Genomic DNA, 57,671 nt, shown 5'->3' with positions numbered 1-57,671 from the left:
GCTTCCAGCCATCGGTGGCAACGCTTGGTGAACGGGCCGTCACCGGCGAGCATGTTGCCGAATTTGGCTTCGGCAATGTAATGCAGCTCTTTGCCGGTCATGTGCGGACGATTGAAGAATATCGTGTCTTTGCTCATTACAAACTTCCCTGCGTGGGCGTACGGCGAATGGGGTTAGTGAGGCGAAGTGCAAGGCCGCTAAATCGTCGTGATGCGCCCACCTATCTGAGTGCCGTTATCAAGATTTTCATAGAAGTACGGGGTAAAGCCGGCCTTCTCCATCGCCTGCTGTGTTTCGCCAATATCGTATTCAACCCGGTGCAAGTGGAACGTTTCACCATCCCAGGTGGCAAAGCCAGCCCGAGGATCACCATCGCGCGGCTGCCCCACTGAACCCGGGTTGCAGTAGACCTTGCCCTCCCCGGACCACAGGTACTGGACATGCGTATGGCCTGACGCGAAATAGCTGCCAGGCAACGCTGCGAAATACGCTTGAGCGGGCCGCACATATTCGTCCAACGGATCAGTCCAGCCGCCATGGACGATGCTCAACCCATGCTGGACTGATCGCTCTACGAGCGAGTCCAGCCATGCCAGATTCTGCGTAGTGATAATGCTCTGCTGATAATCCAGGCAAGCATTGGCGCTATTGGAACGAGGGCAGCGCTCATGCCTGGCAAGGTACCAGTCATGATTGCCCATCACCGAGAAGATCCGCCGTTCACGCAAGGCCTCACAGCATTCATTTACCTGGCTGTAATAACCGGCCGTGTCGCCCAGGCAGATGATCTGCTCCACACCCAGGTCATCCAGCCTGGCAAGGACTGTCCGCAGGGCGCTGTAATTGCCATGTATGTCAGAAATGATTCCGATCATAGACAATGTGATCCTCTATAAAGCGGACAGCGAAACCACTGCGAATGATGGGTGGGCGCGGTGACTTGTTGTCGAGGTAATAGTCCAGGCACATTGCCGCCTCGTTGTAGCCGAAGGCACGACGAATCGAACTGGTCGAGGAGATTCGCGGATTGATTTCAAGCAAGCGCCAGCTGTCGTCGTTGCCACGACGGAACTGCAGGTTGGTCGGCCCCACCGGCTTGAACGCCTGACAGAGCCTGGCGACAGTCGCGTCCAGTGAGTCGTCCTGATACACCCAGGCCTTGGCGGTGGATCCGTCTGAAGCCAGGCTACGCTGGAAGGCGATGGTCGGGCCTGCATCACCCTGGCCATCACCGAAGGCTGCCACGGTAAACTCCTGGTTGGCGCTGCCAATGATCGGTTGCGCCATCAGGTAATCACCCAGCAGAGCTGCATGCGGGGCGAAGTCCCGCTCCTCGCGAACCCAGACCAGCCCCTTGGAGGCATAGCTTCTGCGCGGTTTGAGCAGGAACGGCAAACCCAGGGCAGCCTTGAGCGAGTGGAAATCTCCCGAAAGCAGGCTGGGAATACGGCTGCTATCACCCAGCACCATCAGGGCCTGATCCATAGCCCACTTGTCCCTTGAGAGTTCAATCAGCTTCTGGCTATTGAGGACCACCTTGCAGTCGAGCGTTGCCAGCAGGTCCCGGTTGTCCGACAACCAGTGAATGTCCTGTTCGATGCCTGGAATCAGCAGATCGACCTTGTGTCTGGCCAATGTATCGCCCAACCATTGGCCGTACTCCGGAGCTGCAGTCAAGGGCGCCTGCTCAAAGGCATCGCACCATGCCTGGCCTACGGCGTCGTTGTAGATATCCGTACCAATAAGCCGAATCGAGGGGGCCGCCGCTCGCAGCGACTTGAGCAGGCCGTAGCCCATGATGGCGCCCACGCCTGTCACCATGACAGTCTTCACGACACGCTCTCCCGATACGCACTCATCAGCTCGAAACCTCTGCGAATATCTATCTGCGGTATGAAACCGATACGGCTGAACAACTCGTTTGCACAGGCAAAGGACGGCAGGTCGGGGATATCGCTCTTTTCTGGCAGAAAGCGGATGTCCGCGGGCGTGCCGAACGCCTCGAAGGCTGCCTGGGCGATCTCGGAAAGCCGTGGAGTTTCGGGATGGCAGCAGTTGTGCAAGCCGCTGATACCCTGGTCCGCCACGCGTGAACAGATCTCGGCAAGATCGTCCAGATGCAGGTAATTGCGCCTGGCATCGTTGCTGCCGTAAAGGTTGACGCGGCTACCCGCCTGGGCATTGTCGGCAATGGCGTATATAAGCGGCTGGTGGCGCCTGCATTGCCCCTGGCTATCGTAGACCTGGCTGATGCGCAGGATACTCGACACCATGTCGCGCTCTTTGCAATACAGGCTTACGACTTCCTCGGCATGACGCTTGGACAGCGAGTAGCTACCAAAGTAAGGGTCTGTCGGTTGATAACAAGCCGAAAGCGACGACAGCAGAATAAAGTGCCGCGCCCCGCATTGTTCGGCCAGGCGGCAGGCAGATAACGCACCAACGCTGTTGACCAGTTCGGCGCGAATCAGATCTTCCGGTTGAGCGCCCCCGAAATCGGCAGCGGCCAGCACTACTACGTCGAACTGCTCGGCACAGGCAGAGGCAGCGGGATGACTCAGATCGAAAGGAATATCGCCGTCCCGACGCCCCGCCAGCTTGACCTGGCCGTGGCGCGACAATGCCTGGGCGACCGCTTTGCCAACGGCCGAGGTACTACCGATTACCAGGCTTTTCATGCTTGGGCGACTGTCGCTTCAAGCATCAGTGCACAACTGAGCTCTGGGTAGTCGATGCCAACAGCACACATGGCATTGATGATGTCATTGCTAAGGTGCAAGTCTTTCAATTGCGTTGTGGTGAAGGGCTTTAGAAACAGACCTTCCTTACGCACCACCTGCAGCCCCGCCTCTTCCAGTTCACGGGTCAGGCTCTCCAACGAGTAGGTACGCACATGGCCCAGCTCAAGATCACCTTGGCCCAGCGCCATCATATCGTCGAGCAAACCGGCGGCATGACCGAAACGCCGATGCAGGGACTCGCCGTTGGGCACCAACACAAAGCAGCGGCCACCGGGAACGAGAAACTGTTTGAACTTCTGCAGTACGACCTGCGGATCTTCAACATGCTCCAGGACAAACCCCATCACGATGAGGTCAAAGCGCTGGTCGGTATCGAATGTTTCGAAGTAGCCCTCGACGATATCAGCAGTACTGTTCGGGTACTGGGACTTGAACTGCGCGATCACCGATGCAGAACCATCAATGACCGTGTGCGCGTTGAAGAACTGGGAAAAGCGGTTCGTGGTGTAACCATGACCAATCCCGAGCTCCAGCAGACTGTGTTCCTTGGCGCACAGCGCCATGATCCGCTGAGGGTACCAATTCAACAAAATGTTGTTGTCGTAGGCGTAGCCAAAGCTGTCGCTATAGGCTCCGATGAAGCTATCAAGATGGTTGCTCATGTCACACGTACTCCGCCGCGCGGCCAAGGTAATAGTCTGTACAGATCATTCGGCCAACCAGGCCCGCCGCCAGGCATCCAGGCGCTCGCCTTCGAGCAGCCAGTGCGCACGCACCGTCGATTGCAGGGTGTCTCCCAAGGCGGCAGAGGCGTCACGGTCTTCCAGATGCAGGCGAATCGCGCGGATCCAGTCAGCCGCTTGGTTACTTACCCGCGATAGCGGCAATGTCTCTGCTGCGACAAAACCAGGCACCCGGCTGCAAATCACCGGATGACCGCAGGCGGCATGCTGCAAAACACGTAGATCGCCCGCACAAGCGTTGCCCAGGGTTTCGGCCATGGGGACCAGCGCGAGATCAAGATTCAAGGCGGCTAATGTCACCGCCAGGTGGCGCTGCTCGACGGCTGGATGCACCTCTGCCAGGAAGGGAAGCAATGACTCCGGGCAGTCACCCAGCACAACCCATTCGACTTCACCCGCCAACGCCGGCACGACATCGGCCAGCAGATGTGCATCCTTGTCACCCAGCCAACCCAGGCGTGGTTTGCTGCCTGTGCAGCGCTGCCCCTTCAAACGCCCCCAACTGGCCGGCAGAACACTTTCCAGCACGCGAATATCGTCATGCTGACCCTGTAACAGTTCTGCCAGCGCCGGCGTGGCAACCAGTACCCTATCAGCCTGCATCAATCCAGACCGCAGGCGTTCCAGCAGCTCATCGGCGCCACAATCATCCTTGAGCCCCATCTCCGGCAAATAACCATCCAGGTCATAGACCTTGAATGCCTGGGAGAAGGCCCGCAAGCGGCGTAGAGCCAATAGCCCGGCATCATCCAAAGGACGCTGCAACACCACGCTGGTCGGCGCAAAGCGCTCGATTTCCACCGGCGACAGCAAAGCCGAAATCGCCGCACCATCGACCTGACCGGCTTCAAGCAGCGCCCCGAGCGGCTGAATCAGCCGTGACTGAGCGGCATCTTGCTGGTCGGTGACACAAGCCAGCACCATGGGCACCCGGCCTTGTAACAGACGCCCGCTCAGCTCATTTTTCTCCAGGGCAAAACCCTCGCCGGCACGCAGCGAGAAGTTGGCATTGTAGGCAGGGTCACGCGCCAGTTGTGGCAGCCAGCGCGCATACAGCGCGTCTTCCTGCTCGGAACTCACAATGGTGTCGGGCACAGCGTCCAGCAACAGCCGTGCGTAAGGTGTCCAGACGTTCAGGTAACCTGCCTGCTGCAGCCTCAGGCACAGATCCGCATCGACCCAGGGGGCGAGCAGCAGATCACTGTCAAAGCCACCCGCCTCTAGGAACAAGGCGCGGCGCAGCATGAGGCATTCGCCCCCCACGGCGGAGCAATTCTGCTCAAGCCAGAGCCGTCCCATGTAACCCGCTGCCTGGGATGGCAGGCCCTCGAAGGCTCGACCGACGGTCCCTCCCAGGCCAAGTACCAGGCCAGCTTGGCGAACGTTGCCATCACTCGTCTGCAACTTGCCCCCGACGACACCGACCTCCGGGCGCTGCGCATGATTGAGCAATGCCTGCAACCAGTCAGCCTCAAGCACCGCGCTGCGCGCATCGAGCCAGACCAGATACTCGCCGCGCGCCTCTTGCGCCGCGACGTTGCACATGGCCGCCCGCGGTTGCCCAGGCATGAAGCGCAGCACCTGGAAACGCTCCCCGCCCATCTGCCCGAGCATGTCCAGCCACTCCAGCAGTGCCGGATCGTTACTGCCCGGTTCGATCAACACGACTTCGTAGTCGCTATGGGTAGTCTGCGTCAGCAGGCTTTCCAGGCAACGCTGGAAATCCACCAATTGTCCTTCCAGGTAAATCAGGATGCTCACCGAGGCATGCCGCTCATGACCGTAGTCAACCCGATAGCAACCTGGCGACATCGCCAACGGCAGCGCTCGCGCCTGAGCGTAACCCCGCGCCTGCAAATGCCCCTCAATGACCGCGTGCTCATCAGCACACACCGACTGGCGCAGGCTATTGGCGATCAGCAAGGGCTCGCTGACATGACCTATGCTCGCCAACCCTTGCTCGCTGATCAGACGCAATTGATAGCCCAACTCAAAAGCGCGACCGCAGGCACTGTCGAAGCCGGACTGTTGCAGCCACGCCTCACGACGGTAGAGCCAATGTCGGGACAAGCTCGCCGGGAACGCCAGGAGTAAATCCAGATTCAGATCCGGTCGCAAGGACATGTCGATCACCCCGTCTCCCGTGCGCTGTGCCTCGTCGGCATACACCGCGAGACAACTGCCGGGAGCATCAAGCAGATTCAGCGCCGTCACCAGCAGACCGCTGGCGACAAACTCCTCCCCTGCCTCGACCAGCATGAACCAGTCGCTTGGGCTGCCTTCGAGCAAGCCATTGATCGCGGTCGCTGGTTGCCCGCTGTCGCATGCCAGCCACTGTACGCTGGCACGCCCCGGATCAGCGGCACCCAGCACGTGAACCTGCAAGCGCTGATATAGACTTCGTTCCAGACTGTCCAGGGTACGTGCCAAGGCGAGCTGATCAGCGTTATCGACCACCAGAATGGCGAAGCTCGGCGCCGCCGGACTCGCCAGCCGCTCATTGATCAGACGCAGCTGCGCCGCTTGCGGGTAACGCTCACGCAACCAGTCAAGCATGCCCAGGCGATTACCGAGCGCCTCTCGGCAGGCAGCCGCCTGGGTCTTGGCGATAAACGCATCCAGCTGTTGCCAGAACGGTGCCGTGCGCTCCACATAACGCGGTAAGGCATCGCCGAGGCTCGCACGAGCATGTTCGAGCGCATCCGGTTGATCGAACATGGCGAAGCCAACACAGCCGAAGAAGCTGTTGTCGAGCAGTTGCTGATCGACACCATGCCCCGGCATGAAAATCACTGGGCAACCACACAAGACCGCGATCACGCAGGTCATCGACCACTCATAGGTGTACATCACCTCTGCCTTGCGCAGCAGCGTGGCAAGCTCGGGCAAGGTCAGGGCATTGGCCATGCTCAGCAGACGAATATCCGCTGGCAGCTGCGAGTAGTCGATCTGCGTCAGCGGATGGCGGTTCTGATAGAGATAATGTCCCTCACGCACGGTCCCGGATGGCGCAGCCGAGAACAGCTCGACATCGATGGTCGGCAAGCACAACAGGTCACCGCCGGCATGGCCACGGTGTTCGGCAAGCCGAGGCGCGTAATAGAAAAACAGATCGTTGGCCGTGGCACCCATGCTTTTGCCAGAAATAAAGCCCTCGAAGTTCAGCAGAAAACGCGCTACTACCGAACAGTTGAGCGGATTGCCCGAGACCACCTCTGGATACACCGCAATCGGTACCTTGCCCGCCTCCATATGGCGCTGGGTGATAGCCGAGTCGATCAGCGGCGTCTTCAGCTCTGGATTGACCACCTCGGTGCCGCAGATATATGCCTCACGCCCATTGAGGTTGAGCATATGGCAGAGATAGTGCAGCGAAACGATACCCGACGAGGTTTCACGGTAAGCAGGTGCCAGAATGTAGTAAGGATGCTCCGGCTTGACGTACATCAGCCGCAGACGGGCCAGCGCCAGTTCAAGCGATTGGGCGTCCAGCTGCATAAAGTTCGACATCGGGTGCAGACTCCAGAATCAGATCAATCAGGGTGTCACCGGACAAGCCCTGTCAGGCCGTCCGCCGCTCCAGAAAAGCCGGTGCATCGGCGCCGGTGTTGAACAACAAATCGATGACACTCAGTGCATGCTGGAACTCACCGAACACCTGCGGGTATTCGGGATAACCGGCATAGCTCATGTACGACACCGCAATCCCGGCGGCGGCGAAGGCGGCTTCGTCGAGGTAGCAGCTGGCTGCCGGCCCGGAGAGGTATTCACTGGCGCCGAGCGCCTGACACAGGTGAATCAGGCGCTCGTTCCGTCCCTCGACCTGTCCGATTTCTTCGGAACGGTACAAAGGCGTGTAGATGCCGAGCAGGGGACACAGGCCGGCGATAAACAGGTGGTTGATGCGCGATAGATGACTGAGGCTGTCCGCTTGCTCGTAGAGGGCGCGAATCGGCCCCTCCATCTGCGCGAAGCATGGCGCTCGCCGGTAACTCTGTTCGATGGTTTTCCAGTGCGCTGCCGCCCACCCCGGGCTACTGATCTCAACCTCATTGATCAACTGCCCGAGACGCCCCTTCTTCTTCACCGCAATGCTCAGCCAGTGCTCGCCCTGGGCGGTCTTGATCTTGTTGCGATTGCGCCAGTCACACCGTGTGTACTGCACATCGTCATACAAGATGAACGCATCGACGCTGCGAATCAGATCGAAGTATCCCTTCCAGGGGATGTAGTTCGACTGCACCACAGCTACTTTCTTTTGCATCCTGAACCTCACGTGCACAGCGCAAAACTGAGTCACTAGCCTGTCAATAAATCGCCACCAGACATGAAAAAGCCGGGTACTAGACCCGGCTTTTGCAATTCCCGCGCCAGCTATCCCAGCTGCGCGAGCCATTGCAGCTGCGAGTGCGCGCGACCGTTGAACGCCGTCGGCCACCGTGCTGCCAACGCCTGACTGACACTGGCGTCCAGGGTTGCCAAGGCACTGACGAGCAATTGCGAGCGAGGCGTCCATACCACCATCAGCCCCGTTTCGGCCACAGCCAGGCACAGGTCGATATCTGCGCCAGCTGCTGCCTGCAGCCCGCCAAAATGCTCGAACAGCTCCTTGCGCACCATCAGGCAATCGCCGGACACCGCCGGGCAGCTGCGCACCGACAGCGACCAGCTGTGCCTGGCGCCGACGTCAAGCGACAGCCCCTGCCATGGCGCATGCACCTGTGGATCGGCGAGCAACTCATAGCCTGCATGGGCCAGTGTGCCGTCAGTAGCGTGCAGGCATGCGCCGACGACCCCCACCTCCGGACGCTGCGCTTCATTGAGCAAGGCCTCGATCCAGGCCGGGGTGATCACCTGGCAGCGCTCTGACAGAAGTACCAGATAGTCACCGCGGGCCTGACTGGCCGCCAGATTCAGCAGCTCGCCACGCGACGCACCTGGCTCAGCGCCCAGCCAGCGGATGCGCCCGGCAAAGGCCTGGGATGCGCTGACCTCGGCTTCAAGCGCATCACTGGCACAGGCCACCACCACTTCGTAGCGTGGATAGCGGGTACGCTGGAGCACAGCGGTCAGGCTAGCCTGGAGTTGCGCCGAGTCCCCCTCAAACGCCAACAGAATGCTGACCAGCGGCGTGGCGGAATGACGGAAATCGATAACCAGGCCGGACGCCCCCTGATTACTGACCTGGCTTCGATAACCCAATTGCGTCAGGTGCCGGTTGAGAATCGTCTGCGCCTCTGTGACCAACGCTGGCGAAGCCTGCTGGCCGATGACCAGATAATCGTCCATATGGGCCAGGCAACCCTGCCCCTGTTCTTCCACCAGACGCAGCAACAGGTCGAGCTCAAGGGCCTGGCGATGGGTCTCACTGTAACCACCCAGATCGAGCACGGCCTGGCGACGCACCAGCCAATGCCGAGACATCAAGCCCGGCTGGCTGCGCAGCAGGTCCAGATTGCCCCCTGGACGCACCACACTGAGCAGACGCCCATCGGCATCACGCTGTACTTCGTTGGCAGCGATGGCCTGGCACGCAGGTGCCTCGCCAAGCTCCACCGACAAGCGCTGCAATCCGCCGCCAAGCAGCACGTCGCCGGCCTGCAGCAGCAGCAACCATTCGCTTGGCAGTTGGCGTACGACCTGGTTCAGGTGAGTCACCCAGTTGCTTTCAGTCACCCGGATGAAATGCAGGGTGTCGCGCGCCGTGGTGATCGTCGGCGGATTGCCGCCTTTGAGCACCACCAGTTTGAAGTTGCGCACACCACTGGCCAGCAGGCTGTCAAACGTGGTTTGCAATGCCTGATCGTCATCCTCAAGGTCGACGACCACGAAGGCGATCTGCGGGGCGGGGTGCTTGGCCAGATGCGCCATCACGCGCAGGCGCCCTGCCTCATCCGGCGTGGCCGCCGCGATGGCATCCAGTACCTGGCCGGAAGAAGTGGCACGCAGCCTTGCCTGCATGTCGATACCCGGCACCTGCTCAAGGCGCTGGAGCCAGTTACCCAGTTCACGGGCGCGCTCGCTATCGTCATCGTCGTTCAACATCGGCATCAGGTGCTGACAGACGTCCAGGTTGAACAGCCCCAATGCCAGGGCTTGCCAATAGCGTTGTTGCAAGCTCTCTGCAACATCATTGGGATGTTCCTGCATCAGATCGCGCTGGCGTACCCAGATCCCTTCCAGGGCGTGCTGGTGTTTCTGGCCAGTCGGCCAGGCATGGCAGAGAAACTCCAGTGCCGTCAGCTGATCGAACAAGGCACTGTTGTAGTACGGCAGCCTGACATACTGGCGCGGCTCAAAAACACGCTCAGGATCATCGACAACACTATTCCACGGGGAGGTGAAAAGCAGGGGCTCCTCGCCTTGGTCATAGGTACCACGAACGAATCGATTGAGTACTACGACCGCTGCTTCGTCGGCGCACAGCCACTGATGACCGGCGTCCCATTGGCGCAGCGTGCGCACCACCTGATTCAGGCGCTCTTCGCGAATGACCGGCGTCAGTGTGCAAGGCTCGTACTCACAGACCACATCCGTCTGCTCAAGGTGAGTGACCTCTCCCTGAGCCAGCACAGCGCAGGACAAGGCCACGCGGAAACCGGCAAAGTCCAGCGCCCCCGGCACTATAGCCAGCGCCTTCTGCAAGGCCGCGACACGCAATACCGCGCGCCAGGCCTGCTGACCCGCCTGGGCATACTGCTTCAGACGGGCAGCGGCGCCCTCCTCAGCCAGCGGCGCAAACGACGAGCCAATCTTGTGATAAGCCACTTGAGCATTACCCGGGGCATAGGCCAGGGCATAGCCTTGCACCGCCACTGCCTGGGACTGCTGATGCAGGCGCGCCGCAGCGCTGTCCAGTGACGTCGCCAGGACGAAATCGGCATCCAGGGCCAAGGTCACGAAAGGCGTGGTGACTTGCGCCAGCGCCTGCGCCAGACGCTCGCGGCAAAGCTCAGCCGGCGTGGCCGCAAGCAGCGGCTCCAGAGGCAGGCAAGGGACACCGGCCTGACCATAGTAATGTAGCGCACGGACACGGTGATCCGCCTGGTCATGTCCCAGCAGGACAACGGTCACATCACTTCGTGACCCAGTTGCGATTTCGATCATAGTGCACCTGTTCAAGTTGTCGTTTCAGCATCCGGCCGCGCCGGGCGCCAAGGTTCAGTCAGCCAGCCAGGCGTTCGCCCAATGCTGCAGATGGTGTTCATTCAGCACATAGTCCCGCAATACGGCCTCGCGCAGCGCATCACCCTGGCGGTAGCTCGCCAGTGGGTCGTCAAGATGCATGCGAATCGCCTCCAGCCACTGCTCGGTGGTGTTCTCGCGCACTCGTGTGCAGGGCAGATAGCCGGCATATGCCTTGGTGTCGGTACAGATCACTGGGAAACCGCAGGCGCCGTACTCCAACAGCCTCAGGTTGCTCTTGCAGTCGTTGAACAGATTCTGTTCGAGCGGCGCCAGGGCCAGGTCGAGGTTGAGGCTGGCCAGTTTGCGAGGATACTGAGCAAAAGAAATGCCCGGATGGAACTCCTTCACATAGGGGCGCAACACGTCCGGGCACATACCAAAGAATACCCAGTCGACCTCGTCCGCCAACGTCTTGATCACGTCCAGCAGCAGTTCCAGGTCACCCCGGTGACTGGTACCACCCGCCCAGCCCACTCGTGGCCGCGCGCTGCTCTGGCGCTGGCTGAAAAGACCGGTCCACAGCTCGGCGGCGAGCATATTGGGAACCACACGGATATCGTTGTGCATGCTCGACAATGCATCGGCCAACGGCTCGGTGGAAACCACTACGCGGTCACACAGAGCAATGGCCTGCCCGACCAGTTCGCGCATATTGCTCGGCATATTGCGCGCATGGTCGTTCTTCTTCGGCGGCTCGATGACATAGTCGTCGAGCTCGTAAATCCGTCGCGCGTTGGAAAAACGCTTGTACTGAGCAATGTCCTCGATGCTCCCCCACCCGTAACGACACTGCAGGATCACGACATCGGGCTTTTCCCGTTCCAGCTCGATCAGGCCTGGAGAGGTGTAATCGAGCCGGCCTTGAATCCAGCCACCAAGTTCCAGCTCAGTGAAGGGCTGAACAACCCGGTAATGCCCTACCGCCGTGGTATTGCCTGGCAACCCCAGCACCGATGGCATGGCTCGTGCGATAAATGGATCCCAACCGCTGCGCAGGCCCGGTTCAAAATTGAAATTCGCCAGCTTCAGGCTGAGATTGCGATTGTAGGCAGGATCCAGGGCGACCCAGGCCAGCCAGCGTTGAAAAAACGCCGCCTGGTCCGCTTCGCCTTTCACCGTCACCCAATTGTCGGCGATGGGTTGCCTGGCAACTCTTGAGAACGGTGTCCAGACCACCAAGTAGCCCAGCTCGTGTGCCCGCAGACACAGATCGGCATCGAACAAGGCACTCTGCAAGGTGACGGTATCCAGCCCCTGCAGTTCTTTGAACAGCTCGCTGCGGACCAACAGGCAGTCGAGGCTCAGCGCGCTCCAGTTCTGCACCAGGCTCAGTCGGCTCATGTAACCGCCTGCAGTCGCCGCGCAACCGAGGAATGAACTACAAGCAGTGCCTCCCAGGCCCAACGCCAAGCCAGCCGAAACCACCTCACCCTTACTGTCGAGCAACTTCGGGCCAACCAGACCGACTTCCGGGCGCTGAGCCTGATGCATCAATTCGTGAAGCCACTGGCTGTCGAACAGCAGACAACCGGAATCGAGCAATAGCAGGTAATCGCCACGGGCCTCCAGACTGGCCTGGTTCAGGCTCGCGGCCTGGCCCTGGACTGCAACCGCAATAATGCGCAGTTGCTCACTGCCCAGCCCGGCCATCGCAGCCAACCACTCACGGATCTCGGCGGGCGCGTCATCATCAACGACCAACAGCACTTCAAAGTTGCCATACGCCGTATTCTCAAACAGCGATTCGACACACCGCATCAACGCCGACAGGTCTGCCCCGGCATAGATCAGTATCGACACACTCGCCGCCCGCTCATGCTGGTAGGTCACCCGGCTCATCAAGCTGCCATCGATGCCGGCCACTTGCGCGCTTACCCCCAAGCGCTGCAAGTGCGCCTGCACCACACGTGATGCCTGGGCATGGCCGCTCGGCTCGCTCAACCAATCGGCAAAGCTGCATTGACTCTGCACCAGCACTTCTGCGATGTGCTCCACCACTTGCAGGCCATGGGCCTCGACCATACGCCAGAGCAGGTCATGCGGAGCCAGGCTGTCGAAGCCATCATCGAAGCCGCCCAGCGCACGCACCGCATTACCTTTGAAGGCCAACAGGCGGCCGACATAGGGCAGGCTACGCATCAAATCGAGGTTGAAGTCCGGCTTGAAAATCGGCTGCGAAGGCGCGAGGTTGTCATTGGCGCCTTCATCGGTGTACAGGCACAGCCTGTCAGTACGCAACGCCATACGCTCAGCCATGATCACCAAGGCATGCGCATGCAGACGGTCGCCAGCACGTAATAAAAAGAACCAGTCAGCCTGGTGGTCATTGTCCAGCCACTGGTTGAGCTGGGTAAAACCGCTACCCGAGCGGAGCAGGTACTGCACCTCTGTATTGACCGCACCCTGGAGTGATGCCGGGCCGAGGACAACAATGCGCTGGGCGGCATAGGACTGTATTGCCAGGCTGTCCAGGGTCACGCGCAACGCGGCTTCATCGTCGTCGCAGATAATCACCGGAACAATCCGTGGCTGGCTCGCCCACTGTTCGATACGTTTGGGCAACAGACGCAGTTGTCCCGCCGACAGCGTGCGGCACTCCAGCCATTCTGCATATAGCTCGGAAAAACTGAGGCTATTGCTGCCGACCTGCTGATTGAAGTTGGCCATCTGCGCGGAAAAACACAGCCGCAGATCAAGCTCCTCCCAGACCTGTTGCGGACTGCCGTTGTATGCTGACAACGGCAGATGACGCACCCAACCGCTGGCCGGAGCGGCCTCACCGGTACGCGCCTCCAGCATTTGCACCAACCACTCGGTCTCAACCTTGAACGCTTCGGTCATGGCGCTCTGGTGACTCAACCTGCCGGGGTAAACACGCTCCAGGCTCAGTACCTGATTGAGGCTGCACAACTGACCACGCCGCAACAGGCAGGCGTACAAGGCCATGTCTAGTCGTGCGACAAAACCCTGCCCCTCCTGAACCAAGGTCGCCAGGTAGTCCTCCACTTGCGCCCGACGAAACAAGGCGTGGCTGATCCCGCCAAACAGGTTGACCGCATTGTCGGCAATGCTCTCCAGCAGGTCGGTGCCATTGAACACAGCATTCTGCGTCGAGAAGATGAAATTGAGCGCGCGCGAGGGCAGCAAAACGTCGTCGGCGGCACACAACAAGCGCAGGCAGGTGACCATGCTTACTTGCGCCCAGTCGCTCATGACCTTGGCTTGCTGGCTGATGCAACTGCTAAACAGGATATCGTCGTCGCAGAGGAACTTGATCAGCTCCCCGGACGCGTTCATCAGACAGGCCTGGAGGTTACGGGCAAAGCCCAGGCGTTCGGGGTTGCGCACATAGTGCACGGGCACCACTGAGCTCTTGCGCAACGCCTCGCAGATCGCCTCGATCTCTGCACCCGGGCTGTCGTCGCAAACAACGATCTCCAGATTCGGGTAGTCCTGGGCAATCGCGCTGGCTAACGTGCTGCGGAAAAATTCGGCATTGAAAGCAGGAATGGCGATGCTGACAAGGGGCTGTTCGTTCACCGAGGGAAACCTTGAAGAAGATCTATGCGCCCACCCTACTTGGTAAAGCAGGCGCACGAATCATTAACGCGAAGGAAGGGTTCAGAGCCGGTTGAACAGGCTCAGCGAAGAAATCTTGGAGAAAGCCAGCTGCGAGGCTTGCAACATCGTCTGCTGCAGGTTCAAACGAATCAGCACCTCGGCAGGATCTGCATCGCGGATTGAGCCCTGGGTCTGGGTATTGGCCATTTTCAGGCTTTCGTTTGTCTCTGCCTGCACATCCAGAGCAGCGCCTCGGGCACCGATCGAGCTGATGGCTTCGGAAACCTTGTTGGCACCACTTTCCAGGTTACCGATAGCCGAGTCCAACGCTGCCTGGTACTTCTGCTTCGACGCAAGATCGTTATCCACCGGCATTTCCAGCGCTTTGCGGAACTGCGAGATGGTGTCGAGGATGTTTTGAGTCTGGTGGGTGTCCACCTTGACCGAAAACTGGTCGCCGCCCTTGGGCGCATTTGGCGCACCGGTGAAGTCGAATTCGACACCGGCAATGGTGGCTGTGGTACCCGTCAAGCTGCCGGTGGCAACGGGGCGGGCATCCGGGCCCATAGGCTGGGCATAGACTTCATAGGCGGTATCGCTGGTGAATTTGATGATCGCGCCACCACCCGGAAAAGCATCGTGGTAAGCAGCAGGATCAACAATGTTGGCGTCGGTAACCTGCGATGACGACGGGTTGCCCGGGCTGCGCGAGCCACTGATCGAGTCAGGCTTGGAGGCCAGGTTGAAGGTATGGCCAGCGATGGCCGCATCCGGATCGGCGCTGTCGCCGTTCTGGAAGTTGATGTCCAGGCGCATGTCGACACCACGGAAACCGATACTACCAGGGGCGTTTGGATCGAAGGTACCGCCCCCCGCTGCCTCCAGCGTGACATCGTTGTTACTGGCATCGGTGATCTTGAATTCGGTGCTGCTGATGAACGTGATGGTATAGGGTTCGCCACTGCGGAAACGGTCGTTGTACACCGTACTGCCGGTAAGCTGGCCATCGGACAGGCGCACGCGACCATCGTCTGGTGTTGGCGCGGTTAGCGAGGTCTGGCTGCGACTGGTGTTCAGCGCTTGTTCGAACGCTGCGTAGCCGCTTTCATTGGTCGCCATGCTGAGCATGTCGCCGACCTGCAGGCTCAGCGTGCTTTGGTCACCCTGGTAGCTGTAAGTACCGTCAGCATTGCGCGCGTAAGGCGGGGTGTCGCCACGCGAGCCGGAGAAAATGTACTTGCCGTTCTCGTCACGGCTGTTCATCAGGCTGTACAGCTGCTCTTCGAGCTGAGTCAACTCTTGGGCGTTGGCCTTGCGATCGGCATCGGTGAAACCACCGCTACCAGAACTGATCGCCAGTTCCTTGACCCGCGCCAGCACGTTGGTGATGGAGTTAAGGGTCGACTCGGCGGTAGCCAGGCTATTGCGCACGCTGGTGATGTTGCCGTTGTACTGATCAATCAGATTGCTCTGCTGCTGCAATTGCAGCAAGCGCGCAGCCCCTACCGGATCATCGGCAGCCGTGCGCACACGAATGTTGTCACTGGCCTGCTGACCAGTCTTCACCACGTTGGCAAAGTTGTTCGAGTAGTTCGAGGCACTGGTCTGGTAGAACTGGGAAGTCGAAATACGCACGGTCTACCACTCCTTAAAGGGCATTGATCAGCGTGGAGAAGATTTCCTGCGCCGCTTTGATGATCTGCGACGAGGCCGTGTAGTACTGCTGGTACTTGATCAGGTTGCCGGCTTCTTCATCGAGCTGGACACCCGAGAGCGAATCGCGCGAAGCCTTGGCCGAGGTGTGCAGGGCAGTGGTCGAATCCACGTCCATCTGCGCCTGGGCGGTCTTGCCGCCGACGTTCTCCACCAGTTTGCCGTAGGCGTCGGTGAGGCTGATGCCTTTGCCGTTGGCGCCGATTTCAACCGTACCTTTGGTCTGCAGGTCAATCACCGCCTGACCGTTACGGTTGTTGTCCGAGCCTGGGCCGGTCAGCGATACGGTGTAGTTGTCACCTTCCTTGGGCGAGCCGGACACTTCCATCTCGAAGGTGAACGTTTTCTGGACACCGTTGGCATCGTTGATCGGCGCCCCGGTGGAATCGACCATCGGCACCGAGAACTGCAGCTTGTTGGCCTGGCCTGGAACGATGGTGCCGGTGCCCAGCGGATCACCCTTGGCATCGAGCAGCTTGTAGGTCTGCGGGTTAGCTTTGTCATCACCAAACACCAGCTTCACCGGTGTCGAATACTTCAGGCCGTTCTGCAGGTCCAGGCGCTGAGCCGGATCGTAGATATCCAGCGACGAAGTCAGATTGGGCTGGCCGATGATGCCGGTGCCCTGGTTGCCCGAGCCGCTGGTCGCGGTCAACGGCGATGCCAGCGCCAGGCGCTTGGGATCGGTGAGCACGGTGTCCAGGTTGCTCGCGGCATTGCGAGTCGGGGTGATCTTGAAGCTGTCACCGGCGCTGTTAGTGCCGCTATTGAGCTTGAGGGAGAAACCGTCGATCACCGGCGCCGGGTCGTCGGTAATGTCGAAGGTGCCCATGTCGGTACCTTCCGGCAGCTTCTTGACGCTGTAGCCGGTAGCGCTGGTGAAGGTCACCTGATAGTCACTGGTGCTCAGCTTGCCGGTGTCGTTGATGACCACATCGAGCATGCCGTTGCCGGTGTTGCCGGCTTTGGCAATGCTGCGCTGGCTGATCAGTTCTGGGCTGTTGATGTTGTTGAACAGCGCGGCACCGAACTCGCCGTTTTTGTCGATACCCTGCGCCAGCTGATGGTTGATCTGGTCAGCCATGACCAGGGCCACGCGCCCCAATTCGTTGAGCGACGGGTCGAGCACTTCACTGCGATAACGCAGTAGGCCGCCGATCTCACCACCGTTGAGGCTGGAGGTGACATCCATGACCGTGGTACCACGGTTGAGCTGGATGCTGACCCGGGTCGGGTCGTTCTTGCTCGGTACGGTCTCCAGGGTGTTGATGGTTTTACCCATCACCAGCGGCTGGCCGTTCTCCAGGTAGATATCCAGGTTGCCTTCACGTTCGACCACCTGGGTACCGACCAGCTCGGACAACTGACGCACCGCTTCGTTGCGCTGGTCGAGCAGGTCGTTCGGGGTGCCCTGCATCTGCGAGATCTGGTCGTTGTACTGGGCAATGGTTGCCGACAGTTTGTTGACCTGCTCGGCCATCGATGACAGGTTGCCATTGATGTTGCTGTTCTGTTCGTTGAGCTGGTTGGCGATGGTATTGAAGCGTTTGCTCAGCGATTGCGCACTGGTCAGCAGCAACTGGCGCGAAGCGTCCTCGTTGGGCTTGGCCGCCGCGCTCTGCATGGCCGTGAAAAAACTCTTCAAAGCGCCGGTAATGCCGGTGTCGGCATCGGACAGCATGCTGTCGATCGGCGCGACCTGATTGAGGTAGGCCGCCGCATCGCTGCTCAGCGAGGTGGTGGTACGCAACTGGTTTTCCAGGTAGGCGTTGTACACCCGGCGCACATCGGACAAGGTCGTACCGGTGCCGATGAACACATTGCCGTTCTGCTGCGAGCCATTGGACCGCTGCACGTTCTGCTGGCGCGAATAACCAGCGACATCGGCGTTGGTAATGTTGTTACCCGTGGTGTGCAGGCCCGCCTGACTGGCGCCGAGTCCCGACATCCCGATGTTGATCAAACTCGCCATGGTTCAAACCTTATAGTTGCGTAGTGGTGCCAATCGCTGCGTAGCTTTCGTAGGATTTCATTTGCCTGGCGATCTGCGAGATCTTGCTCGCGTAATCCGGGTCGGTTGCATAACCGGCCCGCTGCAGCTCGCGTACAAACTGTTCCGGTTTATCGGCAGCCTTGACCGCTTCTTTATAGCGAGCGTTGTTCTGCAACAGGCTCACCAGGTCATGGAAACTGTCCTGATAGGAATCGTAGGAACGGAACGCCGCCGTCTCCTTGACGAACTGCCCATCGCGAAACTCGCTGGTGATCGCCCGTGCCTGGTCGCCCTGCCAGTTGCCGGTCGCCTTGATGCCAAACAGGTTATGGCTGCTGCGGCCATCGGCCTGACGCATGACCGACTTGCCCCAACCGGTTTCCAGCGCGGCCTGCGCCACCAGGTAACGGGGGTCGATACCGATGCGCTTGGCGGCCTGCTCGGCCATTGGCAGCATGGTGGCGACAAAGTCATCCGAAGAACTGAAGGCACGCTTGGCCGGCGCCAACGGCGGCTGGGCCATCGCGCGACCATAAATGCGCAGATTGCCGGGTGCGGCAAAGGCTTGCGCCGGTTGCCAGTCGCCCTTGACCACGGCGTCGCCACTGAGGGTTGAACGGCCTGGGATCGGCGCTGTGTTGGTAGTCGCCGGCACACCGGCAGCCGTCGGTACCAGACCGGCCAACAAACGATCCGTGAGCTTGCTCGGCAAGGCCAGGCGCCGCGAATTGAGGGCGGCCACATCGTTGCGGGTGACGGCGGTTTCCTGCGGTCGCTCGGCCACGCCCACCGCTGTCGCACCCAGCGGCTTGGGCGCGATATCGAAGCGCGGGAACGGGCTGGTGTTGTACGCAGAGACCGCTTTCTGCTTGGACAACTGACGCATCAGCACATCCTGCAGACCGATGCCGCCACCTTCGCGAGACATACTCACCGCCAGCTGTTGATCGTACATCTGCTGGTACTGCTTGGTGGTTTCGGTGTTGAGCGGATTGTCCTTGGCCAGCACATCGCTGGCCGAACGCATCGATTTGAGCATCTCGTTGAGAAACAGCGATTCGAATTCCTGGGCCACCTTGCGCAGGTTGGCCTCGCTGTCGCGGTCGCCGACCTTCAACGAACTGAGTCGATTGAGGTCGGTGTAAGCGCCGCTGTCGGCCATCGTGGTCATTGGGCTTTTCGGCATATCCATGCGTGCGCCCCTTAGATCACGATCAGGTCGGCTTGTAGCGCACCGGCCTGCTTCAGCGCTTCAAGGATTGCCATCAGGTCACTCGGGGCAGCGCCCACCTGATTCACTGCACGAACGATCTCATCCAGCGTGGTCCCCGGACCGAACTTGAACATCGGCTTGGCTTCCTGCTCGGCATTGACCCGCGAACGCGGCACGACAGCCGTCTGGCCGTTGGAGAACGGTCCCGGCTGGCTGACGATCGGGTCTTCGGTGATGGTCACGGTCAGGCTGCCATGGGTCACCGCCGCAGGCGACACTTTGACGTTCTGGCCGATGACGATGGTGCCGGTACGCGAGTTGATGATGACCTTGGCCACCGCCTGACCCGGATCGATCTCGAGGTTCTCGAGGATCGCCAGGTAATCGACACGCTGGCTCGGATCGAGCGGTGCGGTAACCCGCACCGAACCACCGTCCAGGGCCTGGGCCACACCCGGACCGAGCAGTTCGTTGACCTTGTCGACGATACGCTTGGCAGTGGTGAAGTCCGGACGATTGAGGTTCAGGGTCAGACTGTTGCCCTGGTTGAATCCGCTGGGCACAGCACGTTCGACCGAAGCACCACCGGGAATGCGTCCAGCCGACGGCACGTTGACGGTGATCTTCGAGCCATCGCGACCTTCAGCGTCAAAGCCACCGACCACCAGGTTGCCCTGAGCGATCGCATAGACGTTGCCGTCGATGCCCTTGAGCGGCGTCATCAGCAAGCTGCCGCCGCGCAGGCTCTTGGAGTTACCGATCGAGGACACGGTGATATCCACCACCTGCCCCGGCTTGGCGAACGCTGGCAAGTCAGCATGCACAGACACCGCTGCAACGTTTTTCAGCTGCACGTTGCCCGAGCCTGCCGGCACTTTGATGCCGAACTGCGACAGCATGTTGTTGAAGGTCTGCAGGGTGAACGGCGTCTGGGTGGTCTGGTCACCCGTGCCATTGAGCCCCACTACCAGGCCGTAGCCGATCAGCTGGTTGCTACGCACGCCGGAAATGCTGGCGATGTCCTTGAGGCGTTCGGCCTGTGCGGCGAACGCAACGGACAGCAGAAGCGTGGCGGTGATCAGCTGCTTGAAGTTGAACATGGTCATCCGAACCTAGAAAGGCCAAAGCGGGCTGATGAAGAAACGGTCGAGCCAGCCCGGCTGGCTGGCATCGGCAAAGGAGCCGGTTCCCGAGTAGGTGATGCGCGCATCGGCAACCCGGGTCGACGGCACGGTGTTGTCGGTGGCAATGTCGTCGGCGCGGATCATGCCGGCGATGCGCACCAGCTCATCGCCAGTGTTGAGGGTCAGCCACTTCTCGCCGCGCACGGCAATGATGCCGTTGGGCAGCACGTCGGCCACCGTCACAGTGATCGAGCCGGTCAGGCTGTTACCCTGCCCGGCTTTACTGTCGCCTTTGGTTTCACGGTCACCGCTGTACCCGGCGCTCAGGCTCAAATCGCCATCGCTGAACGGGTTGTTGGTGGTCATCGAAGAGCCGAACAACGAGGTCAGGCCGATATCGGCCTTGCTGTTCTTGGCGATCTGCGAGTTGGCGTTCTTGCTCGCCTGGGTGCGCTCGTTGAGGGTGATGGTGATGATGTCACCGACCCGAAATGCCTTGCGGTCGCTGTACAGGTTCTGATCGAAACCGGCCTGGTAGATCGAGCCGTTGTTGGCTGCTGCCGGCAGTGGCGTACGCGGCAATACCGGCGCGTAGTACGGATCATTGGGCTTGGGCGTCGGCGCAACGCAGCCGGCCAGCACGCAGATCCCACTCAGGGCAAGTACGCAAAACAAACGACTCATGACTCTGACCTCACGGTGTAACAGGCGCCGTTCAAGCGACCTCGAAGACTTCACTTACAGGTTCTGGGTAACGAACGAGAGCATCTGGTCGGCAGTGGAAATGACCTTGGAGTTCATCTCGTAGGCACGCTGGGTGGTGATCATGTTGACCAGCTCTTCCACGGTGCTGACGTTGGAGTTTTCCAGGGTCTGCTGCTGGACCACACCGAAACCGTTGAGGCCGGGGGTACCGACTTGCGGCGCGCCGCTGGCGGCGGTTTCCAGGAACAGGTTGCCACCCACGGCCTGCAGGCCGGCCGGGTTGATGAAGTCGGCCGTCTGGATGTTGCCGATCACCTGCGCCGCCGGGTTGCCTGCGGTGGTGATCGAAACGGTGCCGTCACGGCCCACCGTGAACGTCTGCGCTTCAGGCGGCACGACGATCGCCGGCTCCAGGGCGAAACCGCTGGCGGTGACGATCTGGCCGTCGGAGTTCAGGTGAAAGGTACCGTCACGGGTGTAGGAGACGGTGCCATCGGGCTGCAGGATCTGGAAGAAACCGCGGCCATCAACGGCCATGTCCAGCGGGTTTTCAGTGGTTTGCAGGCTACCGGCGTTGAAGTTCTTCTGGGTACCGACAATACGCACACCAGTACCCAGCTGCAGGCCCGAAGGCAGCTCGCTGTCCTGGGTCGACTGGGCACCGGCCTGGCGACGGGTCTGGTACAACAGGTCCTGGAACTCGGCACGATCACGTTTGAAGCCGGTGGTCGAGACGTTGGCCAGGTTGTTGGAAATGGTGGTCAGGTTCATGTCCTGGGCGGACAGACCGGTTTTACTGACCCAAAGAGCCGGAAGCATGCTGTTCTCCTCGCGCGCCTGTTTTACGGCGCTACGTCTGTGTAATTAGCCGACCTGCAAAACCCGAGCCATGGCTTCGTCACCTTCCTTGGCCGTGGTCATCATCTTGATGTGCAGTTCGAATTGACGCGACAACGCCAGCACCGAGGTCATTTCCTCGACCGCGTTGACGTTGCTGCTTTCAAGGAAGCCCGATACCAGCTTGACGTTGGCATCGGCCACTGCCGGCTGGCCATTGCTGGTATGGATCAAACCGTCCAGGCCTTTGGTCATGGTCTTGAGGTCGGGGTTGACCATCTTGATCCGGTCGACCTCAGCCATTACCCGCGGCCCCTCGCCCATGGCGCGGATGGTGATGGTGCCATCTTCACCGACCTCGACCTTCTGCTCTGGCGGCACGGCAATCGGCCCACCGTTACCCATGATCGGCATGCCGTTGCTGGCACGCAGCACACCCAGGGCATCGATGTTCATGCTCGCGGTACGCACATAGGCCTCGCTACCATCGGGTGCTTGCACGGCGATAAAGCCGTCACCACCAATGGCCACGTCGAGGTCACGTCCGGTCTCCACCATTGAGCCTGGTGAGAAATCGGTCGCCGGGCGCTCGGTCATGGCGTAGGCACGCGCCGGAAAGCTGTCACCGAACACCGGCATCGAGCGCGCCTGTTCCAGGTCCCGCTGGAAGCCCGTGGTGGAGATATTCGCCAGGTTGTTGGCATGCGCCTTCTGCGCCAGTGCGTTCTGGCTGGCACCGGTCATGGCCACGTACAGCATCTTGTCCACAGTATTTCTCCCCTGAGCAGGCGAACACTTGCCGCTCGCCGCTGCTTTGCAGTGCTTGAAGCAAGTTTCAAACCAACTTTGCAGAAATGGCTAGAAGCCCCGCCATACAAGGACTTGACCGCCACACACACAAACGGCGAGGAGAAGCGCCGTCGAAATTACGGCGCCAGCTTGCCGCTAGCGGCAAGCCTCAGTAGCCGCGGCACGCCGCGTTATTGAAGGGACCGGCAAAGCGCTTCCAGCCATCCCCCGGAGAAAACTGGGCACAGACCAGACGCCCATCCGCCTGACTTTCCCAGCGATACCAGGGCGCAGCATCAGCCCGGACCTGAGTCATCAGCAGCACCGCGAACAGCGCTAACGCCAAACGTTGCAACATGATCGATACCTCTGAAACGACAGACCCCTTCCGAGAAAGGGGTCCGTCCACACCTATCGCTTCACAGCGGCATCAGGTCATCTGAATGATGGTCTGCATAATGGTGCTCTGAGTGGAGATGGTCTTGGCGTTCGCCTGGTAGTTGCTCTGCGCCTTGATCAGCTCGACCAGCTCGGTGGTCAGGTTGACGTTAGAGGACTCCAGCGAGTTGGAGGCGATAGCCCCCAGAGTGCCGGTCTTCGGCGCGTCGATACCCGGGATACCCGAGGAGTAAGTCTCGACCCAGCGCGTACCACCCATAGGCTGCAGACCCTGCTCGTTGGCAAAGGAAGCAATGGCAACCTGACCGATAGCGCGTGACTGCTGGTTGCTGAAGCTGGCGAACATGACACCACTGGAGTCAATGCTCAGGCTCGACAGGATACCGGTAGCATAACCATCCTGGCTCTGCGACAGACGCGTGGTCGGGGTGTTGTAGGAAGTGGTGTCAGTCATGTCGATGGCGATACCACCGGCGCTGGCCTCGGACCCATTGGAACCCCACACCGGCGGCGTGGCACTCGGATCGGTAATGGTGGCAGGCACCCAGCCGGTCAGCTTGAAGACCTTGTTCACCACTTCGTAGCCAGACCCAGCAGCCCCCGCCGTCATGGTGTCGACACTGCCGTCAGGCTTGAAGGTAATGGTGCCTTCCAGCGCCACCGGTGGTTCTTCAGCCGGATCGAGCGGGTTACGACCATCAATCAGGGTGTAAGACTTCCACTCATTGGTGTCGGTCTTGACGTAGTACTGATCCATGACGTGCTCGTTACCCTGACTGTCATAGATCTTGGTGGCGAAGGTCTTGTTCCAGGTGGCGTCGTCAGCTGGATCGAAGGTGGTGGTGCTCGGAATGACCTTGTCCGACGAGTTCAGGTTGATACCCTGATCGATCGAGGTGGTGGACTTCGGCGCCAGCGCCGAGGTGTCGATCTTCAGATCGGTCAGCACGCCGTTGATGATCTTGCCGTTCTCATCCACACCGTAGCCACGCAGACGCAGGCCATCAGCGGTCACCACGTAGTTGTCCTTGTTGGTCTGGAAGGCACCGGCGCGAGAGTAGCTGAGCGAGCCGTTGTCGCTCAGGACGAAAAAGCCCTGCCCCTGGATACCCATGTCCAGCACGTTACCGGTATTGGTGATATCGCCATTGGTGAACTGCTGCGATACCGAGGCCAGACGCACGCCGTTACCAACGCTCTGACTGCCGACGCCGAGCTTGTTGGCCGAGTAGACGTCGGCGAATTCCGCACGCGACGATTTGAAGCCGGTGGTGGCAACGTTGGCAATGTTGTTGCCGGTCACGTCCAGTTGTTTGTTGGCCGCATAGAGACCGCTAAGGCCGATATTGAATGACATCTTTCACTCCTTGTGCCGCGCTAGCCGGCTCTATATACCGATGGTTTGGACTTTGGACAGCGCAACGCTGCCCAGGCCGGCAAGATTGAGCATCATCTCGCCGCCGGTCTGACTGATGGTGACGCTGCTGACCGTGGCCGGCAGCATGGTGTACATGTCCAGCTGCTTGCCATCGATGGTGGTCTTGGCGGCAAAGGTGTAGGTGCCAGGATCGACCTTCTCGCCCGCGTCATCGGTACCATCCCAAACGAAGGCGGCATTACCGGCTTTCTGCTCACCCAGGTCGATGGTCTTGACCACCTTGCCATCCTTGTCGGTGATAGTGACGGTGGCATTACTCAGCGACTGCGGCACCACCACCGAACCATTGAAACTCTTGGTGGTATCGACCACGGCCTTGTCAGTCTGGGCGATCACTGAGCGACCAACCAGCGACGAGGCCTGCAGCGCCTGGGACGATTTGTAACTGCCGGAAATCGCAGTCACCGACTCATTGAGCGAAGTGATGCCTTCCAGGCTACTGAACTGCGCCAGCTGGGCGACGAACTCGCTGTTGTCTTGAGGATCAAGCGGGTTCTGGTTACGCATCTGGGTAACCAGCAACTGCAGGAACGCATCCTTGCCCAGGGTCTGGTTGCCGGTCTTGCTGTTGGTTGCCGAAGCAACGCCACTGGAGCTGTTGGTGTCGGTGGTCTTCTTGACCGACGCCTTGAGCACGTCGTTCAGGTTTACACCGACAGTGGTATCGTTAACGCTTGCCATTGGCTTCGTCCTTTATCACTGACCCAGGGTCAGGACCTTCTGCATCATGGTCTTGGCCGTGTTCATCAGCTCGGCGTTGGTCTGGAACGAGCGGCTGGCAGAGATCATGTCCGCCATCTCCTCGACCACGTTGACGTTCGGGTAATAGACATAACCGTCTTTGTTCGCCGCCGGGTGGTTCGGCTCGTAGCGCGCCTCAAGGTTGCTTTGGTCTTCGACCACGCCCAGCACCTGAACACCCTGCCCCGCAGCATCCTGATCCTGGAACAGCGACTGGCTGACGCCGCCCTGGGCTTGCTGGAACGTGGTAGCAAATACCGGATGACGGGCGCGATAGGTCTGATCGATGCTCGATGAAACCGTCTCGGCGTTGGCAATGTTCGAAGCGACGGTGTTCAGACGCGTGGTCTGCGCACTCATGCCGCTACCGGCAATGTTGAAGACACTGGCGAGGGACATGACTTACTCTCCGCGCAGGGCCGATACCAGCCCTTTGAATTTACTGTTGAGCAGCGTGAAGCTGGCCTGGAAGCCTACGGCGTTTTCCGCGTAGCTCGACTGCTCGAGCTGGGCATCGACGGTGTTCTGGTCGATCGACGGCTGCATCGGCGTGCGGTACTGCAGGGTTTCATCACCCATGCTCAGGCCTTCAGCCTCGATGTGCCGGGCGTTGGTACGATCCAGCGCAAAGTGACCCTTGCTGGTCTTCTCGGCCTGGGCCGCCAGAACCGAGGCGAAGTCCATGTCACGCGCCTTGTAGTTCGGCGTGTCGGCGTTGGCAATGTTGTTGGCCAGCACCTCGGCGCGCTGGGCGCGAAAGCCCAATGCCTTTTCGTGGATGCCGAGCGCTTTGTCGAAGCTGATGCTCATGTCGGGGAAACCTTCGAAGGTTTTTCGTTGACTGAGCTAGAGCAAGAGCCATGCCAAAAAACAAAACCCCGTAAATACGGGGCTTTGAGTGATTTGCCGTTGACGACAATGCCAGAAAAGCGGCAAAGGATTTCCGCTGAGCGCCAGCAAAGCGGCAATTTGTGGAAGGGGTTTACTTGGCCTGGTAGATGATCCCCGGGCTGCACTGAACCATCTGATAGTGATCCGGCAATCCATTGAGCGCTTCAGACGCCCCGAGGAACAGATAACCACCCGGCTTGAGCGTGCTGTGGATACGCAACAGGATGTCTTTCTTGACCTGGGCCGAGAAGTAGATCAGCACGTTGCGGCAGAACACGATGTCGAACTTGCCCAGGCTTGCGTAACTGTCGAGCAGGTTGAACGAGCGAAATTCCACGCGACTGCGAATGGGCGCCTTGATCGCCCAGCGCCCAGGTGCCTTGACATCGAAGTAGCGCTGCAGGCGCTCCTGGGACAATCCACGGGCAATCGCCAGGCTATCGTACTCACCGCTCTTGCAGTTATTGAGCATGGCGCCGGACAGGTCAGTGGCAACAATCTGCGCACCCATCTTCAGCTGGCCGATATTGCTGCGCTCGAACTCATCGATCGCCATCGAGATCGAGTACGGCTCCTGCCCCGAGGAACAGGCGGCCGACCAGATACGCAGGCGCTGTCCGGGATTGGCTTTGATCTGCTCAGGCAATACCTTGTTCTTCAGCACCTCAAAGGGATAGGTGTCACGAAACCACAGGGTTTCGTTGGTGGTCATGGCATCCACCACCTGCTCGCGCAACCCGCTGCGCGGCTGACTCTGGATACGCTGCACCAGCTCGGTCAGGGACTTGATGCCCTGCTGCTCCATCAGCTTGTTGAGACGGCTGGAGACCAGGTACTGCTTATTTTCGCCCAGCAGGATGCCACAGGCTTTTTCCAGGAATACCCGGAACTGTTCGAAATCCAAATTACCCGTAGACAATGATGCCGCCTCTTAAATCGTGTGAACCGCCAGGGGCACAACCCCTGGCCGTTAGTGCGTGGCCTTGATGCGATCGACGACGCGCTGGGCGAGGTCGTCCGGCTTGAACTTGGCCAGGAAATCATCGGCCCCGACCTTCTTGACCATCGCCTGGTTGAACACCCCGGACAGCGAAGTATGCAGGATGATATGCAACTTTTGCATGCGCGGGTCGCTGCGGATCTCGGCCGTCAGGGTGTAGCCGTCCATCTCCGGCATCTCGATATCGGAGATCATCATCAGGAATTCTTCTTCCGGACGCTTGCCCTCATCCACCAGCTTGCGCAGGTACTCCAGGGCCTGGCGACCATCATTGAGCGCCACCACTTCCACCCCGACCGTCTGCAGGCAACGACTGACCTGCTTGCGCGCCACCGACGAGTCATCGACCGTCAGCACCCGCAAGAGCACCGCCTTGTCCTGCACCTCGGCATCGACCACACCGGCCGAGATCGACTCGGACGTCGGCGCGACTTCGGCGAGAATCTTCTCCACATCGATGATCTCGACCATCTTGTTGTCAACCCGGGTCACCGCCGTCAGGTAGTGATCACGCCCGGTCCCCTTGGGTGGCGGATGGATCTCTTCCCAGTTCATGTTGACGATGCGCTCCACCGAGTGCACCAGAAAGCCCTGGGTCTTGGTGTTGTACTCGGTGATGATCACAAAACTCTTGCTGACATCTTCACTTAGACCGGGCATACCGGTCGCCATCGCCAGATCGAGGATCGGGATGGTTGCCCCACGAATATTCGCGACACCGCGCACTACCGGATTGGACTTGGGCATCACGGTCAAGGGTGGGCATTGCAGCACCTCCCGCACCTTGAACACATTGATCCCGTAGAGTTGCTCGCCATTGAGACGAAACAGCAACAGCTCCAGGCGATTCTGCCCCACCAGTTGCGTGCGCTGGTTCACCGAATCCATTACACCAGCCATGCAAGACTCCTTCACCAAACGCTTCGAACTTCGTACCCAGTCTCGGCACGCGCTTTGCTTTTTTTAATCGTATGAACACGAAAACGACATTTTTCCGACGCCTGACCGGCCACCTGACCAGCTATGTTGCTGCACTGTGCCTGCTGATTCCGGGCACTCGACTTCTGGCTGACGCTTTCACCTTGCCTGAACAGCTTATCGGCGTCACCCAGGGGTTTCTTGAATTCACCGTTGAAGACTACCTGGCCAGCAGCCAGACTCAAGGCCGCTACGAAATCCAGGTCAACACCCTTGATCCGCGCCTGCGCATGCCGCTGTGCGACCGGCAACTGGATGCCAACCTGGAAAGCCCGGCACAGCCATTGGGCCGCGTGACAGTAAAGGTTCGCTGCAACGGCAGTTCACCTTGGACGGTGTTCGTGCCCGCCCAGGTACGCCTGTTTCGCAATGTTGTCACCGTGGTACGTCCGCTCAAACGCGAGAGCATTGTCGGCGAACAGGACGTCAGCCTGCGCGAACGCGATGTCGGCGCACTGAACCAGGGTTTTTTGAGCGATCTCGAACAGGCGATCGGGCTCAAAGTTATCCGACCGACGGTCATGGATCAGGTGCTGACCCCTCAACACCTGGAACAGGCCGAAGTGGTCCGCAAAGGTGACCAGGTGGTCATCACCGCCCGCAGCGGCACGCTCAGCGTACGCATGCCAGGGGAAGCCTTGAGCAAAGGCGGCCTGAGCGAACAGATCCGGGTGCGCAATCTCAACTCCAAACGGGTGGTCAAAGCCAGGGTAACCGGGCCAGGCCAGGTCGAAGTGTCCATGTAAACGGGAGAACAACGAAGAACGCTGGCGATAAGGAAGCGCTTTTCCTAAACTGTGCCCCATTGGGTGCCCGGAACCTGCCGCGCACGTTGCACTGCAATTGCGCCTAAAGTTTCTTTCGGGTTGGCCGAAAACAAGGCAAGCGTCCCTATACCCAGAGGTTTTCTGATCATGGTCATCGACTTCAGTCGTTTGAATAATTCCCCGTCGGTTGCCGGCGTGCGTACTGGCAACAGCCAGGAAAGCACCGCCAGCAACACCGCAGCCAAGGCCGACAACATCGTCCAGAGCGGCGCCAGCGGGGAAGCGGTACACCTCAGCCACGAGGCCCAGCAGTTGCAAAAGGTCAGCGACACGCTGCGCGACCAGCCTATTGTCAACAGCGCCCGGGTGGCGGCGTTGAAACAGGCTATCGCCGACGGCAGCTACCAGGTCGACAGCAACCGCGTCGCCAGCAAACTGCTAAATTTCGAAGCCCAGCGCTAGCCCCTGGCGCGCTGACTTCAGGACGCTTGAACCAAAGAGCCAGCCATGCACGACACTACCTTGCTGCAATTGATCGAAGATGATTTTGCTCCAGCGCAACAATTGCTTGAATTACTGCAGACCGAGGCGATCGCCTTGCACGGCCGTGACATGCCGCTGCTGGAAGACATTCTGGCGCGCAAGCAATCGCTGGTAATCCTTCTCGATCAGCAAGGTCGGCGACGCAGTGAACTGCTTGCAAGCCTTGGCCTGAGCCAGGACCGCGAAGGTGTCGCACAATTGGCCAGCCAGTCATCGCTGGGCGAGTTGCTAGTGCAACAACTGGACGTACTGGGCAAACTGCTAGCCGACTGCCAGGCCGTCAACGAGCGCAATGGCCGCTCGATCCAGCTGCAGCAAAGCACCACTGCCAATCAGATCAGAATCCTCATGGGCGGCGAATCACCGTCGCTGTATGACGCCCGGGGGACGACCTCGCCCCTTGCCAAGCCGCGGGCGCTCAGCCAGGCTTGATTCCCTGTATCAAGGCACGGAACATACTGGCAAAATGCCGTTACTTGCGTGTGTCGTTTTTGCCTGGAGATTGATTACCCGTGTTCAATGAAGCAGAAGCTCCGCAGCCGCCAAAGGTGCTCACCACCCCGCTGGAAATTGCCGCCAACTTGCGGTCGCTGCAAGAGAGCCATGACCCGCTGATCATCACCTTCCACGAACGCAGCCAGCGCTTCCAGAGCTATGTGGTCGAAGTCGACCGCGAAAGCAACCGCCTGGCGCTTGATGAAATGGTCCCGCGTGACGGCGAGCGTTACCTGGAGAACGGCGAGCCATTCCGGGTCGAGGGTTTTCATGATGGCGTGCGTATCGCCTGGGAGTGCAACACCGCGCTGAGCATCGGCGAAGTTGACGGCCATCGCTGCTATCGTGGCGTACTGCCGACCGAAGTGGCCTACCACCAGCGGCGCAATGCCTTCCGTGCCGCACTGAAACTGTCACAACTGGTCGATATCAAGCTCGACGGTAACAAGCTCAAGGGCAATGGTGAATTGCGCGGCAAGTTGCTGGACATCTCGGCCACGGGCTGCAAGCTGCGCTTCGAAGGCAATGTCGAGGAGCGCCTGCAACTGGGCCAGGTCTACGAAAAATTCGCCTCCGGTGCACCGCTGGGCTTGTCCCTGGTCGAGGTTGAACTGCGTCACCTGCATTTCGAAGAGCGTCTCAATGCCACCTTCGCGGGCGTACGCTTTCACAACCTGAACGGGCAGATGCAGCGCAAGATCGAAACCTTTGTCTACCAGCTGCAGCGCGAAGCACGCCGGTTCGATAAAGACGATTACTGAGTTTCAAAGTATCGCGGGGCAAGCCCGCTCCCACCGGGTGAGTGGGAGCGGGCCTGCCCCGCGATAAAACTCACACCGGCGCCGGCTTCTCCTGCGCCCCGTCAGCATCACCCTCTTCTCCCCCCTCGGTATCCTCCGCCGCCACCGGCGCCTGCATCTGATCCTGCACGCTCTGCTCATCAACCCGTGGATCAAGCGCCGCCGACAATGGCGAACCCGCTGCCGGCATGGCCACGTGATTGAGCGGCGCATCATCGACCTGATGCAAGCCGGTGACAGCCTTCGGACGAATCCGCCAGACCAGCACCAGGGCAAAGAACACAAAGAAGGCATACAGCATCTGGGTACCGAGCATTTTCATCAGCACCCCCGCCACCAGCGGCCCGATACTGGCGCCGACACCATAGGTCACCAACAACATGGCGGTGAGCGAAACCCGCCGCTCGCTTTCCACATGGTCGTTGGAAAAAGCCACCGCCAGGGGATACAGGCAGAATTGCAGCAACGACACGGCGAAGCCGGCAACGAACAAGACAACCAGCGGCACCGTCGGCATGATTGCCAAAGGCAACGCAGCAATCGCCAGGCCCACGGCCACGCTACGAATCAGTACCGCACGATCGTAGCGATCCGACAACCAACCCAGCGGCCACTGCACCAACAGGCCGGCAAAGATACAGCAGCCCATGAACAGACCGATGTACTCGGTGCTCAGCCCTTGTTTGGCTGCATACAACGGCGCCAGACCATAGAACGAGCCGACGATCAGGCCCGAGCCCAGCACCGTACTCAAGGACTGTGGCACCCGCTTGATAAAGAAGCGCGGCTCCATCGGCGCCGGATGCAGCGGTGCCGGGTGAATGCGCCGAGTCATCGCCACCGGCACCAGGCACAAGGCAAAACACATGGCTACCAACATCAACAGCTCCGGCCCCAGTTGCGGATGCGCAACCAGTATCAACTGACCCAGCACCAACCCCAGGTAGGATGCAATCATGTAACCGCTGAACACCGCACCGCGTTGCTTGGCGTCAGCCTGCTCGTTGAGCCAGCTTTCGATGACCATGTACTGGCACATCATCCCCAGACCGACGATCACCCGCAGCACTACCCAGGCTGGTAGCCAACTGACCATGCCATGCCCGAGCACCGCTGCGCCGACGATCCCGGCACAAGTGGCGTAGGCACGGATATGGCCAACCCGGGCAATCAGCCGGTGACCGATCTTGCCACCCAGGGCCAGGCCGAAATAGTTGGCCGCCATCAGCGCACCGACCCAGAGGCTGTCGACATGATCGGCAGCCAGGCGCAACGCCAGGTAAGTACTCAACAAGCCGGAACCAATCAACATCATCAGCGCCGCGAAATACAGCGCACGAAAAGACTTCCAGATCTGTCGCATCAGCGTCCCGAACGGCCCCTTGAGCAGGTGGAAAAACTGCTTGAAAGCATAAGTGAAAATAACCGCAGTGCAGCGCTCGGAACTAAAAAAGACTAGGCCTGAGCCGCCAGCACACGACGCTCCCACGGGGTGATTTCATCGAAGAAACTGGTCAGCTCCAGGGTCTTGGTGGCGATGTAGCCTTCGATGAACTCGCTACCGAACAGCTCCCGCGCAAGCGCACTGTGCTTCAGACGCTCAAGGGCTGCGTGCAAGGTACATGGCAGGCTCAAATGTTCCGGCACCTCGAACTCACCCTGGATCGCTGGCGCAGGCTCTAGTTGCTGCTCGATACCATGCAGACCGGCGGCAAGGCTGGCGGCGATGGCCAGATAGGGATTGCTGTCTGCACCGGGCAGACGGTTCTCGACCCGCCGCGCCACTGGCGAGCTCGCCGGGATACGCAGGCCGGCAGCGCGATTATCTTCCGACCAGCAGGCATTGTTAGGCGAGGCGTAAGGGTGGCACAGGCGCTGGTAGGAATTGACATTCGGCGCGAACAGCGCGGTAAAGTCTGCCATGCAGGCCTGCAGGCCGCCGATAAAGTGATAGAAAGTCGCCGTCGCCTTACCGTCGGCGGCGCTGAACACGTTGCGGCCGCTGTCGATCTCCACCAGGCTCTGGTGAATATGCATGGAGCTGCCCGGTGTATGCGCCAAAGGCTTGGCCATGCACACCACCGTCAGGCCATGTTTGAGCGCGACTTCCTTGAGCAGGTGCTTGAACAGCAGGGTCTGGTCGGCCAGCAGCAGCGGGGCACCATGCAACAGGTTGATCTCGAACTGGCTGACGCCCATTTCATGCATGAAGGTATCGCGCGGCAAGCCCAAGGCCTCCATGCAGCGATAGACCTCGCTGAAGAACGCTCGCAGACCGTTGTTGGAACTGACACCGAACGCCGAATACCCCTCTTCGCGACGACCATCCTTGCCCAGAGGTGGCAGGAACGGCTGGTGCGGGTCGGTGTTGGGGGCGAAGACAAAAAACTCCAGCTCAGTCGCCACCACCGGCGCCAGGCCGCGGGCCGCGTAACGTGCAATCACCGCCTTGAGCAGGCCACGGGTGGACAGGCCGGAGCTTGCGCCACTCAGTTCGATCGCATCACAAATCGCCAGGGCACGCGGCTCGTCGCTCCAGGGCAGGCGGTGGATCTGTTGCTGGTCAGCCACCAAGGCCAGGTCGCCATCGTCGCTGCCGTAGAAACGTGCGGGTGGATAGCCACCCATGATGCACTGCAACAGCACCCCACGCGCCATCTGCAAGCGCCGGCCTTCGAGAAATCCCGCAGCGGTCATGACTTTGCCGCGCGGTACGCCGTTGAGGTCTGGCGTAACGCACTCGATCTCATCAATGCCGCTCAGTCGCTCCGCGAGCGCACACTGGCCACTGGTCGTCATGACACTATCCTTATTGTTTCGCATGCCGTGAAAGGCGATACCTACAACATAGGCACCAGGCGTTCGGAATTTCAAGCACCCAAGCGGGATGTGATCATAATTTTCTACAGGCGCCCGCCCGCGGTCATCACGGCAAGGTCAAGCCATTGGCCGGCAATGGCAATGCGGTTTTGTAACGCACCTGCTTCAAGGCAAAGCTGGAGCGGATATTGGCCACTCCCGGCAGGCGCGTCAGGTAATCCAGAAAGCGCTCCAGCGCCTGAATGCTCGGCAGCAGCACCCGCAGCAGGTAATCCGGATCACCGGTCATCAGGTAGCACTCCATGACCTCCGGACGCTCGGCGATTTCTTCTTCAAAGCGGTGCAGCGATTGCTCCACCTGCTTTTCGAGGCTGACATGGATAAACACATTGACGTCCAGCCCCAGCACTTCCGGGGCCAGCAAGGTCACCTGCTGACGAATCACGCCCAGTTCCTCCATAGCCTTGACCCGGTTGAAGCACGGTGTAGGCGACAGGTTGACCGAGCGCGCCAGCTCGGCGTTAGTGATCCGGGCATTTTCCTGAAGGCTGTTGAGAATCCCGATGTCCGTGCGATCCAGTTTGCGCATGAGAAAATTTCACCTGTTTTTTGTCTTTATAAAGAGTTTTTATCCGCAACCCCGAACAAAGGCAATGAACTTGAGAGAAATATTCTTCAGGCGCCCGAATATCATGTAGGACAAGACTGACTCCCTGGTCACAAGCCGGGGCTTCAGCAGCGACCGCTTCAAAGCTCAACAAAAACACAAGACAGAGCGAGCGTAAAAAAGCATGAACGAGTACGCCCCCCTGCGTCTGCATGTGCCCGAGCCTACCGGCCGGCCAGGCTGCCAGACTGATTTTTCCTACCTGCGTCTGAACGATGCCGGCAAGGTCCGTAAACCTCCCGTCGATGTAGAAGCCGCCGATACCGCGGATATCGCCTATAGCCTGATCCGGGTGCTGGACGACCAAGGCAATGCTCTGGGCCCGTGGGCCGAGGACATCAGCCCGGAAATCCTGCGCCAGGGCATGCGCACCATGCTCAAGACCCGGTTGTTCGACAGCCGCATGGTGGTTGCTCAGCGGCAGAAGAAGATGTCCTTCTATATGCAGAGCCTGGGCGAGGAAGCCATCGGCAGTGGCCAGGCCATGGCTCTGAACCGCACGGACATGTGCTTCCCCACCTACCGCCAGCAGAGCATTCTCATGGCCCGCGACGTGTCGCTGGTGGAGATGATCTGCCAGCTGCTGTCCAATGAGCGCGATCCGCTCAAGGGCCGCCAGCTGCCAATCATGTATTCAGTGCGCGAAGCCGGTTTCTTCACCATCAGCGGCAACCTGGCGACCCAGTTCGTCCAGGCCGTCGGCTGGGCCATGGCCTCGGCAATCAAAGGCGATACCAAGATCGCTTCGGCCTGGATTGGCGATGGCGCCACCGCCGAATCCGACTTCCATACCGCGCTGACCTTCGCCCACGTATACCGCGCGCCAGTGATCCTCAACGTGGTCAACAACCAGTGGGCGATTTCCACCTTCCAGGCAATCGCCGGGGGTGAATCGACCACCTTCGCCGGTCGCGGCGTCGGTTGCGGCATCGCCTCGCTGCGCGTCGACGGCAACGACTTTATCGCCGTCTACGCCGCCTCGCGCTGGGCTGCCGAGCGCGCCCGCCGTGGCCTGGGCCCAAGCCTGATCGAGTGGGTCACTTACCGCGCCGGCCCGCACTCGACGTCGGACGATCCGTCCAAGTACCGCCCCGCCGACGACTGGAGCCACTTCCCGCTCGGCGACCCGATCGCCCGGCTCAAACAGCACCTGATCGCCATCGGCCACTGGTCCGAGGAAGAGCACCAGGCGGTCACTGCCGAGCTTGAGGCCGAAATCATCAAAGCGCAGAAAGAAGCCGAGCAGTACGGCACCCTGGCCGGCGGCCAGATGCCAAGCCCAGCGTCCATGTTCGAGGATGTCTACAAGGAGATGCCGGAGCACCTGCGCCGGCAGCGCCAGGAGCTGGGGATCTGACATGAACGATCACACCACCACTATTCAGTTGGAAACCGCCATGGCGACTACCACCATGACCATGATCCAGGCCCTGCGCTCGGCCATGGACATCATGCTTGAGCGCGATGACAACGTGGTCGTCTATGGCCAGGACGTTGGCTACTTCGGCGGCGTGTTCCGCTGCACCGAAGGCCTGCAGACCAAGTACGGCAAATCACGGGTCTTTGATGCACCGATCTCCGAAAGCGGCATCGTCGGTACTGCCGTGGGCATGGGTGCCTACGGCCTGCGCCCGGTGGTCGAGATTCAATTCGCCGACTACTTCTACCCGGCCTCCGACCAGATCGTCTCCGAGATGGCGCGCCTGCGTTATCGCTCGGCAGGTGAATTCGTCGCCCCGCTGACCCTGCGCATGCCTTGCGGCGGCGGCATCTACGGCGGCCAGACCCACAGCCAGAGCCCTGAGGCGATGTTCACCCAGGTGTGCGGCCTGCGCACCGTCATGCCGTCCAACCCGTATGACGCCAAAGGCCTGCTGATCGCCTCGATCGAAAACGACGACCCGGTGATCTTCCTTGAGCCCAAGCGCCTGTATAACGGCCCGTTCGACGGCCACCACGACCGCCCGGTAACCCCGTGGTCGAAACACCCGGCCAGCGCTGTGCCTGATGGCTACTACACCGTGCCACTGGACAAGGCCGCGATCACCCGTCCCGGCAATGACGTGACCGTGCTCACTTACGGCACCACGGTTTACGTTTCGCAAGTGGCCGCCGAAGAAACCGGGGTCGATGCCGAAGTCATCGACCTGCGCAGCCTGTGGCCGCTGGACCTGGAAACCATCGTCGCCTCGGTGAAAAAGACCGGTCGCTGCGTGGTCGTCCACGAAGCCACCCGCACCTGCGGTTTCGGCGCCGAGCTGATCGCGCTGGTTCAGGAGCACTGCTTCCATCACCTCGAAGCCCCGATCGAGCGCGTCACCGGTTGGGACACCCCCTACCCGCACGCGCAGGAATGGGCGTATTTCCCCGGCCCTTCACGCGTGGGCGCGGCATTGAAACGGGTTATGGAGGTCTGAATGGGCACGCACGTCATCAAGATGCCGGATATCGGTGAAGGCATCGCACAAGTTGAACTGGTGGAATGGTTCGTCAAGGTCGGCGACACCGTCACCGAAGACCAGGTCGTGGCCGATGTCATGACCGACAAAGCCACCGTGGAAATCCCCTCGCCGGTGAGCGGCAAAGTGCTGGCCCTGGGTGGCCAGCCCGGCGAAGTCATGGCCGTAGGCAGCGAGTTGATCCGCATCGAAGTTGAAGGTGCGGGTAATTATCAGGAAGGTGCAGCAGCAGCGCCTGTCGCTGCCGTTGCGGCCCCGGCCCCGGTTGCGGCCAGCAAACCTGAGCCCACGGTCGAAAAGCCGACGCCAGTTGCCGCTGCAGCGATTGCCAGCCCGCAACGTTCGGCCACCATCGTCCCCCGCGAAGCCAACGAACGCCCCCTGGCCTCCCCGGCCGTGCGCAAGCGCGCACTGGATGCCGGTATCGAACTGCGTTACGTACACGGCAGTGGCCCGGCCGGGCGCATCCTGCATGAAGACCTGGATGCCTTCCTCACCCAGCCGACCCTCAGCACGCAAAGCGCATCGGGTGGTTACGCCAAGCGCAGCGACAGCGAGCAGATCCCGGTCATCGGCCTGCGCCGCAAAATCGCCCAGCGCATGCAAGATGCCAAGCGCCGCGTCGCACACTTCAGCTATGTCGAAGAGATCGACGTCACCGCTCTGGAAGAGCTGCGCCTGCACCTGAACAAAAAGTGGGGCGACAGCCGCGGCAAGCTGACCCTGTTGCCGTTCCTGGTGCGTGCCATGGTCGTGGCCTTGCGTGAATTCCCGCAGATCAACGCCACCTACGACGACGAAGCCCAGGTCATCACCCGCCACGGCGCGGTGCATGTCGGCATCGCTACTCAGGGCGACAACGGCCTGATGGTTCCAGTACTGCGCCATGCCGAAGCCGGCAGCCTGTGGAGCAACGCTGGCGAAATCGTGCGCCTGGCCAATGCCGCGCGCGGCAACAAGGCCAGCCGTGAAGAACTGTCGGGCTCGACCATTACCCTGACCAGCCTCGGCGCCTTGGGCGGCATCGTCTCCACACCGGTGGTGAACACCCCGGAAGTGGCCATCGTCGGAGTCAACCGCATGGTCGAACGGCCAATGGTGATCAATGGCCAGATCGTCATCCGCAAGATGATGAACCTGTCCAGCTCGTTCGATCACCGGGTAGTCGACGGTATGGACGCGGCACTCTTCATCCAGGCCATCCGCGGCCTGCTCGAACAACCTGCCAGCCTGTTTGTGGAGTGACCATGCAACCGACCCTCAACACCACCCTGCTGATCATCGGTGGCGGCCCTGGCGGTTATGTCGCGGCCATTCGTGCCGGCCAACTGGGCATTCCCACTGTCCTGGTCGAAGGCCAGGCCTTGGGCGGCACCTGCCTGAATATCGGCTGTATTCCCTCCAAAGCGCTGATTCATGTCGCCGAGCAGTTCCACCAGACCCGGCAGCACAGCCAGCAATCGAGCCTGGGCATCAAGGTCGCGGCACCGAGCCTGGACATCGGCCAGAGCGTGGCCTGGAAAGACGGTATTGTTGATCGTCTGACCAGCGGCGTCGCCGCCCTGCTGAAAAAGCATGGGGTCAAGGTGATCCATGGCTGGGCGAAGATCCTCGACGGCAAGAGCGTCGACGTCGATGGCCAACGCATCCAGTGCGAGCACCTGCTGCTGGCCACCGGCTCCAGCAGCGTCGAATTGCCGATGCTGGCGCTCGGCGGCGCGGTCATCTCTTCCACCGAAGCCCTGGCGCCGAAAGTCCTGCCCAAACACCTGACAGTGGTCGGCGGTGGCTACATTGGCCTGGAGCTGGGCATTGCCTACCGAAAACTCGGCGTCGAGGTCAGTGTGGTCGAAGCGCGTGAGCGGATTCTGCCGACCTATGACAGTGAGCTGACCGCGCCAGTGGCTGAGTCGATCAAAAAGCTCGGGATCAAGCTTTACCTCAAGCACAGCGTCGAAGGCTTTGATACCGACAGCCAGCGCCTGCAGGTACGCGCCCCAGACGGCGAATTGCTGCAACTGGACACCGATCAGGTCCTGGTCGCCGTGGGGCGCAAGCCGCGCACCCAGGGCTTCAACCTGGAGAGCCTGGATTTGAAAATGAACGGTGCGGCCATCGCCATCGACGAGCATTGTCAGACCAGCATGCGCAATGTCTGGGCCATCGGCGACCTCAGCGGTGAACCGATGCTCGCCCACCGGGCCATGGCCCAGGGTGAGATGGTCGCTGAAATCATCGCCGGCAAGAGCCGTCGCTTCGAACCCAGCGCGATTGCTGCGGTGTGCTTCACCGACCCGGAACTGGTGGTGGTCGGCAAGACTCCAGAGAACGCCGAACAGGAAGGCCTGGACTGCATCGTTGCGCAGTTCCCCTTCGCGGCCAATGGCCGGGCCATGACCCTGGAATCGAAAAGCGGTTTCGTGCGCGTGGTCGCACGTCGTGACAATCACCTGATCCTCGGCTGGCAAGCGGTCGGCGTCGGCGTCTCGGAATTGTCAACGGCGTTCGCCCAGTCCCTGGAAATGGGCGCCCGCCTGGAAGATGTGGCGGGTACCATCCATGCCCACCCGACCCTTGGCGAGGCGGTCCAGGAAGCGGCATTGCGGGCATTAGGTCACGCCCTGCACCTGTAACACTGAAGCGGCTGCGGCCGATTTGACCCGCTGCGCGCAAGTGCAGCGGGTCTTTTTTTGCCTTGTTTCCAGCCGCTCAGGCCCAAGGGCGCAGGCGCCGACTAATAGTCGACCGGATCACGGATGATTGGGCAGGTCATGCAGTGGCTGCCGCCACGGCCCCGACCCAGTTCGTTGGCGCTGATGGTGATGACCTCAACGCCAGCCTTGCGCAACAGGGTGTTGGTATAGGTGTTGCGGTCATAACCGAGTACCACACCCGGTTCCAGGCAGACCACGTTGTTACCGTCGTCCCACTGTTCGCGCTCAGCGGCGAAACTGTTGCCACCCGTCTCGACAACACGAAGTTTCTTCAGGCCCAGGGCCTCAGCCACCACGCTGACAAAATCCTTCTCCTCGCGCACCACGTTGATACCGGTGGAACTCCTCTCGTCGGGGCGCAGGCTGAAGGCAACGATTTGCCCGACCTCATCCGGGAAGAGGGTGACCAGGTCACGGTCACAGAAGGTGAAAATAGTATCCAGGTGCATGGCCGCGCGGGACTTTGGCATCCCTGCAACGATCACCCGCTCGGCCGCCCCCTTGGCGAACAGGTTCTGCGCCAGTTGACCAATAGCTTGACGGGACGTCCGCTCGCCCATGCCAATCAGGACGACGCCGTTGCCGATTGGCATCACATCGCCGCCTTCCAGGGTGGAGCAACCGTGATCCTTGTCTGGATCGCCGTACCAGATTTCAAACTCAGCGTTTGTAAATTCCGGGTGAAACTTGTAGATCGCGGTGGTCAATAAGGTTTCCTGACGTCGCGCCGGCCAGTACATCGGGTTCAAGCTTACGCCACCGTAGATCCAGCAAGTGTTGTCTCGGGTGAACTGGGTGTTAGGCAACGGCGGTAACAGGAAGCTGGCTTGACCGAGATACTCGCGGAACATCTTAAGCAGCTTAGAGCCTTCGCTTTCTGGAAAGTCATCGGCGGTCACCCCACCGATCAAGAATTCAGCCAGTTTGCGCGGTTCCAGACCTTCCAGCCAGGAACGCAATTCATTAGTCAGGCCACTGCCAACACTATCGGCGGTGATCTTGCGGTCGAGGATCCACTGCAATGCCTCGGGAATCTGCACGATGTCAGTCAGCAGATTGTGCATTTCCAGGACGTCCACGCCAACTTCGCGCATCTTAGTGACGAAGTCGAAGTGGTCACGTTTGGCCTGGCTCACCCAGATAACGTCGTCAAACAGCAGTTCGTCACAGTTGCTGGGGGTCAGACGCTGGTGGGCAAGCCCCGGCGAGCAGACCATCACTTTACGCAACTTTCCAGCCTCAGAATGAACACCAAGTTTAATTTTTTCCGCGCTCATGGAAACCTCCAATAATATATGCGGTTAGTTTAACTTTCTATAAAAACCCAACACCAAAGCACCCAAGAAAAAACCTCGGACAACTTCATTTAACATCAGTAAGCAACTTCAATAGAGCCCATACGCAACATGCCGATAGCCATTAATATCAGGCACCGCAGCGCTCATTGATTATGTTCTCAGTCACTGTTAATGCTTTCGCACAACTCAGCCGTCTGGACTACCAGAGGTAGCGGTATCCAAGGCTCACAGCCCAAGGCTGTTCCATATGCTCGCCATTGGCGTAATCAACTTGCAGGGATACTTTCTGCTTTTCACTCAGTTGCAAACTGCTACCCAGGCCGAGCTCTCCTCGGGCCCCAGGAAGGGCGTTGTTCAGCTTGTGGCCGTTCACCTTCACGTGAGTATCGCCAGCGAACTCGTCAATGTACGAGGCAGTAACGTATCCCTGCAGACGCATGCCGGAATCCAGCGCGATATCTCTCCCCGCCCGTACACCCAACCTTCCCAGCAGCGAGTCGGTATCTGCACCGCGCACCTTCAGGTCGTTGCTGCTCCGGTAGGTCGGCCCTTCCAGGCGTGTTGCACTGAGCTGTGCCTGCGGCTCAACGAACCAGCCATCCTTAAAGTTGTACTGTTTTCCGACCTCGACACTCACGCCGAAAGCGTTCGCACTGTAGTCACCCTTGACGGGCGTCCCGAGGTTGGTCGGGGTTTTCACTTTGCCGTCCATGTGATTGAACTTGACGACGTTGTCGACATACCAGCCATCGTCACGCAAATAGGTCGCGTAAAGGCCGATGCTTTGGCTGTCCAGCTGCCCTCGGCTGCTCTCACCGAAATGCAACCGCGATTCGCCGGCACCGAACATGCCTCCCAGGAACAGCCGGCCAGCCTCTACGGGGATGGCCTTGTCGACGCCGACCTCGACGCCCTCGTGCTTTTGCTGGTAAGCCCGGCCATAGTGCTTGCCCATGCGCAGATCCTTGCCGATGGCGCGCATCCACACGCCCCCCTGATCGTGCCCCAGACGCAGCTCCCCCAAGCGCTGGACCAAAGTACCCAGCTCCGCGTAGTAGAGGTTGGCGGCGGCGCTCTGCATGCCCAGGGCGACATTGGAGCCCTTGGAAATGATATCGGGCTGCTTGCCACCGGACTCGCCGCCGGGCTTGCCAGGCTCTTCTGGCTCGGGCGATGGCTCTTCTGGACCTTCCGGATCCGGCTCGCCAGGCGCACCGGGGTCTGGCTGTTCAGGGGCTTCCGGGTCCGTGGGCTCACCCTTTTCGGCGCTGACCAGGAGCCAGTCCGTACCTTCCTTTTCCAATGTGTAGCGATACGCGCCGGCATCGATATGGCTGCCATACAGCGAGAACGCCCCATCGCCACCACCACTGCCGACGACTTGCAATGACTCACCGGCAGCTTCGTGCCCGCTGTCCTCGATGATCAACGTGTGACTGCCTGCAACTGTGCCCTCTACCAGCAGCAAGTCACCTTGCCGGCCCATCAAGTCGGTGTGCATGAGGAAGCTCCCGGCCCCGCTCAAGTCCCCGCTCAGGGTGAGGACGTGGTAGCCATCCGCGGAGAAACTGACAAGGGAATTGTCGAGCTCGAGGTGGGTCAGGCTGGAGCTTGAATTCATTTGCCATGACGAGTCATGCAATTCGATGTTCAGTACGCCTTGACTCGCCTCTACCAGCAAGGTATCGCCGCGAAACTGGCTGTCCTGGCCGATCAAGCTTAATCGGCCGTCCCCGTTGACGCTGGCCAGTAAGCCCTTGTCACCGAGGTCCATCGTCGATCCGCTGAGGTTCGACTGCAGGCGGGCGCTGTTTTCAACCTGAAAACCCACAGAGTCGCCGCGGATGTCACTGTTGCTCGCATTGAACACCCCATCACTGGCTGCCTGCGCCTGAACCACCGCGGCTCCTCCAGCAACCTGAGTGTCAAAAACCTCGACCCGGCTTTCTCCCCAGCTCTGTTGGGACTCGACAAACTGTACTACCGGCCCCTGCAGGCCTGAAAGGATGCTGCTACCGACCTCTACCTGGCCGCCACGGTCCACCTGCAAGGCGGCTGCCCCGGTTCCACTCGTGACAACGCTGCTATTTTGTATTTCGACGTGGGCGCTGGTGACGGAAATACCATGACTTTGGTCGCCAACAGTTGAAATTTCAGACGTCGAGATGCTTGCAGCGCCACCGGATGACAACAACAAGCCATGACTGGCGATGCCGGATGTCGCGATGGTGCTGTCTTTCACCTGCAGATCAAACCCGTTGCTCGCACTGACCCCGTGGCTTCCCGCCCCCTCAGTGGTGACACTGGAGTTGCTCAGGATCACATTGCCATTGCTCCGCAAGAGTAACGCCGTGCTGTTGTCCGCCTTTGTCACGATGGTTGAGCGGTCGAAGGACGCCGTGCCGTTGTCATGCACACTCGCAGCGATCGAATCAGCCCCGTTCGCCGTAAGGTTACCGGAGAAATCCATCACACTGCCCGCCATCACTTCTGCGCCGACGGAGCCCGAGCCAGTCGTAGTCACACTTCCCGAGAAGTCCAGAATCCCGGTCTGGACGAACAGGCCTTTGGCATCATCGCCGGTCATTGTCACCTCAACCTCACTCGCTTCGACCCCGCCGCCGGCATATCTGCCACCATCGACCTTGATGCCGAAACCGCCGTTACCGCCAACTGTTATCTGGCTTTCTTCAATAACAAGTTTCTTGTTACTCCACGTAGTAAAGAGAACACCACCGCCTGAACCCGCGTTAATTATTTGCGCGCCCTTGAGATAAAAGTTCAGGTTGCCGACCTTGATTGCCGGCTTAGTTACCGAATCCACTTGAAAGTGGGCATTATCCAGTCCGCTGATGGTCGTCGGTGGCCAGGTGTCGCTCGAGTATTCTTTCGGGTCATAAAATACCTCTGCCATCAGCGCGGTCGAAGCCATACTCACCATTGCAACTAGCACCAACCGGGCAAAGGGTGGCCGCGACACGGCAAACGCATCCACTTCTATCGAGTTCATTCTGTTCAATCTCCTGTTCGCAGACTGTTGGCGCGTAACGCCGTGAACAGGGGACATTTTTATGGCGTACCCCCTCCTCAAAGGAGCAGGGAATACGTAACGATCTGTAGGAATGATCCTACAAGCGTCTGACACGATCCCGAAAAGTGCTCTAGCCTTGAGGCAAGTAGGTAAGGGAGCAGCCATGAGTCAGGTCGTCATTGCCGATGGACACCCCGTCACCAGACACGCCGTGCGCACGCTGCTGGAGAAGGAAGGACATCAGGTCGCCGGGGAGGCCGAGAATGGCGCCGATGCCCTGCAACTGTGTCTTGAGAATCATGTGGACCTGCTGATCCTCGACTTCGACCTGTCCCGCCTGAGCGGGCTCGAGGTCATGCGCCGTCTCCAGGCGCGGGGGGCCAAGGTGCCAGTGCTCGCATTCAGCAGCCAGGTCTCCGAGGACATTGTCCGACGCTTCCTTCAGGCCGGTGCTTCCGGCTTTGTCAGCAAGCAGGTCGACATGAGTGAGTTGAGCCTGGCAATTGCTGTGGTCCTGCGCGGTCGCAGCTATTTCCCCGCGCACCTGCTGAGCAGCGTCAATGCTTCCGAAACCCTGGCGGACGAACGCGAATTGCTGTCGCGCCTGTCCAATCGCGAGGTGAGCGTTCTCTATTTTCTTGCCAGTGGCCTGACCAATCAGCAGATCGCTAATGAACTGACGCTGAGCGAGAAGACGGTCAGCACTTATCGCTCGCGCCTGCAACAAAAACTCAACTTGCGTAGCCTGCCGGAACTGATCGACTTTGCCAGGCGCAATGCGATCGTTGCGGCTCCTGAGTCGCAAGCCGCGACGCCTTCCATCGCAGTGGACGACTTTGCGTTGCTGCAGAACATGATCAATACCCTGCCCGATCCACTCTATGTCCGAGATACCGCGGGCAGGCTGGTCTATGCCAATAGCGCCTTCCTCCACCTGTACGATACGGACCTGTCGCGGGTCAAAGGAACCCGCGTGCTCGACGTCGATTGGCTCCCGCCATCTCAGGCAGAACTGCTGCACAACTTTTTTCTCCAGGCGATCGCAGCAGAACGTCCCTTTACCCGGGATATCGAAGTCACCATTCACGGCAGGCGCCATATCCTGCATCACTGGGGCTCGCCCTACCGCGACAACAATGGCCGGATGCTCGGCATGATTTGCGGCTCCACCGACATCACCGAGCGCCACGACCGCCTCCGCTCGCTACGGGAGGAAAAGGACCGGGCAGAAACCAACAACCTGCAGAAACTCAACTTTCTAGTGCGCTTGAGCAAGGAGTTCACGGTGCCACTGGGTAATATTCTGGCCTTGCTCGATAGCATCCGCGCCCGCGGGCAGGTGAATACGAACAACACTAGCGATCTCAAGGCGATCGCTACCCTCTCCAGCGATCTCAAGGAACTGGTTGAAGATCTGGAAGTGATCGCTCAAATGGAAAGTGGGGAAAGGCGCCCGCAACTGCAATCATTGCGGATCAACGAGATCGCGGAGGCTGCCTGCCTGGCGGCACAACAACGAGCGAAAGACAAAGAACTGTCGCTGATCACCCAACTGGACACCCCGACTTCCCCTCCCGTTCTGGGGGACCCTGTTCTGATACGGGAAATAATTGATTACCTGCTCGCCTATATCCTGCGCGAAACCAACAGCGGTTCGGTCTTCTTTGCCCTGCACAGTGATATTGCCGGGGAAACAACAGCAATCAGAATCAAGGTCTCCGCCCCGCCCAGCCATGATATCGATTCCATGGAGGTTTACTCTCTCGAGGAACTGGCTGCAGACGCCAGCCACTACCTGGTGCACGACGCACCGGTGGGCCTGATCGTGGCAAAGCGCTTGGTCATGCTGCTGCATGGCGACATGATTATCGCCACGCCCCCAGAACGGGGTACTACGGTCAGCGTGCACCTATCATTGCCCACGCTACTGAAATGACTGGACACCCAACACCGCCACCCGCTGGGGCGGCGCGCTCAGTTCACAGAGCACGCTGCGTCGACAGGCTACCGGCTTCGGCTATAAGCCAGTCGATGAACACCTGCACCTCGGGACGTTGTGTGGCCTCAGGACGAGTGACCACGTAATAGGCAAAACGTGACGGCCAGGGTTTGTCCAGGGCCACGACCAATTTGCCGGCGTCGATATCGTCCTGGGCATGGGTGTCCTGGACCAGGGCGATGCCCTGCCCCGCTGCCGCGGCTCGTAACAGCAGCAGGTCCTCTTCAAAGCTCATCCCGCGCTGCCCCTCGTTGCCCACCTGCACCCCATGAGCTTGCAACCAGAGCGTCCAGTCAGCGCGGTCACCGTCCTGCAACAGCGGGTAGTGGAGGCAATCGGCGGGCTCGCGGATAGTCGGCCCCTGGGCCAATAAGCCAGGGCTGATCACCGGCAATAGTACCGGTGCCATCAGCCGAATCGACTCGAGCCCCGGATAATTGCCCAGCCCATGCCGTAGCGCCACATCGACTCGGTCGCGGCTGAAGTCCACCAGCTTTGCCGACGCTTCAACACGCACCTCGATCTGCGCATGCAATGCACTGAAGCGACCGATGCGTGGCACCAGCCAGTTTGAAGCGAACGAAGGCACGGTGCTGATGGTCAGGCTCTTTTCCACCGCCAGGTTTTCCAGCGTCGTATAGGCGTTCTCGATCTGGTCAAAACCGCGAAGCAAGCCGGCATGCACCCGCGCCCCCGCTTCAGTGAGATACACCCCGTGGCGAACACGCACAAACAGCGCAACCCCGACACGCGCCTCCAGTAAACGGATCTGCTGGCTGACCGCGCCAGGGGTGACAGCCAATCGCTCAGCCGCCGCTTTCAGGCTGCCCAAACGTCCCGCCTCGGTAAAGGCGCGCAATGCCAACAACGGTAAGACGGCTCCCACAGCCCCTCCTTGGTTTAGAAAATCTAACGTCACTGGCGAGAAATCATCGTTTCTAAAGGCAACCGCAGCGCCCTAGGATAGTGACCAGCAGCTTAACTGGAAAGCAGCTTGAACAACGCAGGAAGCGAACCATGAATAGCCCGCAACTGGAACTTTATACCGATAGCTCACCTAATGGCTTCAAAATCACCATCGCCCTTGAGGAGCTAGGCTTGCCGTACACCCTCAGGCATGTCCGCATTGACCAAGGCGAACATCGCCGCGGCGAATTCCTCACGCTCAATCCCCATGGCCGCATTCCGGTTCTGGTCGACGCAGAAACGGGCGTCACCCTGTTCGAATCCGCAGCGATCCTGATGTACCTGGCGGAAAAAACCGGGCGCTTGCTGCCTGGTGACCGGGTCATGCGCTGGTCAGCCATTATCTGGTTGGTGTTCCACGCCTCGAGCATGGCCCCCCTTCTCGGCCAACGCGTGCACTACGACATTTTCGACCCATGCCACAACGACGTGGCCGAGCGCTTTCGACGCCTCACCGAAGAAGCCTTCACCACCCTGGACAATCACTTGAAGGACAACTTCTGGCTGGCCGGCCCTGAATACAGCATCGCCGACATTGCCACCTTCGGCTGGATGCATATCGCGCGCATCGTCGATTTCGATTTCAGCCGCTTCAGTCACTTGAGCACTTGGTATGAGCGCGTCAGCCAGCGCCCTGCAGTGCAACGTGGCATTAGCCTGCCCCACCCCGCGACCGGCCCCTGACACTGACTGCAGAAGAGAATCGGCATGAACCAGACCATGATACGCACCGACCGCGCAACCACCCGAGGCGCTAGCGCACCAGCCTTTGCCGCGCACCCTGGCTACACGCGGATGTTTGCTGAAGAGCAACTGACGCTGGGCATCTTTCTGCCACTACGCGTCTATGAAGGCGACATGAGTGTCTTGACCGGCCAGGCCGACCTAGTCAGCGAGATTGACCGATACGGGTTCGCTGCAACCTGGGTCAGGGACGTACCGTTGTTCGATCCGTATTTCGGCGATGCCGGGCAGGTCTTCGATCCGTTCACTTACCTGGCCTATCTGGCCGCCAGAACCAAACGCGTCACCCTGGCTACCGGCAGCGCGATTTTTTCTTTGCGTCATCCGATTGACCTAGCCAAAGCAGCGTCAACCATCGATCAATTGTCCGGTGGACGCCTGGTCATGGGCATCGCCTCGGGCGACCGCCCGCTCGAGTTTCCGGCCTACGGCCTGGAGCACAGTGAGCGCGGTGAACGCTTCGCTGAAGCGGTGGATTACTTTCGGCAGTTACTGCAAAGCGGCGAAGAAACCATCCGCTCACCGTTGGGACACCTGAGTGATGCGCAACTTCTGCCCAAGCCCACCACCGGCAATATCCCCTTGCTGGTCACCGGTTCCTCACGCCAATCGATGCAATGGCTAGGTGAACAGGCCGATGGCTGGCTGACCTACCCGGAATCAACTCAGAGCATCTTAGGGCCGCGGCGTCTTGCGGAAAAAATACGCGCCTGGCGCAACCATATTCCGGATCAGGGCTTCCGCCCCCACGTTACCAACGAATGGATCGACCTGAGCGAAGACCCCGACTTCCCGCGAACGCCGTTACGCGGTGGTTATGTCCTCAAGACCGGCCGACGGGGCTTGATCGAGCTACTCGGCGAATGGCGGGATGCCGGCGTCAATCACGCGGCCATCGGCATCCACCTGGCAGAGCGCCCGGCACAAGAAATCATTCAGGAACTGGCTGAGGAAGTCCTGCCGTTGTTCCCCTCCCACGACGGCCCCCTGCCACTGGCACAGCATTGGTAAACAACCCACCGCAGTTGCCGGAACACCTTCGCGCTTCCGGCAGCCGCGATTTCATTCAATCACTTACAAGGGGACCCTAAGCGCAGTGTAGGGCCGTATGAAGGAAGCGAGCGGTTTGCCTGCTTCTCCAAGAAAAAGTAGGCCACCGTAAAGGCGCAAGAGACCAGTAACGTCACCACATCGAATGGATAAGCTCGCACCAAGCAACCCAAACACACCCCCGACAATCTGTGAAGAACCTTTTTTATTCACACACTTTGTCTTTACCAGTGGCCTTGGCCCGATACAACGCTTGATCGGCACGCGTCAGCATCTGTGCCTGACCTTCACCTTCCAGGCGTTGCACCACGCCATAACTCATGGTCAATCGGCACTCGCCAACAGGGGGAGCCTGCTCCAGAGCCTGACGAATCGTCGCCGCCTGCTGGCGGGCATCGTCAAGCGTTGCCTCGACCAGCACCACGACAAACTCATCACCGCCCCAACGTGCCAGCAGATCCTTGTCACGCAGACAGTCCCTGACACGTCCGACCAGATCAATCAGGGCACTGTCACCACGGGCATGACCATAGCGATCATTGATCGGTTTGAAATCGTCCAGATCCATCACGATCAATGACAACGGCTGGCGAAAACGCTGGGCTCGCTCACATTCCAGCTGCAGGACTTTTTCCAGGCGGTAGCGGTTGGCAATCAGCGTCAAGGCATCACGCTCGGCCAGGTCGCGATTCTCGTCCAATTGACGCTGTAATTGCTGGTTCACCCAGGACAGCTCACGAGTGCGCTCGGCAACCAGCGCCTCAAGTGACAGGTTCTGCTGCTCCAAGTGCGCCAACAAACGCTTGCTCGCATCGATGTTGCGATGGGCACCGAGCATGCGGGCTACTGATCCATCTGGATTGCACTCGATGATATGGCCGCTGTCTTCAATCCACAGGTAGCTGCCATCCTGACATTTGCAGCGGTACTGCACTCGATACTGTTCAGCGCGCTGGGTGATATAGGCTTCGAAATGTTCCATCACCCGCGGGTAATCGTCGGGATGGATCACACTCTCCCAGGTGAACACCGAGTTATCCAGGGAATGGCTGGCATAGCCAAGCATCTTGTACCAACCCGGGTTGCGGTAGACATAACCGGTATTGGCATTCCAATCCCAAATACCGTCGCTGATCAGCTCCAGCAGGGTTTGCAGTTGCGCGTCAGCGAACGCTACCGATGGAACCTTCGGTGCTGGCGATTCAGGTGCTTGACTCATGGACTCTCTCCCTTGTCCCGGACAACGTCGTCCCAGCTATGCCTTGCAGCTGCCACTCCAGTCGGCTTGCCGCCGACGGCAAGGCTTTTCCCCTGCAAGGCAAAAATGCTCCGAGGTTGCGCCAGTGGCACCACCTCGCCCCCTAATATAGTAGAACCTGGAGGGCTGTTGACCAGCTGGCACAGGATTTGCCACTGCTCGATCGTACATCTGCATTCGATCAAGGAGAACGATCTGGTGAACATCATCAATGCAACCAGCTGGCAGCAGCAGGCGATCAACCCCTTACGCAGTAGTGAAGCTGCCGCTGAGCAGCAGGCACAATTTCGTGCAGTAGTTGCCAGCAACGGTGCATCTGCACAACAACAAAATCGCGGCAATACCGCCCAGCAAAATGCCGACGACGCCCGCGAAGAAGCCTTCGCCAAGCTTAAGATACAGCTGCAAAATCCGGACTCCAGTCGCCGCGAGCAGGCCAGTGTCGCCAAGGCCGATGCCCCGGCCAGCAGTGCCGCCCAAGAGTTTCGCGACTACATGGCCCTCTCGCCTGCCGAGAAGATCAAACTCAAACTATTGAACGAACTGGGCATCACTCAGGAAGAGTTCGACAGCATGCCACCTGAGGAGCAGGAAAAGATCGAGCGCAAGATTGCCGATCAGATGAAAAAGGAAACCGAGTTGCAATCGCTGGCGGCGCTGAATGCGCATGTTCAGGCTCCAGTACTTTCGGCCAAGCGGGTGGCGCAACTGACACCAACGAATCCGGCGGCAGAAAAGCCGAATGCTGACTGGTTGCAAACCGATCCACTGGCTTGAGCAGAACGCTCAACTGAGGCTACCCAAGTAGCCTCGGTTGTACTCAGGCATGCACCCAAAACGCACTTTCTGCAAACTGTTCGCCATTCCACCAATTTGCCTTGCCGGTGCCATAGCGAAAATTGGTCGCACCTGCCTGGCTCTGCAGGGGCGCGATCACGTTGCCGGCCGAATCACGTCTGGCGCTGAACGCCGGCGTTTCCGGAACGATGACGACAATATGCCCTGACTTGCCCTCCTCCTTGCGCCGCGCCACGATCAGACCTAAGCCGCCCTGATTGGCCGCCTGTTGAAGCTTGTTCAGCGTTCCGGTCTGGCGCCAACCAAAATCAGCGCCGAAGTCGCGCAACCAGCGGAACAGGTCATTGGCGCGCATTTCGAAAATCGTGTCGCCAATCAGCGGCTCTACCTGAATGCCCTTGGCCAGAGCAATGGCAGCCTTGGAAGTCCACCACACTCGCGGCAGGTACACGCCCGCCAAGTGGCAATAGTCGTGGCAATAGATATTGCAGAAAGTCAGTCCACTGTGCGGCTGATAGCGCTTATGTGCAGGACTGTCTACTGCCTGCCATTTGATGATGGCGGCAAGCTCACCGCGTAGCTCATCCGGTGACGTGCCTTGGCGCGTCGGTTGGCCTGACTCGTTCAAGGAATGGGCACCCGCGGTATCCGTGCGCCGGGTCACGCGCCCAGGCTTTCTAGGCATCGATACCGCCACCACACCTGTGCTCGGCGATGATACCGCTGGAGCGACGACAGGAATGTCATCAAGGTCAGGCGCCGCCAGCAGAAACTTCTGCGAGACAAAACCGCGCAGCAACGCTCCCGCCAGGGAGGTTTCCACTTCACGAAAACCACCTTGAGCTTTTGTCGTCACCGCGCGCACGGGGTGACCATCGGGCAAGTGGCCAATCACATTGGCTTGTGGCGGATCACTGATACTGGGTTCGCTTCGCACCCGCAGCATGCTCTCGCGGGTTTCTACCCGAAAGAAGTCTCCGTGTGCCTGCACAGGGCTTGGCATCGGCACCAACGCCAAGCCGGCGGCCGGTGCCACGAGCGCTGGAGCTGAGCCCGGCAGCGCTACCGTCTGGGCAAGGAGAATGAAATCGAAAATTTTCTCGCCATAGAAGTGCTGGCCATCGAAATGGCCCTGCTGCAGTCCCTTCTTCGGATTGAAGCCGCCAGTGTTGTAGGCAATGGCCACCGCAGCCAACTCATGAGTCGTCAGTGCCGAACGCCCCTGAAACCCCAGTTTTTTCAATCCGCGCTTAAGCTCTTCGATACACATGCCCAAGGTGGCGTCGAAGTGTTCATATCGCCGCTCCAGAAAGTAACCCGGATCGCCTTTGAAGAACTGCAGATCGCGCTGGAAGATGCCAAAGCCATGACAGAACTTGTTCGGCTTTTTCGCCACTGCGGCGAAGCCAGGTATGTGCTCGGCCATGTCGACCAGGGCTTGATGAGCCAGATCGAACATCGCTGCACCCTGTGGTGCGGCCAGCAAGTCTGCCTTGGTTTTGGGGAATGCCGAGCGGCCTTTGTCAGCGTCCAGAGTGTCCCCTACACACAAGGCCAGGATCTGCTCATTGCTCATGGCTTTACTACGCAGGACCGACCACACGTGCCCGGTTTCCTGGCAGGCAATCGCGGTGATGAAATCAACGGTAAATGGCAAACCGCTAAGTTGGGGGGTAATCAGCGGTTGAAACTGAGTCTTGAACCACAACACATCGGCGCGGTTGGGCATGGCGGATCTCCCGAGCACAAGTGAACGTGCGCACGAACACCACCCGGACTGCGACTCGGGAAAACGGGTTAGTTTTCAGATCCTTCTAAGTACAAGTAAAGCCACAGACAACTGAGCGTCAAGTTTTTGTTCACGCCAGGTGACACTGCAACTATGGAGGCTAGATGAACCGCCTGAGGCGTCGCACGAGGTAAGAATGGTGTCCCAGGGCAGGTTCGAACCATTATCTGTGGTTTGGTACTGCTTGTGACGGGTTGATTATACCTAAGCGCATGATTATCAAGCGCTTTTTGCTCCAGCATTATCCGCACCCAAGTGCGGTTAAACCCTGAACGTTAGCCAACCAGTGTGTTTCTGCTGGCTGAACCTGACCAATTTCAGTCCGCTGACTGATTTCTGATCCAAGCGTCCAGTAGGCGGCCATTCTTCGGATTGATCGCGCTCAGCGTGAGCGGCTGCTTTCGGAAAGCTGACATCCAGGCGCGCCTTAATTTGGCGACCTGTCACACGCATGCAGTCATTCGCAAAAACGTGGCGCGGCACCTGTCTCCTGGAAAGCGTTGAGTGCTGCAACTAGCGCTGAGCTTCACCTGAGATATCTTCCGGCAGGTGGATAATTTTTAAGCTTGGCTTCAACGTTGATTTGAATCAATAAAGCGCCACGGACTGTGTTGTAAACAGCGCACCAACCTTGTGAGGATGCAGTTTGATGCACGAGCCCAATTTGACAACCCGAATTATCTGCAACGATCGTGAACTGGCCGACCAACTGCACCACCTGTTGGTTCACACAGTACCAGATTGCGAGGTACTGACCGCGCCGCGCGATTGCAGTGCGGCGCCTTTTTGCCGTTGGCTCGGTGAGGCACCGTTAGGGCCGGCTGGGCAGGTACAGGTCGCTTTAGTCGAGGCTATTGAGGTTCTGGAGCGGACTCGCCACGCCTTCAAATCCCGCGAACTGGGACAACTACGGCAGCACTTGAACGCATTACTGGACACATTGTCAGACAATCCAAAATGATGTAAATATGCCATCAGTAGGTTCCGTTCAATGCGGGAACCGGCTTTGCCGAGCAGGACAACGGGCCTGAAAGACGAAGCGCCGTGACACCAGTTCTTGACCAGAACTCGTTGTCATGGCGTTTTTTTTTGTCAGCGAATAGGAATCGGTACAAGAACAGGGGCGTGAGAATGAAGGTGACAAAAGATCTGACGGAGTTGCTCAGGCGTATCCGTCTTGATCATGAGGAGATTATCGAGCGCTTCCGCTTTCTCGACTGGAGTGCCGAAGATGCCGAGCGGCTCGGCGCAGCAGCTCAGCGCATGTCCCCAGCTCAGCAGGCTTTCGTCGATCATTTGTATTGTCACCTAGCGAAATTCCCCACGCCGTCAGCGCTACTCCGCGCGCCGGAGGTCACCGCCCGACTGAAGCACAGCCAGGCCGAGTATTACCAGTGTTTGTGGGGCGGCCCCTACGATGATGACTATATCAACGGCCGTCTGCGTATCGGTGTGATCCACCAACAGGTCGGTCTGGAATTGAAGTGGTATCTCGGCGCCTATCGGCTGTACCTCGACGACATGCTTGTAAGCGTTCTCGGCGACAGTCACAACGCCACTCTCTACTCGAGTCTGTTGAAAGCGGTGTTCTTCGACATGACCTTGGCCATCGACACCTACAGTGCGGCACAGCACAAGGCTCTGGAAGACAGCGAGGCGCGCTTCGCCCGTGCTCTGCGTGGTGCCAATGACGGACTCTGGGATTGGCATGTCGATCAGGATCGACTGTATGTTTCAGAACGCTGGGCCAGCATGCTCGGCCTCAGCCGCGATAGCATCGGCGAAAGCAGTTCCAGTTGGTTCGGGCGCGTGCATCCGGACGATCTACCGGATTTTCGCCAGGCCATTGATGCCCACTTACAAGGGCTGACATCGTCGGTACACCATGAGTACCGCATCCGCCAAGACAATGGTGGCTATATTTGGGTTCTCATGCGCGGGGTCGCCGACGCGACGACACCCGGTCATCTGCGCATGGCCGGCTCTCAGTCCGATATCAGCGCACGCAAAGACGCCGAGCAGCGCCTCAAACATGCCGCCCACCATGACCCGCTGACCGGCCTGGCCAACCGTATGCGCCTTGACGAGCAAATGCAGAAAACAATGGTGGAAAAGCGCAAGGGAGGTACCCAGGAGGCGCTGCTGTTCATCGACCTCGATCGCTTCAAGTTGATCAACGATAGCCTCGGCCACAACGTTGGTGATCGAGTACTGGTAGAAGTGGCGCAGCGCTTGAGAAGTTCTCTGCGCCCTGCTGATCAACTATTCCGCTTCGGCGGGGACGAGTTCATCGTACTGCTTCATGATCTCACCTGCGCCCGTGACGCGGAGCGAGTATCCCAACGCATTCTCGACAATCTGCATCAACCGCTGCACATGGACAATCGTACCCTAGTAGTTAGTGCGAGCATTGGTATCGCCCCATTGCACGATAACGGCAAAGTACTGGATGTCTTGCAGGCCGCCGACCTTGCGCTCTACAGCGCCAAGTCTGCCGGCAAGGCGCGATTTGCCCACTACAGTGAAGCGTTGCAAGATACGGCTCAGCATCATTTGGAACTGGAGTCCGCCCTGGGCCAGGCGCTGCAACACAATGAGTTCGAGTTGCACTATCAACCGATCTATCGTCTTGACCAAGGGGCGCCCCTCGTGTCTGGGGTCGAAGCGCTGTTACGGTGGCGCCATGGTGAACGCTTGATCTCACCGCTGGAGTTCATCCCAGCGCTGGAGGAGTCGGGGGAAATCATTCGCGTCGGCGAATGGGTATTGCGCCAAGCCTGCCAGCAGACCCGCTTCTGGCAACTGGCCGGACATGACCGTCTGCGCTGTTCAGTGAACATCTCCAGCACCCAATTGCAACAAGTCGACTTCTCCCTTCGGCTAATCGACATCCTGCAAGAAAGCGGCCTACCACCAGCCAGCCTGATCCTGGAGATTACTGAAAGCCAGCTGATGCATGACGACATGGACACACTGGCCTGTCTGAACGAATTGGCCAGCCTTGGCGTGTTGTTGGCGCTGGACGATTTTGGCACCGGTTACTCCTCCCTTGGGTATCTCACACGCTTTCCGCTGCACATCCTCAAGCTGGATAAAAGTTTCATCGGCGGCATCCCGTACGACAAAAAACAGAGCCTGATCAGCCACGCGATCATCGGCCTTGGCCGTAACCTTGGCCTGGAGGTAGTGGCCGAGGGCATCGAGAACCCGGCACAACTGGACTTTGTAGCCAGTGAAGGCTGCCATTACGCCCAGGGCTACTGGTTTAGCCGGCCACGACCCGCTGACCAGATGCCACGGCTGCTCAGTGGAGAAGACTGTTTCGAGGGGCATTGGTGCCCATAGCTGTACGCACGGTAGGTACCCAGCGGTTATCCATCAGTTCAGGAAGCAAACCATGAAAGTCAATCTTCCGGTCAGTGGTTGTGCAGTCCAATTCAGCGCCAATGCGAACATACTTTCAACAACCAACCCCAAGGGCACCATCACCTACGTTAATCCGGACTTCATCAACATCAGCGGCTTCAGTGAGGCCGAATTGCTCGGCGTCAATCACAACATCGTGCGCCACCCGGATATGCCGCCGGAAGCGTTCGCACACCTGTGGCAGACCCTCAAGGCCGGACGCTCATGGATGGGACTTGTAAAAAATCGCTGTAAGAATGGGGACCACTACTGGGTCAGCGCCTACGCCACGCCGATGCAGCGCAATGGTGAAACAGTGGAATACCAATCGGTTCGCACCCTCCCACCGAAAGCACTGGTAGACGCCGCCGAACATCTTTATGCACAGTTGCGCAACGGTAAAAAAACACACTACCTGCGCCCGTCACGACTGTCCGTCCGCATGCGCCTGGCGCTTGCAAGTGCCGGGCTGAACCTGCTTGGCTTTACCGCTTTGGGCTTGGTTGGCGTCCTCTCCTGGAGTCATGCGGCCATCGTTGCGCCGCTATTCACCTTATTGCTCGGCGGCCTGCTGTACCACGGCCTGCGTCCCCTCGACGCCCTTGCCCGAAAAGCCAAAAATATCGCCGATAACCCGCTCAGCCAAATGCTGTACAGCGGCCGCCGCGACCAATTTGGACAAATCGATTTCACGTTGCAAATGCTCAACGCTGAGACGAGGGCAGTCGTCGGCCGCATTGCCGACTCGGCCCGTCAGTTGAACAATGAGGTCGACGAGCTGGCTGCCGCAGTGGACAAAAGCAACTGTGCGACCTTGCAACAGCAAGGGGAAACCTCTCAGGTGGCAAGCGCCATCACCCAGATGGCCAGCAGCGTGCAGGAGGTGGCGCGCAACGCTCAGCTCACTGCCAGTGCCGTGAGCTTGGCTGATCAAGAAACTGATCGAGGTCGACAACTGGTTGAGCAAACCCGCCAGCACATAGACAGCCTAGCCAGTGAGGTGCAACAGACCAGTACGGTGATTCACCAATTGGAACAGCATGGCCAAGAAATCAACCGCGTACTTGAGGTCATCCAAAGTATCGCTGAACAGACAAACCTACTAGCCCTCAATGCCGCCATCGAGGCCGCTCGCGCCGGCGAGGCTGGACGTGGATTCGCAGTCGTCGCCGACGAGGTGCGCGGGCTGGCATCGCGCACTCAGCAATCCACCGCAGAAATCCAGGGCACCATCGATACCTTGCGATGCTCCACCGAGGATGCTGTGGTCGCGATGCAACGCAGCCACAGTAAGGCCGAAGCCAGTGTTGAACAGGCGCTGTTCGCCGCCCTGGCGCTGGATGGGATCACCCAACGAGTCGGTGAAATCAGCGATATGAGTGTGCAAATTGCCGCTGCCGTGGAGGAGCAGAGCGCGGTTAGTGACAGTATCCAGTGCAACCTGAACGGTATCAGTCAAGCCAACCAAAGTAATGTACTTGCCAGCAACCAGAGCCGCACGACTGCTGCTCATGTCGCCAAACTGGCCGAGCGCCTTCAACTGCTATCGGCGCAATTCTGGGGCCGTCAACGTAATGAGTGACGGAATAGAGCTGAAAGCTAAGCACTCACCCCAAAACCAGCTAGGACTGGATAACCAACTGTTGATGTTTGCCCGTCACTGGTATCTGAGCGGTGCCTATCTGCGCTGTACGAGCTGTAACACCGGACAAAAAGCCAGCGAAGCCAACTTGGCGTTCCTCCACGAAAACACCTGTCGTCGCGCGGATTCCCAGCACTACCCGTGGCATGAGCTTGCGTGCATTCTGCATTGGGTACCGAGCGAAGATGTCGTTTATATCTAAGTCTTACCCTGCGGGAATAGCTTCTCACGGTCGATCAGAGTGGATTACCGCCCGGAAAAGACAAAACCCCTACCTGCATATGCAGATAGGGGTTTCGGAATTTAATCTTGACGATGACCTACTCTCACATGGGGAAACCCCACACTACCATCGGCGATGCATCGTTTCAC

General features: G+C 59.4%; 46 protein-coding genes and 1 pseudogene (1 of these 47 running past the window's edge). 16 read left to right on the top strand and 31 right to left on the bottom strand.

Annotated features, from left to right (window positions below; genetic code table 11):
• From rffA to C6382_RS14740, 23 genes are all read right to left on the bottom strand, one after another.
• On the bottom strand, window positions 1-137 hold the 5' end (the start) of the coding sequence (gene rffA, locus C6382_RS14850) for a dTDP-4-amino-4,6-dideoxygalactose transaminase (protein WP_107025172.1). It extends 1,009 nt beyond the left edge of the window; the window shows 137 of its 1,146 coding nt (coding positions 1-137); its start codon is at window positions 135-137; its stop codon lies beyond the left edge, outside the window.
• A gap of 60 nt (window positions 138-197) precedes the next feature.
• A complete protein-coding gene (locus tag C6382_RS14845) occupies window positions 198-875 on the bottom strand; it encodes a metallophosphoesterase (RefSeq protein WP_107025171.1) in 678 nt (225 codons plus the stop codon).
• Window positions 856-1,833 carry an ATP-grasp domain-containing protein gene (locus tag C6382_RS14840; RefSeq protein WP_107025170.1) on the bottom strand — a complete coding sequence of 326 codons (978 nt, stop codon included), beginning with the start codon at window positions 1,831-1,833 and terminating at the stop codon, window positions 856-858. The genes C6382_RS14845 and C6382_RS14840 overlap by 20 nt, the downstream gene beginning before the upstream one ends.
• Window positions 1,830-2,678, bottom strand: coding sequence for an NAD(P)-dependent oxidoreductase (locus tag C6382_RS14835; protein WP_107025169.1), 849 nt, complete (start codon window positions 2,676-2,678; stop codon window positions 1,830-1,832). The genes C6382_RS14840 and C6382_RS14835 overlap by 4 nt, the downstream gene beginning before the upstream one ends.
• A complete protein-coding gene (locus C6382_RS14830; RefSeq protein ID WP_107025168.1) occupies window positions 2,675-3,403 on the bottom strand; it encodes a class I SAM-dependent methyltransferase in 729 nt (242 codons plus the stop codon). Before C6382_RS14830 ends, C6382_RS14835 begins: the two co-directional genes overlap by 4 nt.
• A gap of 45 nt (window positions 3,404-3,448) precedes the next feature.
• Window positions 3,449-6,994: a glycosyltransferase gene (locus C6382_RS14825; protein ID WP_107025167.1), complete on the bottom strand. Its 3,546-nt coding sequence runs from the start codon at window positions 6,992-6,994 to the stop codon at window positions 3,449-3,451.
• A gap of 52 nt (window positions 6,995-7,046) precedes the next feature.
• Entirely contained in the window at window positions 7,047-7,748 is a 702-nt protein-coding gene (locus C6382_RS14820) for a WbqC family protein (protein ID WP_107025166.1), read from the bottom strand.
• Between the two features lie 110 nt (window positions 7,749-7,858).
• Entirely contained in the window at window positions 7,859-10,558 is a 2,700-nt protein-coding gene (locus C6382_RS14815; protein ID WP_256589109.1) for a glycosyltransferase, read from the bottom strand.
• An 87-nt stretch (window positions 10,559-10,645) separates the two neighbouring features.
• Window positions 10,646-14,212: a glycosyltransferase gene (locus C6382_RS14810; RefSeq protein ID WP_107025164.1), complete on the bottom strand. Its 3,567-nt coding sequence runs from the start codon at window positions 14,210-14,212 to the stop codon at window positions 10,646-10,648.
• 81 nt (window positions 14,213-14,293) lie between these two features.
• Window positions 14,294-15,868, bottom strand: a complete 1,575-nt coding sequence (locus C6382_RS14805; protein ID WP_107025163.1) for a flagellar hook-associated protein 3 — start codon at window positions 15,866-15,868, stop codon at window positions 14,294-14,296.
• Between the two features lie 13 nt (window positions 15,869-15,881).
• The gene (flgK, locus tag C6382_RS14800; RefSeq protein WP_107025162.1) at window positions 15,882-17,918 is read right to left on the bottom strand and encodes a flagellar hook-associated protein FlgK; all 2,037 of its coding nucleotides are present in this window, start codon (window positions 17,916-17,918) and stop codon (window positions 15,882-15,884) included.
• 10 nt (window positions 17,919-17,928) lie between these two features.
• Window positions 17,929-19,131 carry a flagellar assembly peptidoglycan hydrolase FlgJ gene (gene flgJ / locus C6382_RS14795; protein ID WP_107025161.1) on the bottom strand — a complete coding sequence of 401 codons (1,203 nt, stop codon included), beginning with the start codon at window positions 19,129-19,131 and terminating at the stop codon, window positions 17,929-17,931.
• Between the two features lie 11 nt (window positions 19,132-19,142).
• Window positions 19,143-20,252 carry a flagellar basal body P-ring protein FlgI gene (locus C6382_RS14790; RefSeq protein WP_107025269.1) on the bottom strand — a complete coding sequence of 370 codons (1,110 nt, stop codon included), beginning with the start codon at window positions 20,250-20,252 and terminating at the stop codon, window positions 19,143-19,145.
• Between the two features lie 12 nt (window positions 20,253-20,264).
• Window positions 20,265-20,960 carry a flagellar basal body L-ring protein FlgH gene (gene flgH, locus C6382_RS14785; RefSeq protein WP_107025160.1) on the bottom strand — a complete coding sequence of 232 codons (696 nt, stop codon included), beginning with the start codon at window positions 20,958-20,960 and terminating at the stop codon, window positions 20,265-20,267.
• 54 nt (window positions 20,961-21,014) lie between these two features.
• The gene (gene flgG / locus C6382_RS14780) at window positions 21,015-21,800 is read right to left on the bottom strand and encodes a flagellar basal-body rod protein FlgG (protein ID WP_107025159.1); all 786 of its coding nucleotides are present in this window, start codon (window positions 21,798-21,800) and stop codon (window positions 21,015-21,017) included.
• 45 nt (window positions 21,801-21,845) lie between these two features.
• The gene (locus C6382_RS14775; protein ID WP_107025158.1) at window positions 21,846-22,586 is read right to left on the bottom strand and encodes a flagellar basal body rod protein FlgF; all 741 of its coding nucleotides are present in this window, start codon (window positions 22,584-22,586) and stop codon (window positions 21,846-21,848) included.
• Window positions 22,587-22,776: 190 nt separating this feature from the next.
• Entirely contained in the window at window positions 22,777-22,965 is a 189-nt protein-coding gene (locus tag C6382_RS14770; RefSeq protein ID WP_107025157.1) for a hypothetical protein, read from the bottom strand.
• A gap of 72 nt (window positions 22,966-23,037) precedes the next feature.
• A complete protein-coding gene (gene flgE, locus C6382_RS14765) occupies window positions 23,038-24,363 on the bottom strand; it encodes a flagellar hook protein FlgE (protein WP_107025156.1) in 1,326 nt (441 codons plus the stop codon).
• Between the two features lie 30 nt (window positions 24,364-24,393).
• Complete coding sequence (gene flgD, locus C6382_RS14760) at window positions 24,394-25,125, bottom strand: flagellar hook assembly protein FlgD (protein WP_107025155.1); 732 nt, start codon at window positions 25,123-25,125, stop codon at window positions 24,394-24,396.
• A gap of 15 nt (window positions 25,126-25,140) precedes the next feature.
• A complete protein-coding gene (flgC, locus tag C6382_RS14755) occupies window positions 25,141-25,584 on the bottom strand; it encodes a flagellar basal body rod protein FlgC (RefSeq protein WP_045189108.1) in 444 nt (147 codons plus the stop codon).
• A 3-nt stretch (window positions 25,585-25,587) separates the two neighbouring features.
• On the bottom strand, window positions 25,588-25,995 hold the full coding sequence (gene flgB, locus C6382_RS14750) for a flagellar basal body rod protein FlgB (protein ID WP_107025154.1): 408 nt from the start codon (window positions 25,993-25,995) through the stop codon (window positions 25,588-25,590).
• A gap of 172 nt (window positions 25,996-26,167) precedes the next feature.
• Window positions 26,168-26,995, bottom strand: a complete 828-nt coding sequence (gene cheR, locus C6382_RS14745; RefSeq protein WP_107025153.1) for a protein-glutamate O-methyltransferase CheR — start codon at window positions 26,993-26,995, stop codon at window positions 26,168-26,170.
• 51 nt (window positions 26,996-27,046) lie between these two features.
• The gene (locus C6382_RS14740) at window positions 27,047-27,976 is read right to left on the bottom strand and encodes a chemotaxis protein CheV (protein ID WP_038613417.1); all 930 of its coding nucleotides are present in this window, start codon (window positions 27,974-27,976) and stop codon (window positions 27,047-27,049) included.
• A 71-nt stretch (window positions 27,977-28,047) separates the two neighbouring features.
• On the opposite strand from C6382_RS14740, the gene flgA reads away from it, so the two are divergent.
• The 4 genes from flgA (at window position 28,048) to C6382_RS14720 (ending at window position 30,620) form a co-directional block, all read left to right on the top strand.
• Window positions 28,048-28,800, top strand: a complete 753-nt coding sequence (flgA, locus tag C6382_RS14735; RefSeq protein ID WP_107025152.1) for a flagellar basal body P-ring formation chaperone FlgA — start codon at window positions 28,048-28,050, stop codon at window positions 28,798-28,800.
• 168 nt (window positions 28,801-28,968) lie between these two features.
• On the top strand, window positions 28,969-29,283 hold the full coding sequence (gene flgM / locus C6382_RS14730; protein ID WP_107025151.1) for a flagellar biosynthesis anti-sigma factor FlgM: 315 nt from the start codon (window positions 28,969-28,971) through the stop codon (window positions 29,281-29,283).
• Window positions 29,284-29,328: 45 nt separating this feature from the next.
• Window positions 29,329-29,796, top strand: coding sequence for a flagella synthesis protein FlgN (locus tag C6382_RS14725; protein WP_107025150.1), 468 nt, complete (start codon window positions 29,329-29,331; stop codon window positions 29,794-29,796).
• 80 nt (window positions 29,797-29,876) lie between these two features.
• Entirely contained in the window at window positions 29,877-30,620 is a 744-nt protein-coding gene (locus C6382_RS14720) for a flagellar brake protein (RefSeq protein ID WP_107025149.1), read from the top strand.
• Window positions 30,621-30,690: 70 nt separating this feature from the next.
• On the opposite strand, the gene C6382_RS14715 is transcribed toward C6382_RS14720, so the two are convergent.
• From C6382_RS14715 to bkdR, 3 genes are all read right to left on the bottom strand, one after another.
• Window positions 30,691-32,022 (bottom strand): MFS transporter, encoded by a 1,332-nt coding sequence (locus C6382_RS14715; RefSeq protein WP_107025268.1) that lies wholly within the window; start codon window positions 32,020-32,022, stop codon window positions 30,691-30,693.
• A 92-nt stretch (window positions 32,023-32,114) separates the two neighbouring features.
• Window positions 32,115-33,356, bottom strand: coding sequence for a glutamine synthetase family protein (locus C6382_RS14710; RefSeq protein ID WP_178082786.1), 1,242 nt, complete (start codon window positions 33,354-33,356; stop codon window positions 32,115-32,117).
• Between the two features lie 229 nt (window positions 33,357-33,585).
• Window positions 33,586-34,068 (bottom strand): Bkd operon transcriptional regulator BkdR, encoded by a 483-nt coding sequence (gene bkdR / locus C6382_RS14705; RefSeq protein WP_107025147.1) that lies wholly within the window; start codon window positions 34,066-34,068, stop codon window positions 33,586-33,588.
• Window positions 34,069-34,270: 202 nt separating this feature from the next.
• Between bkdR and C6382_RS14700 the strand changes: the two genes are divergently transcribed.
• The 4 genes from C6382_RS14700 to lpdA are packed head-to-tail and all read left to right on the top strand — an operon-like array spanning window position 34,271 to window position 39,238.
• On the top strand, window positions 34,271-35,503 hold the full coding sequence (locus C6382_RS14700) for a 3-methyl-2-oxobutanoate dehydrogenase (2-methylpropanoyl-transferring) subunit alpha (RefSeq protein WP_107025146.1): 1,233 nt from the start codon (window positions 34,271-34,273) through the stop codon (window positions 35,501-35,503).
• A 1-nt stretch (window position 35,504) separates the two neighbouring features.
• Entirely contained in the window at window positions 35,505-36,563 is a 1,059-nt protein-coding gene (locus C6382_RS14695; RefSeq protein WP_038613435.1) for an alpha-ketoacid dehydrogenase subunit beta, read from the top strand.
• The gene (locus C6382_RS14690; RefSeq protein ID WP_107025145.1) at window positions 36,564-37,850 is read left to right on the top strand and encodes a dihydrolipoamide acetyltransferase family protein; all 1,287 of its coding nucleotides are present in this window, start codon (window positions 36,564-36,566) and stop codon (window positions 37,848-37,850) included. It abuts the gene before it with no gap.
• Between the two features lie 2 nt (window positions 37,851-37,852).
• Entirely contained in the window at window positions 37,853-39,238 is a 1,386-nt protein-coding gene (lpdA, locus tag C6382_RS14685) for a dihydrolipoyl dehydrogenase (RefSeq protein ID WP_107025144.1), read from the top strand.
• A 101-nt stretch (window positions 39,239-39,339) separates the two neighbouring features.
• On the opposite strand, the gene arcA is transcribed toward lpdA, so the two are convergent.
• Both arcA and C6382_RS14675 read right to left on the bottom strand, forming a co-directional pair.
• Entirely contained in the window at window positions 39,340-40,596 is a 1,257-nt protein-coding gene (arcA, locus tag C6382_RS14680) for an arginine deiminase (protein ID WP_107025143.1), read from the bottom strand.
• A 220-nt stretch (window positions 40,597-40,816) separates the two neighbouring features.
• On the bottom strand, window positions 40,817-43,627 hold the full coding sequence (locus C6382_RS14675) for an autotransporter outer membrane beta-barrel domain-containing protein (protein ID WP_158262111.1): 2,811 nt from the start codon (window positions 43,625-43,627) through the stop codon (window positions 40,817-40,819).
• A 184-nt stretch (window positions 43,628-43,811) separates the two neighbouring features.
• On the opposite strand from C6382_RS14675, the gene C6382_RS14670 reads away from it, so the two are divergent.
• Window positions 43,812-45,584, top strand: coding sequence for a response regulator (locus C6382_RS14670; RefSeq protein ID WP_107025141.1), 1,773 nt, complete (start codon window positions 43,812-43,814; stop codon window positions 45,582-45,584).
• A 43-nt stretch (window positions 45,585-45,627) separates the two neighbouring features.
• On the opposite strand, the gene gcvA is transcribed toward C6382_RS14670, so the two are convergent.
• Entirely contained in the window at window positions 45,628-46,533 is a 906-nt protein-coding gene (gcvA, locus tag C6382_RS14665) for a transcriptional regulator GcvA (protein ID WP_107025140.1), read from the bottom strand.
• A gap of 131 nt (window positions 46,534-46,664) precedes the next feature.
• Here gcvA and C6382_RS14660 point away from each other — a divergent pair, with 131 nt between their 5' ends.
• Together C6382_RS14660 and C6382_RS14655 are read left to right on the top strand one after the other, a co-directional pair.
• Entirely contained in the window at window positions 46,665-47,297 is a 633-nt protein-coding gene (locus tag C6382_RS14660; protein ID WP_107025139.1) for a glutathione S-transferase family protein, read from the top strand.
• 24 nt (window positions 47,298-47,321) lie between these two features.
• The gene (locus tag C6382_RS14655) at window positions 47,322-48,368 is read left to right on the top strand and encodes an LLM class oxidoreductase (protein WP_256589106.1); all 1,047 of its coding nucleotides are present in this window, start codon (window positions 47,322-47,324) and stop codon (window positions 48,366-48,368) included.
• A 244-nt stretch (window positions 48,369-48,612) separates the two neighbouring features.
• Here C6382_RS14655 and C6382_RS14650 read toward each other — a convergent pair whose 3' ends face one another.
• Window positions 48,613-49,626: a diguanylate cyclase gene (locus C6382_RS14650; RefSeq protein WP_107025138.1), complete on the bottom strand. Its 1,014-nt coding sequence runs from the start codon at window positions 49,624-49,626 to the stop codon at window positions 48,613-48,615.
• Between the two features lie 237 nt (window positions 49,627-49,863).
• Between C6382_RS14650 and C6382_RS14645 the strand changes: the two genes are divergently transcribed.
• Entirely contained in the window at window positions 49,864-50,442 is a 579-nt protein-coding gene (locus C6382_RS14645) for a hypothetical protein (RefSeq protein ID WP_146146913.1), read from the top strand.
• Between the two features lie 43 nt (window positions 50,443-50,485).
• On the opposite strand, the gene C6382_RS14640 is transcribed toward C6382_RS14645, so the two are convergent.
• On the bottom strand, window positions 50,486-52,192 hold the full coding sequence (locus C6382_RS14640) for a hypothetical protein (RefSeq protein WP_107025136.1): 1,707 nt from the start codon (window positions 52,190-52,192) through the stop codon (window positions 50,486-50,488).
• Window positions 52,193-52,901: 709 nt separating this feature from the next.
• Between C6382_RS14640 and C6382_RS14635 the strand changes: the two genes are divergently transcribed.
• From C6382_RS14635 to C6382_RS14625, 4 genes and pseudogenes are all read left to right on the top strand, one after another.
• Window positions 52,902-53,213 carry a hypothetical protein gene (locus C6382_RS14635; RefSeq protein ID WP_107025135.1) on the top strand — a complete coding sequence of 104 codons (312 nt, stop codon included), beginning with the start codon at window positions 52,902-52,904 and terminating at the stop codon, window positions 53,211-53,213.
• Between the two features lie 170 nt (window positions 53,214-53,383).
• Complete coding sequence (locus C6382_RS14630) at window positions 53,384-55,597, top strand: EAL domain-containing protein (protein WP_107025134.1); 2,214 nt, start codon at window positions 53,384-53,386, stop codon at window positions 55,595-55,597.
• 52 nt (window positions 55,598-55,649) lie between these two features.
• Window positions 55,650-55,979, top strand: a pseudogene (locus C6382_RS24715) (PAS domain-containing protein); the annotation flags it as partial.
• Window positions 55,953-57,239 (top strand): methyl-accepting chemotaxis protein, encoded by a 1,287-nt coding sequence (locus C6382_RS14625; RefSeq protein ID WP_371919626.1) that lies wholly within the window; start codon window positions 55,953-55,955, stop codon window positions 57,237-57,239. The pseudogene C6382_RS24715 and the gene C6382_RS14625, both read left to right, overlap by 27 nt.
• Window positions 57,240-57,671: the final 432 nt, after the last annotated feature.

It is taken from the genome of Pseudomonas sp. BBP2017 (assembly GCF_003024385.1).
GTDB lineage: Bacteria > Pseudomonadota > Gammaproteobacteria > Pseudomonadales > Pseudomonadaceae > Aquipseudomonas.
Note: the sequence above shows the minus strand (reverse complement) of the source record. Positions and strands in the feature narration are given on the sequence as shown.

What these genes read in the sequence shown, in the direction of transcription:
- arcA (WP_107025143.1), bottom strand. Translation starts at nt 40,596, where the DNA reads ATGAGCGCGGAAAAAATTAAACTTGGTGTTCATTCTGAGGCTGGAAAG.
- C6382_RS14625 (WP_371919626.1), top strand. Translation starts at nt 55,953, where the DNA reads ATGCAGCGCAATGGTGAAACAGTGGAATACCAATCGGTTCGCACCCTC.
- C6382_RS14830 (WP_107025168.1), bottom strand. Translation starts at nt 3,403, where the DNA reads ATGAGCAACCATCTTGATAGCTTCATCGGAGCCTATAGCGACAGCTTT.
- flgG (WP_107025159.1), bottom strand. Translation starts at nt 21,800, where the DNA reads ATGCTTCCGGCTCTTTGGGTCAGTAAAACCGGTCTGTCCGCCCAGGAC.
- C6382_RS14790 (WP_107025269.1), bottom strand. Translation starts at nt 20,252, where the DNA reads ATGTTCAACTTCAAGCAGCTGATCACCGCCACGCTTCTGCTGTCCGTT.
- C6382_RS14650 (WP_107025138.1), bottom strand. Translation starts at nt 49,626, where the DNA reads ATGAGTCAAGCACCTGAATCGCCAGCACCGAAGGTTCCATCGGTAGCG.
- C6382_RS14655 (WP_256589106.1), top strand. Translation starts at nt 47,322, where the DNA reads ATGAACCAGACCATGATACGCACCGACCGCGCAACCACCCGAGGCGCT.
- flgE (WP_107025156.1), bottom strand. Translation starts at nt 24,363, where the DNA reads ATGTCATTCAATATCGGCCTTAGCGGTCTCTATGCGGCCAACAAACAA.
- flgD (WP_107025155.1), bottom strand. Translation starts at nt 25,125, where the DNA reads ATGGCAAGCGTTAACGATACCACTGTCGGTGTAAACCTGAACGACGTG.
- C6382_RS14710 (WP_178082786.1), bottom strand. Translation starts at nt 33,356, where the DNA reads ATGACCGCTGCGGGATTTCTCGAAGGCCGGCGCTTGCAGATGGCGCGT.
- C6382_RS14670 (WP_107025141.1), top strand. Translation starts at nt 43,812, where the DNA reads ATGAGTCAGGTCGTCATTGCCGATGGACACCCCGTCACCAGACACGCC.
- flgM (WP_107025151.1), top strand. Translation starts at nt 28,969, where the DNA reads ATGGTCATCGACTTCAGTCGTTTGAATAATTCCCCGTCGGTTGCCGGC.
- C6382_RS14630 (WP_107025134.1), top strand. Translation starts at nt 53,384, where the DNA reads ATGAAGGTGACAAAAGATCTGACGGAGTTGCTCAGGCGTATCCGTCTT.
- C6382_RS14835 (WP_107025169.1), bottom strand. Translation starts at nt 2,678, where the DNA reads ATGAAAAGCCTGGTAATCGGTAGTACCTCGGCCGTTGGCAAAGCGGTC.
- C6382_RS14700 (WP_107025146.1), top strand. Translation starts at nt 34,271, where the DNA reads ATGAACGAGTACGCCCCCCTGCGTCTGCATGTGCCCGAGCCTACCGGC.
- flgA (WP_107025152.1), top strand. Translation starts at nt 28,048, where the DNA reads ATGAACACGAAAACGACATTTTTCCGACGCCTGACCGGCCACCTGACC.
- C6382_RS14770 (WP_107025157.1), bottom strand. Translation starts at nt 22,965, where the DNA reads ATGTTGCAACGTTTGGCGTTAGCGCTGTTCGCGGTGCTGCTGATGACT.
- C6382_RS14675 (WP_158262111.1), bottom strand. Translation starts at nt 43,627, where the DNA reads ATGAACTCGATAGAAGTGGATGCGTTTGCCGTGTCGCGGCCACCCTTT.
- C6382_RS14845 (WP_107025171.1), bottom strand. Translation starts at nt 875, where the DNA reads ATGATCGGAATCATTTCTGACATACATGGCAATTACAGCGCCCTGCGG.
- C6382_RS14740 (WP_038613417.1), bottom strand. Translation starts at nt 27,976, where the DNA reads ATGGCTGGTGTAATGGATTCGGTGAACCAGCGCACGCAACTGGTGGGG.
- C6382_RS14640 (WP_107025136.1), bottom strand. Translation starts at nt 52,192, where the DNA reads ATGCCCAACCGCGCCGATGTGTTGTGGTTCAAGACTCAGTTTCAACCG.
- flgC (WP_045189108.1), bottom strand. Translation starts at nt 25,584, where the DNA reads ATGTCCCTCGCCAGTGTCTTCAACATTGCCGGTAGCGGCATGAGTGCG.
- C6382_RS14635 (WP_107025135.1), top strand. Translation starts at nt 52,902, where the DNA reads ATGCACGAGCCCAATTTGACAACCCGAATTATCTGCAACGATCGTGAA.
- C6382_RS14695 (WP_038613435.1), top strand. Translation starts at nt 35,505, where the DNA reads ATGAACGATCACACCACCACTATTCAGTTGGAAACCGCCATGGCGACT.
- flgJ (WP_107025161.1), bottom strand. Translation starts at nt 19,131, where the DNA reads ATGGATATGCCGAAAAGCCCAATGACCACGATGGCCGACAGCGGCGCT.
- C6382_RS14725 (WP_107025150.1), top strand. Translation starts at nt 29,329, where the DNA reads ATGCACGACACTACCTTGCTGCAATTGATCGAAGATGATTTTGCTCCA.
- C6382_RS14825 (WP_107025167.1), bottom strand. Translation starts at nt 6,994, where the DNA reads ATGTCGAACTTTATGCAGCTGGACGCCCAATCGCTTGAACTGGCGCTG.
- flgB (WP_107025154.1), bottom strand. Translation starts at nt 25,995, where the DNA reads ATGAGCATCAGCTTCGACAAAGCGCTCGGCATCCACGAAAAGGCATTG.
- C6382_RS14820 (WP_107025166.1), bottom strand. Translation starts at nt 7,748, where the DNA reads ATGCAAAAGAAAGTAGCTGTGGTGCAGTCGAACTACATCCCCTGGAAG.
- lpdA (WP_107025144.1), top strand. Translation starts at nt 37,853, where the DNA reads ATGCAACCGACCCTCAACACCACCCTGCTGATCATCGGTGGCGGCCCT.
- C6382_RS14715 (WP_107025268.1), bottom strand. Translation starts at nt 32,022, where the DNA reads ATGCGACAGATCTGGAAGTCTTTTCGTGCGCTGTATTTCGCGGCGCTG.
- bkdR (WP_107025147.1), bottom strand. Translation starts at nt 34,068, where the DNA reads ATGCGCAAACTGGATCGCACGGACATCGGGATTCTCAACAGCCTTCAG.
- flgH (WP_107025160.1), bottom strand. Translation starts at nt 20,960, where the DNA reads ATGAGTCGTTTGTTTTGCGTACTTGCCCTGAGTGGGATCTGCGTGCTG.
- C6382_RS14660 (WP_107025139.1), top strand. Translation starts at nt 46,665, where the DNA reads ATGAATAGCCCGCAACTGGAACTTTATACCGATAGCTCACCTAATGGC.
- flgK (WP_107025162.1), bottom strand. Translation starts at nt 17,918, where the DNA reads ATGGCGAGTTTGATCAACATCGGGATGTCGGGACTCGGCGCCAGTCAG.
- C6382_RS14690 (WP_107025145.1), top strand. Translation starts at nt 36,564, where the DNA reads ATGGGCACGCACGTCATCAAGATGCCGGATATCGGTGAAGGCATCGCA.